This is a genomic window from Arsenophonus sp. PmNCSU2021_1 (assembly GCF_036919435.1).
Classification (GTDB): Bacteria; Pseudomonadota; Gammaproteobacteria; order Enterobacterales; family Enterobacteriaceae; genus Arsenophonus; species Arsenophonus nilaparvatae.
Window position 1 is genome coordinate 532973 of sequence record NZ_JAZHPL010000011.1, and the last position, 57671, is coordinate 590643.

Genomic DNA, 57671 nt, shown 5'->3' on the forward strand with positions numbered 1-57671 from the left:
GTAGTCGCTAGATTACGCTCAGCAATTGCCCCGAATGGGGCAAGGGAAAAAGCGCGACCCGCCCTGTGAGTCAACCGTGGCGCTTTCCGTTCTCGAGAACAGGAAAGAGTCTACACGAATTTCCATTAGTGAAAAAGGCTTACAGTGAATGCAACAATATTTTTTACCGATACTGCCCTGGATGGGCGGTAAACGGCGGCTGGCAAAACAGATTTTACCGCGCTTCCCGGCGCATACCTGCTACGTCGAGCCGTTTTGTGGCGCAGCGGCGCTCTTCTTTATGAAGTCACCCAGCAAAGCGGAGGTCATCAACGATATCAACGGTGAGCTGGTCAATCTCTATCGGGTGCTGAAACACCATCTGGAAGAGTTTATGCGCCAGTTTAAATGGGCGCTGGTCAGCCGGGCGATGTATCACTGGTTGAAAATGACCCCGACCGAGACCTTAACCGATATCCAGCGGGCAGCCCGCTTCTACTACCTGCAAAAACAGGCGTTCGGTGGTAAGGTGGCGGCGCACACCTTTGGCGTGACTACCACCACGGGGCCACGCCTGAATCTGTTACGCATGGAAGAAGAGCTGTCGCTCGCGCATCTGCGGTTATCACGCACCACCATAGAACAGCTGGACTGGGCCAGCTGCATTGCCCGTTATGACCGTCCGCACACGCTGTTTTACTGCGACCCGCCGTATTGGGGGACCGAGGGCTATGGCGTGGATTTTGGTCTGGCGCAATATGAAAAACTGGCGGGGATGGGACGAGACCTAGCGGGCATGATGATTATTTCGGTTAATGATATTCCCGAGATGCGGGCAGTGTTTCGAGGCTTTGCGATGGAGAGCGTCCCGATTCGGTATAGCCTTAGCAGTAATCAGCCCACCCAACGACGTGAGCTGATTATTACCGTCAAATAACCCTCTCCACTGCAACGGAGAGGGATGGGTCATGCGCGGCTGCGGGCGGCTTTTTTCTCTGCCATTGCTGTCAGGGTGCGTTTAGCCACTTCGCGGGTTTCACCCGGAATATGTCGAAAGGCAGTTAATACCTCTGCCTCTTCCTCATCCCGCACTACATCGAGCGCACTGGCTTCATCGCTGCGCTCACCAGTCATCACATAAAGAAGATCGACTCCTAACGCTTTCGCCGCGATTAAGTAGCCCGCATCAGGATGTCGTTCGCTTTTTTCATAGTTGTATTGAGTGAGCTTTTTAACCCCGCACCGTTCGGCGAAGATTTCCTGGCTAAGCCCCAATCGCAGGCGCTCGGATTTGAGGCGTTCTCCCACGCCTTCTAGCGTCAGCGTGACCCACTGCTGTGCATCAACGGGTGTTTGTTCATCGCTTGCAGCAACCGACGAGGTTTTGCCCGCCAGTTGCTGGCTTAGCTGTTGCAGTTGCTTCTCTTTTTCGGCGACCAGTTGTTGACTGCGTTTAAGGGCTGCCTCATCTTTACGTAACGCTGCCTTTAACTCCCTGACTGACATGCGGTCAACATCATCCAGTGTCAGACCCGCGATGGTGCCGCCTTCGGCCAATTCCGCCAGATCATCGTCGTCTTCCAGCATGAGTTCATAGAGTTTTGAACGGCCTAAACCTGAAAACGTATTCACCTTTGACTCAAGTGTCGGTGAAAGATATTTCAATGCTGCTTGTGCCATTTTTCGTGCTATTCGATATTCAAGACCTAACTGCTCTTGTACTATCTTCATGAATGTTCCATGTGGCTCATTCTCCTTAAGAATAATCAGCCGTTTCCCCGCCTCCAGCATGGCTTCGGCACTTTGCGCCATATAGAAGCGGGCTTCATGCACAATCCTTTCCCGTTCATAGGGTAGCCCATCCCCAAAACGTGCCATTACTTCCTGTTGGGCGCTGTTTTCTGCATTTTTTTCAGGGTATGCAATTGCCCCCCCCCCCCCCGCAATCGTGATATTGTCCGCCGTAGTTACAGACAGGCTGGTTGCCGCTTTTTTCTTTGCCATACAGGTCTCCTTTAGGCCGATAACAGCCAGTGGTTTTTTACGGCAATAAAGAACATACAAAAACAAACAAAAAAGACTTTACATTATTTTGAATGCCATTGTATATTTATTTTTAACTTTTTATGACGGAGGTAACACCATGTCACTGCAACACCCCGCCGACTTTAAGCGCAATTTTTATGATCGTGTCTATCAGAACTACCCGACGGTGGCGGCGTGGGCACGCCAATCCGGCTTCAAACCCTATCAGGTTTATATGTTGCTTGATGGCTCCTGCCAGGGCTGGCGCGGGGAAGCCCGCAAAATCAAACAGGCGATTGAACAGATAATGGGTTCTCCCATGCCATCGGGAAAAAAGCGCCATAAAAAATAACATTCGCCCGTTTCACTGACGGTAACACAATTTCCATTAATGAAAAAGAGGCATCCGATGAAAAACACCTTATTACTGCACCCTTCTTCACGCACACGACGGGCGCTGCGTATTTTGAAAGCCATGAAAGGGCATTACCGCGATGGCCTGTCCAATAAAGCCCTGGCGGCGCTAATCAATGACTCTGCGGCCAATATCAGTCGCACCCTGCCATTTTTAGTGGAAGAAGGAATGATTGAGAAGCGCTTCAATGGGAATTACGGCCTCGGTGAGGAATTGATACAGATTGCCCTGGCCTTTTTTGATGAAACCGAACGGGCGCAAATCAAGATGGCAGAAAGGCATGGCCGCTGCGTAGCATCAGCGTCAAAACCGTAAGAGGAAAAAATAATGGGTAGAAAAGCGTTACCGATAACGGCTGAAATTGCCCCCGAACAGCCTTTGGCACCGGATTTAATGAACAACCTTAATGCCCTGGCTGAACATCAGCAGGCCATTATGGATAAGTACGGCGAGGGGTTGCCCTATGAACGCGAGCGCATTGTGCATGAAGCGCGCTTCTATATGGCACAAAGTGCCGAAGCCATGCTGGAGGCGGGGAAACGGCTGATTATTCTTAAGGAGAATGAGCCACATGGAACATTCATGAAGATAGTACAAGAGCAGTTAGGTCTTGAATATCGAATAGCACGAAAAATGGCACAAGCAGCATTGAAATATCTTTCACCGACACTTGAGTCAAAGGTGAATACGTTTTCAGGTTTAGGCCGTTCAAAACTCTATGAACTCATGCTGGAAGACGACGATGATCTGGCGGAATTGGCCGAAGGCGGCACCATTGCGGGCTTGACGCTAGACGAAGTTGATCGCATGTCGGTGCGGGAACTAAAAGCAAAACTGCGTAAAACGGAAAAGTCACTTGAAGCCAGCCGCCGTCTGGCCAATGAGAAAGATCAAAAGATCAATGAACTGAGCGAAAAACGCCTGCTTAATCAGCATCGCCCGTTAGGGGAAGAAGGCATACGCCAGCTCCGTGAAGAAATTGGCCTGGTGGGCTTTGATGTTAAAGCCATATTAATGGGGCGCTTTCGGGAAGGGCTGGAAAAACTGAGCAGCCACAGTGGTGATATCACATCCCACGCCGACTATTTAGCGGGCTTGCTTAATGATATTGAGTTTGAAATCAATGTGTTACGTAGTGATTTTTCGTTACCCCACCACGCAGTATCAGCGTTGGTGCCTGACTGGACAAAAGCCGATGCGGATGCCGACGATGCGGATTTTCAGTTACCGGAACACCTGCGCGGCACCGGACAGGATAATGTCGAGGAGGTGGTGCAATGAACCCCATCCTGACCGAACGTCTGTTAACCATTGCCCAGACTGCTGAAAGAGCCGGGCATGGCGGCAAAGACGCGGTGTATCAGACAGGCTGTCAGGCACTCGGTATTTCCAAAGCCACGCTGCTGCGAAAAATCAAACAGGTCAGTTATAAACCGCCGCGCAAGCAGCGGGTGGATTATGGTACCAGCGCCCTGACACGCGACGAAGCCCTGCTGATATCCGGCGTCATCATGGAATCTGAACGCAATAATGGTAAACGCCTCTACAGTCTACAGCAAACGGTTAATGACCTGCGGGCGAACAACCTGATTGATGCCGGGTATATTGATAATGAAACTGGCGAGTGGTTTCCGCTGTCGGTCGATGCCATCAGCCGGGCACTGTACCATTATCGCCTGCATCCCAACCAGTTACGGGTACCTGCCCCGTGCGTTCAATTAAAAACCGGGCATCCCAATCATGTCTGGCAGCTGGATGCGTCGCTGTGTGTGCTCTATTACCTGAAAAATCCCGCCAAAGGGCGCACCACGCGCGATAGCGGCCTGCGCATGATGAGTGAGGCCGAGTTTAACAAGAACAAGCCCAAAAATCTGGCCCGTATTGTCAATGACCGCGTCTGGTCATTTGAACTGACCGACCACACCAGCGGCTGGATTTACGCCGAGTACCGCTTCGGCGGCGAAACGGCACAAAACTTTACCGATGTGCTGATTAATGCCATGCAGGAGCGCAGTGGGGCCGACGTATTACATGGTGTACCGCGTATCCTTTATACCGACCCCGGCTGCGCGCTGGTCTCAGCCACGATGCGCAACCTGTGCAAAACCCTCGGTATTCAACTTATCGCCCATAAAGCCCGTAATGCCCGCGCCACCGGCTCAGTGGAAAAGGCGCGCGATATTCTGGAGTGTAGTTTTGAATCCGGCCTGCGGTTTGTGCAAGTCGATAATATTGATGAACTGAACCACCGGGTCGGGTTATGGCGTAAAAAGTATAACCGTACCGCGCTGCATCGCCGTACCGGCATGACCCGTACCGACAGCTGGCTACGGATCACTCCGCAGCAGTTAATCAAGGCACCACCCGTTGAAGTGTGCCGCGAACTGGCGGTGAGTCTGCCGGAAAACCGTAAGGTCAATGACTATCTTCGCGTGTCATTTGGGAGCAAAGAATATGACGTTAGGGGTGTGCCGGGTGTTTGTAACAACGATTGGCTACAGATAGTCCGTAACCCTTGGCGCGACAGTGAAGCACAGGTGGTGATAATCAATGAGGACGGCATGGAAGTCTTTTACCGGGTACCGGAAGTGGTGAAAGACGAGTACGGTTTTCCCCTCAATGCCCCAACATTAGGCGAATCCTTCAAGGCATTACCCCACACCCCGGCGCAACACCATCTGGCGGAAGTCGAGCAGGCGATGTATGGCACCACCTGTCCCACCGAAACCGCTGCCGCGCAAAAAGCCAAAGCGCTGCCACTGGGCGGTCGCTTTAACCCTTATCTGGACAATGAACGCGATACCCCACCCATTTACCTGCCCAAACAGGGCCAGGCTTCCACGGTTTGCGCGCCACGTTTTGAAGAACGTTTAAACCCGGTCGTGGTGGTTCAACAGTTGCGCGCGCGTTTCCAGGCGGCGGGCAAGACCTGGCGCAGTGAATTTTACACCACGCTAACCCAACGCTTCCCGGACGGCATACCCGCTGACCAGGTCGACGCGCTGGGTGATGAGCTGATGGCCCAGTCCACCGAGGTGGTGGTCAGTCTGGCCAGTCACGGTTAACGGGAGGCCATCATGCTGAAACTCAAAACCCTGTTACAACACCACAACCTGACCCAGGCAGCACTGGCCCGTGCGCTTGACCTTTCCGAGGCGACGCTGGCGCAAATAGTCAATCACCATCAGTGGCCGAAACAGGATACCGACGCACTAAAACACCGCATCCGTGGCTGGCTAAGTGACCAGGGCATCGCGGCGGACGACTGCTTTGACGGGGTCACATCCAGCAGCAAGGAAAAGCACACACCACCTAGCAACGAGGAAGACACCATGTTACTGAAAAAACAGGTATTACTGACTGCCACCAAAAAGCATTTTGGGCTGTTTCGTGCCCCATTTGACGACAACGCGGTACAAGGTCATGAAGATGTGTTTTTAACCCCTGAAAGTCGTTATGTGCGCGAGGCGTTGTACCAGACCGCCAGCTATGGCGGCTTTATCGCGGTTATCGGTGAATCCGGCTCGGGTAAAAGCACGCTGCGACGTGACCTGACTGACCGCATCTATCGGGAAAACGCCCCGGTGGTGGTGATTGAACCCTACGTGCTGGCGATGGAAGACAACGACCATCAGGGCAAAACCCTGAAAGCCGCCAGTCTCGCCGAGGCTATTGTCCATACCCTGGCCCCACTGGAAAAACTCAAACGCTCGCCGGAGGCCCGCTTTCGTCAGCTACACCGACTATTAAAAGAGAGCAGCCGCGCCGGGTACAGCCATGTACTGGTGATTGAAGAAGCCCATTGCCTGCCCATCCCGACCTTAAAGCACCTTAAACGCTTCTTTGAGCTGGAAGACGGCTTTAAAAAACTGCTGTCCATCGTCCTGCTGGGACAACCCGAACTGGGCGACAAGTTATCCGAGCGCCTGTTAGCGGTCAGGGAAGTGGTACAGCGCTGCGAGGTAATTGACCTGCCGCCGCTAGATGAACACTTGAACGACTTTCTTGATTTCAAGTTTAAACGCGTCGGCGGCGACCTTAGCAAAGTCCTTGGCCCGGATGCGATACCGGCACTGCGTCAACGCCTAAGCTGGCTGCGCCCGAAAAAAGACACGCCGGTCAGCCTGCTTTACCCCTTGGCTATCGGCAACCTGCTGACCGCCGCCATGAACCTGGCCGCGCAAAACGCCATCCCGGTTATCGACGCCAATATTATTCACAGTGTGCATTAAAGGAGGCTTTTATGCTGAACCCCGCCGTGACCATTAAAAACCCGTCAGCGATGACCTACCAGGCCATCCAGCAGCAGTTCAGGCAATGCCTGTCGGTGATGGATAAACTCAGCCAGGAAGGTTTTATCGTCAGTCAGTTTACCGTTGATGGCTATAGCCGTCCGACCCTTACCCTGCTGCATGACCGACGGTGTGATGCGTTATATAAAAACGGCCATGCCGTTCGCTATGCCCTGGGTACTGACCGTCAGGGCCGCTGGGAAAAATACCAGTTCCTGCAAGATAACTGCCGAATCACCTGGGAGGTACGTTAATCATGACAACACGCCCTGTCCGTATTACCGCTCGCCAATCGGTTTATTTGGCAAAGACCGTCGATATGCCGGAACAGGACGATGAAACCTATTTGTCGATTTGCGAGAACTGCCGTGATTTTGATGAACAAGACCAGCGTCTTGGTGAAATCGCGACCCGATACAACATGAATTTATTTGAGCATATTCAACACAGTGACGCCCTGGAAGACATTATTTTCGAGCGCGTTTAATTCCCGACGTTGTTAATGAAAAGGTAAAAAAGATGGCAAAGAAAATAACGCGGCTTAAAGCCGCGGCGGGTGCCTGCACGCCGCAAACCCGTGAGCAGGTAATAAACGATATTAAAAATCTGGGCGATATCCAGCGGGAAATGACCCGACTGGAGACAGAGATTAATGATGAAATTGCGCGGTTAACCCATCAACATGCGGCTGATATTGAAGCCAGGAAAGCCCGCATCACCCTGTTGCAAAGAGGTATCCAGACCTGGTGCGAGGCCAACCGTGAGGCGCTTACCCAAAACGGCAAAACCAAAACCGCCAACCTGATAACCGGCGAGGTGTCATGGCGTAACCGCCCACCGTCCGTTTCGGTAAAAGGGGTGGATGATATCATTCAGGCGCTGGAAGAAAACGGACAGACCGACTGCATTATTCGCAAAGCACAGCTTGATAAAAATGCCCTGCTCAAAAATCAGGACACTATCCAGCGACTGAATATTCCCGGCATTACGTTTCGCAATCAGCTTGAGGATTTCATTATTACGCCCTTCGAGCAGGAGGTGACCTCATGAGCTATCAGGAAATAAAACCTCTGCGCCGCCAAATTGAAAGGCACATAAACCGCGCCATGCATCACCTGCAGGCAGACCATTCTGCCGCCGCGTATTGTGAATTTCAAAATGCCTTCGAGATATTGGCCGAACTCATCGTCGCCTTAGATAAGGAAAACACGTTATGACCATTACCTGCATCAGCTGCCATCAGGCAACGCGACGCCTGAATCCTACCCAGGCCGAGATCATCCAACAACCGGAAAGCGGCGAGTGGGGGATTGACCTGTTACTGACCTGTCCACACTGCGGACAGCGGTATAGCGCCTGGGTACTTAATTGGGATGTCGTGCCGCTAAAAGGTATCACGGCAAAGTCGCCATCAACACCACCCCATCATCAAACGCACGAGGTAAATAAACCATGAACCTTGACCTTTGGTTAGTTTTTTTAGGCGGTGCCTTGCTCAGTGCCGTATTACCCGGCGCTGGCGCTATCCTCACGCTTAACCATGCCTTCCAGCGGGGATGGTGCAAGACGCTACCGCTTATTGCCGGTCAGGCGACCGCATTAGGCTTGATGGTACCCATTGTGGCACTAGGCACGGAAGCGTTGCGCGCTTCAGCGACAGCCTGGCTGTTACTGAAAGGCATTAGCGTACTCTGGCTACTGTTTGCCGCCTACCGAACCTGGCGCGCACCAGTCATCATGGATGCTTACGATGTCGTGACATTGACCCGCTGTGCGCAACGGTTCTGCTGGGGTTTTCTGACCGATATCACCAACGCCAAAGCGCTCGCCTTCCTACTTGCCACACTACCGGTCTTTCTTAATCCGTCCCAATCGTTAGGGCCACAAATTACCCTTATGACTCTGACGATGGTAATGGTCGATGCGCTGATGATGACGCTTTACGCGCTCATTGCCGCCCGCTTGCGGCCTTATTTTCAATCGCCCGAAACCCGCAAACAACAAAACCGCCTGTTTGCCGGTTTCTTGGTGTTCATTGCGGTCAGCCTTTGTTTTATTGAACATCCGACCTTAATTCAGTGAAAGAGGATAAATTATCATGTGGATATTAATTTTAGCCCTATACGCCAGTCCCTATGCCGGTAATGCTTTTTCCACGCTGCATACACAGGCGTTTGACACGGCAACCGCCTGTCAACAGGCCGCCAAACAGTTCGCAGAAAAATTTGAAACCTTCAAGGATATGGATGCCAAGGCGATTTGCGTGAAGAAGTCATAGCGGAAAAGCGGCGTTTACTGCATTCAATTGTATAATAACGATATTCATTTTATAATCCTTCAAAACCCGAAGGATTATTTTTTTATTCATGGCATAAGGAATCCTGACCCCGACCACAACGATAAAGGACGCCTCCGATGACCCGACAAAAATACCTGCAGTTAATCCATATTGCCGCCCACCACCTCAAACTGGATGACACGACTTACCGCCAGATGCTGCACAGGCTAACGAGGAAAACATCAGCAAAAGCCCTGAATATCGGTCAACTGGCGCAAGTGTTAAACGCCCTAAAAGCCAAAGGTTTTCGTATCCAGCCGACTCAACCCACGACGAAAAAGCAGACCGACCGTCCGCAAATCCAGAAAATGCAGGCCCTGTGGCAGGCAATGGCCGATGAGGGCATTGTCCGGGATGCGTCAGCAAAAGCCCTGGCCCACTTTGTTAAACGGGAAACCGGCGGTGATTCGCCTTACTGGCTAGATAGCCAACAGGCCAGCCAGGTTATCGAGAAACTCAAGCAGTGGCAAAAACGCGTGGCAAGGACAACCTCATGCTAGAGCATACCTTTCGCAGTAAAGGGCCGGAGTTACTGGTTGAGCTGGCCGACCACACGGCGCAGATCGTCAGACAGATTATCGATGTTGACCCCGCTGTTGCCAGCCAGATAGGCGATGCCGTCGCCAGTCAAATGATGGCGGTATGGGGCGGGCAAAATGTCTATTTCCCGATGGGGCTGATGTGGAAAATAAACCAGCGCGACCGGGAGATATTTGCCGACTTCAATGGCCATAACCACCGCGCCCTGGCACGCAAGTACGAAGTCTCGCTACAGTGGATTTATTCCGTGATAAAACGGGTTAAAAAAGAAGAAATTGCTCGCATCCAGGGCAATCTGTTTGAAGATGAAGATAAGCCGTCTCGATGACTGTTTCTCGTTTCACATAGTGAAACGTCGGAGAGAAAAATATAACCTATACACCAGATAGTGAGCATTGGTTTAATGCTAACCAAACAATAGAAGGATATTTCATATGCTCGATTCATCACTGCTAAATCTGCCCTGGGCAACATTGGTGACGCTGGCTTCTGGCTATGTTGGATACTTTATTGCCAATGTTGGTCTGAAAGAGCACCACAAAACCGTTGACATAACGTTTTCGACATTAGTTTTTGGTCTTATATCTGCAACCGCTTATGAATCCGTCGCCGTATATGCGGTTTACTGGTCAACCCTTGTAGCGCTGGTTACCGCAATAATAACAGGAGCCGTATGGCGTAAATACGGGCGTAGATGGATGTACAAGCTCATGCGCGCCTTAAACATCTCATGGTCTGATGGCACCCATTCCGCGTGGCAGCAGCTGTTCGGACAGATTGAGTACCGAGCCACTGAAGTGTTTGTTATTCTCAAGGATGGCAGCGGGTTATTATCGCGGCCTCTGGCTCGTTTTGAAGGGCTCCCTAATGGGCCGTTTGCGCTGGGCAATACGGGAGACGTCATTCTTTATGTAACACACCATAGCGCACCAGATAGTGATGAATGGCGCGAGTTTGCTGGTGTGATCGATGACTCCTGGGGGGCGCTGGCGACCTACATTCCTGCAGAGCAAATAGCTAGGGTGGAAATTAGGAGGAACAAGATTAAAACTGCATCCACGCCTCCTAAGGTTTAGCTATCACTCATTTTTTAGGACGGATACCAGGCGGGTTATTTGACTGTTGCGATGGGGTGGGTTTATTCTCCTTGCTGGCATCTTTTTCAAACGTGACTACTCGGTCATTTTTGGGATTCTCTGTAAAGTCGGAACTATCATGATTGTTGTTCTTGGTCGTCATGGAAACTTCCTCTAAATGAAATCAATCGTAGTAGATTCGATTCTATACTCAACATACTTCAAGATGCAGGCGACTATTCAGCAAAAAGCACGGGTAGTAAGGCCGTTAAGCTTCCTTTCCCTGCATCTTGAAGTTTATTGAGTATAGTTCAGTAAAGAGGATGGTTTCAATTAATGGGTTTTAAAACATGATTTCTGTTTCACTATGTGCAACTTAATCCCTCTGACTTGTCCCAGATAGATCCAGTTTGTCCCAGGTAGATCCACATTTATCGCACGTTTCCCGTTTAAATATCTCACGTCCTATCACCGTATCGCCAACGCGGATCAGAACGCTATTTTTGGCGATGGCATTTTGGCCAAAATCAATTTCTCCATGCTCATCAGTGCGGAAACTTTGTAGTGTTGTTAACGGTTCTCCAGTCGGGTGCTGTGAGCCATCATCAATATTTACTGTCGTCAAAATGCAGCGGCTGCAAGGTTTGACAAGCTCGAAAACAACCTCACCGATTTGTATTGTATGCCAACTATCTTCAGCAAAAGCCTCGGCACCAGTTATGATCAAATTGCCTCTAAATTGTTCTAACTTAATATCAGATGGGCATTGTTTTTGAAGCGCTTTAAATGAGGCTTGATTAATAACAAGATAAGGATAGCCATCAGCAAATGAGAGAGGGATAGCTGGAAATTTTTTTATTCGGCGGCTGGGTATTTTACCTAATCACCTTAATTGAACAGCAGAATTAAAATATTGCGACAGCCATTGATTAATCTTCGCTGGTGCGGCAAACGCGGTAAAATGATTGCCCCACACTTCAGTTGGTAAGGGATGGTTAATAAAGTCTTTATATAAAATAGTTGCTGTTTGCTTATCAGGTGCCTGTATTTGAATGCCATTTTCAAGTATTATTGGCTTAAATAACAGCATTTGTGGATATTGCCGCGCAGTAATAAACCCACCTTGATTATTGGTAACCATAAAATAGCGATCGAAAACCAGGCCACTATTTTCTGCATAAGCTTGTGACAAACGAATGCCTTTCATTGATTTAACTGGATGGATATAAAGACGAGATAACCGGATCATTCTTAACTCCTGTTTAAGCGCGATAATTTTGCTAGTAACTTTATGATATGTGCGCAGGGTTAGCTATAATGTGCAGCAATTTTTTATTCAGGTGACAACGATATGAGAGCTCTGTTTGCTACTACGGCATTTGGACTGGAAGAATTACTTAAAAGTGAACTGGAGGCATTAGGAGCAAAATATTGTCATATTGCTCAGGGTGGCGTGCATTTTCAAGTTGACGAACATGGCATGTATTTGAGTCTGTTATGGAGTCGTTTAGCATCGAGGATTTTATTACCCTTAGCTAGCTGCCAGGTTTTTAATGATATGGATCTCTACTTTGCAGCACAGACAATTGATTGGCCGGATTTGTTTACCGTAAATGATACTTTTGCCGTTTATTTTAATGGAACTAACCAAGTTATCCGCAATAGCCAATATGGGGCTTTACGGGTGAAAGACGCTATTGTGGACAGCTTTACGCGTAAAATGAATAAACGGCCCAACATTGCCAAACAGCAACCCGATATACGGGTTAATGTCCATTTATATAAAGATAACGCCACCATATCGTTGGATTTAAGCGGTGATCCGCTCCATATCCGTGGATATCGTAGTTTAGCAGGGCAAGCGCCTATCAAAGAGAATTTAGCTGCTGCCATTGTTTTACGCTCAGGTTGGCAGCCTGGTTTGCCAATGGTCGATCCGATGTGTGGTTCCGGCACATTATTAATTGAAGCTGCAATGATGGCCTGTGATAGTGCACCTGGTTTAGCGCGTCAATTTTGGGGATTTCAATGCTGGTCGGGTTATAATCCAACGCTTTGGGCTGCTGTAATTGCTGAAGCGGAAAAACGGTTTCAGACAGGGATCGAGCAAGCGACTGCGCTTTTCTATGGCTTAGATATTGATCGCCACATTTTGGAAATAGCCAAGAAGAATGCTAAACAAGCCGGTGTTCACTCTTTAATAAATTTCCAACCTGGTGATGCTGCTAAATTGGAGAATCCATTTACATTTGCTCAACAGGGGTTTATCACTAGCAATCCACCCTATGGTGAGCGTTTGGAAAGTGAACCTGCTTTAATCGCGCTTTACAGTCTCTTAGGCCGAGTATTAAAAAATCAGTTTCCAGGCTGGCGTTTATCGCTATTTAGTGGTTCGCCAGAACTATTAGCTTGCTTAGGGCTACGAGCCGAACGTGAGTTTAAAGCCAAAAATGGACCGTTAAATTGCATTCAGAAAAATTATCTGTTATCAGCTAAAACGGTTGGCAGCCATAGCATGGTTGGCGAAGATTTTGCTAACAGGCTGAAAAAAAATGAGAAAAAATTTAATAAATAGGCCAAACAACAGGGGATTGATTGTTATCGCATTTATGATGCTGACTTACCTGAATATAATGTTGCAGTTGATCGTTATGGCGAACATATTGTTATTCAAGAATATGCGCCGCCCAAGAGTATAGATAGCCATAAAGCTAAACAACGTCTGTTTGATGTGATCAGTGCAACCATGCAGGTATTGGCATTAACTTCCAGCCAATTGGTGTTAAAAACACGCCAGCGCCAAGCCGGTAAGCAACAATATGAGAAATTATCCCAGCTGGGTAAGTTTTTATTAGTACATGAGTATAATGCCCAATTATGGGTAAATTTGACCGATTATTTGGATACAGGATTGTTTTTAGATCATCGTTTGGTGCGTAAAATGTTAGCGAATATGAGTAAAGGAAAAGATTTCTTGAATCTGTTTGCTTACACGGCGTCGGCATCGGTACATGCGGGTCTCGGTGGTGCTCGTTCAACCACTAGTGTTGATATGTCGCGTACCTATTTAGAATGGGCAGAAAAAAATTTACAGACCAATAAATTAACCGGTCAGCAGCATCGGCTTATTCAGGCTGATTGTTTAGCTTGGTTAGCGCAGACGACAGAAAAATTTGATTTGATTTTCATTGATCCACCCACTTTCTCCAATTCAAAACGAATGAATGCCCCCTTTGATGTGCAACGTGATCATATCAACTTGATGATGCAGATTAAGCGCTTGCTGCGTCCCGGCGGTACAGTGGTATTTTCTAATAATAAGCGTGGTTTTAAAATGGATATGTCAGGCATTACTCAATTAGGATTAACTGCCAAGGAAATCACTCAGCAAACCATTTCACTTGATTTTACACGTAATCGCCAGATCCATAACTGCTGGTTGATTGGTGATGCAGATAAGGAAAAGTAATTTATGTCATTAATTAATATGTCATCTGCCTATCTGGCTTTTAGTGATGCGCCGTTATTAGATAATACAGAGTTGCATATTGAAGATAATGAAAGGGTTTGTTTGGTTGGCCGTAATGGTGCCGGCAAATCAACCCTAATGCGCGTATTGACCAAAGAACAACCGCTTGATGATGGTCAGGTCGTTTATCAGCAGGATCTGCAGGTTGCTCGTTTACAGCAAGATCTACCGCGTGATATCGGTGGTACTGTTTTTGATTTTGTCGCTGAAGGTGCTAAAGAGCAGGCAAATTATATTAAATCTTTTCATAAAATAGCAAAAATGGTCGAACAAGATCCCAGTGAAAAGAATCTTAATAAGTTAGCTGAATTGCAGGAGGTATTAGATCGCGATAATTTGTGGTTACTCGATACACAAATTAATGATGTGATTAAGCAATTGCAGCTGACAGCTGACAGCCCGTTATCTGCATTGTCCGGCGGTTGGTTATGCAAGGCTGCATTGGCGTGTGCTTTAGTCTGTGGGCCACGGGTTCTTTTTCTTGATGAACCGACCAACCATTTAGATATTGATACCATCTTATGGTTAGAAAATTTTCTAAAAGATTTTCAGGGTAGTATCGTGTTTGTCTCCCATGATCGCTCTTTTATTCGCCATATGGCAACTCGCATCATTGATCTTGATCGGGGTAAATTAGCTTCCTGGCCGGGTTATTATGACGATTATCTGATCAATAAAGAAGAAGCATTACGGGTAGAAGAGCAGCAGAACGCTGAGTTTGATCGTAAATTGGCACAGGAAGAAGTTTGGATCCGCCAGGGAATAAAAGCCCGGCGTACTCGTAATGAAGGCAGAGTGAGAGCATTAAAATCCTTACGGCTAGCACGTTCTGAGCGACGCGAGGTAATGGGGACGGCGAAGATGCAGGTTTCCGATGCAAGTCGTTCAGGCAAGCTAGTGTTTGAGCTTGAAAATGTTAATTATCGCATTGGCAATAAAGTATTAATTGATAATTTTAGTGTCCAAGTGCAACGTGGCGATAAAATAGCCTTAATCGGGCCTAATGGCTGCGGCAAGACAACATTGCTCAAGTTGATGCTAGGACAACTTGAGGCGGATAGCGGTAATATTTACCGCGGTACCAAACTTGAGATTGCTTATTTTGATCAACATAGAATGACGTTAGATCCGGATAAAACGGTGATGGATAATTTAGCTGAAGGTAAACAGGAAGTAATGGTTAATGGACAGCCGCGTCATGTGCTTGGTTATTTACAAGATTTCTTGTTTCATCCTAAACGCGCCATGACACCGGTGCGAGCCCTTTCAGGTGGAGAGAAAAATCGATTATTATTGGCACGTTTGTTTTTAAAACCCAGTAATTTGTTGATCCTTGATGAACCGACTAATGATTTAGATATTGAAACACTTGAACTATTGGAAGAGCTCGTTGATAGTTATAAAGGGACAGTATTATTGGTTAGCCATGATCGTCAATTTGTTGATAATACCGTAACTGAGTGCTGGATGTTTGAAGATCATGGTAAAGTTGAGCGGTATGTGGGGGGGGGTTTATGACGCCTCTTCGCAGCGTAGACAAAAAATTTCTTTATCGCATGCTACTGTTAGTAAAGCCAATATTACGGTAGTGGAAACAGCTAAAGAGCAGCCAAAACGAAAAAGTAATAAAATTAGTTATCATTTATTAAGAGAACTAGAACAATTACCGCTGCAGTTAGAAGCGTTAGAAGCTGAAATTGCCATCTTGCAATCTCAAGTTAGTGCGCCGGAATTTTTTAATCAGCCCCATAGCGTTACTGAATCAGTATTAAAAGCATTAGCTGAGAAAGAAGCAGAAATGGAAATGACATTCGAGCGTTGGCAAGAATTAGAATCACTTAAAGATAGCCAATAATTTGGCATTATGACTGTATAGAGGAGAGAAAAGTTGTGCTCTCATAATCATCTTAAAGAAAGTTGTCATAATAAGATACTCTGCCCCCAATGTGATTTATTGGTAGCATTACCGGTTTTAGAACAAGGCACTAGAGCCAGCTGTCCACGCTGTCATACTGTTTTATCTGATAAGTGGAAGTATCCAGCTAATCAACCAACTGCAATAGCGATTAACGCATTAGTGATGTTGCTTATTGCCTGTTTATTTCCTTACGTAAAAATGAGTGTCATGGGCATTGAAAGTCAAATTTCACTGTTTAATATTGCTCATGCCATGTTTAATGTAAATTATGCTAGTCTTGGCTGGTTTTTTCTCCTTTTTATCGTGGCAGTACCCGCTTTTTGTATGATTGCCATTATTTTATTATGTCAACGAGTTAATCTCCCGCTTTGGTTAAAAATAAATCTTGCTAGGACGTTATTTCAAATGAAAACCTGGTGCATGGTAGAAATTTTTCTAGCTGGTGTGCTGGTTAGTTTTGTAAAACTAATGGCCTATGGTGAAATTACTTTGGGTATCAGTTTTGTTCCTTATTGTTTTTTTTGTTTGTTGCAGGTCAGGGCATTTCAATGTTTAGATAGACATTGGTTATGGCAGCAAATAGGTGAAGTGCCAAAGCTTGAGATCCCACTGCAAGAAGGCAAAAGTGGTATTAGTCAAAACGTCAGATCCTGTCATATTTGTATGGCCATTTTGCCAGCTGAACGTAAATACTGTCCTCGTTGCCATACCAAAGGCTATGTTAGGCGGCCTAATAGTTTACAAAATACCATGGCATTATTGCTCTTCTCATTAGTTCTTTATATTCCAGCAAACGTTTTGCCTGTTATGATCACCAATACATTAGGTAGTAGACTAGACTCTACTATTATGTCCGGTGTTATTTTGTTATGGGGTGATGGTTCGTATCCGGTCGCCATTATTATTTTTATTGCTAGCATTATGGTACCTAGCTTAAAAATAGTGGCAGTAGGCTGGTTATGTTTTGATGCTAAAGGTTATGGCAAGCGGGATCCGGCGAGGATGCATTTTGTTTATGAACTTGTTGAATGTGTTGGACGTTGGTCAATGATTGATGTTTTTGTGATTGCAGTATTATCGTCATTGGTGCAAATGGGACGATTAATGAGCGTTTCACCGGCACTTGGGGTGATTTTATTTGCTGCTGTTGTGATTTTAACCATGTTTGCGGCAATGACTTTTGATCCGCGTTTAACTTGGGATCGCTGTAATGTTGTATCGCAGAGTAGAATTCGGTTAGAAAAGGGGTTGCAAGGTGGCTAACTAAAAATAACACTGACGCGCAAGCAAAGATCAGTAAACTAAAAAGCTGGTCACCGATTTGGATCATTCCAATTATCACCATCTTTATTGGTGTCTGGATCCTAATTTACCATTTTAGCCATTTAGGTCCTGAAGTGACATTGATTACCTATAATGCCGAAGGTGTTGAAGCGGGAAAAACCAAACTGAAAAGTCGTAGTGTTGACATAGGCTTGGTGGAAAAAGTTTCTCTTGATAACAACTTTAAGCGTGTAATTATTAAAGCACGTTTAAATGATGGCATGAGGGATTTGTTAAAGAAAGATACCGCATTCTGGATCGTTAAACCGGCTATTGGCAAAGAGGGAATAACCGGTTTAGGCACGCTATTTTCTGGCGTATTTATTGAAGTACAACCTGGCAATAGTGAACAGCATGCTGAGAAATTTGATTTATTAGGTTCGCCGCCATTAGCTTCACCTGATGCTAAAGGTATTCGAGTGATTTTGACTAGTGATCAGGCTGGTAGATTAAATACTGGCGCCCCAGTGCTATTCCATGGTTATCGAGTCGGTTCGGTAGAAGCGAGTTCGTTTGATATTAAAAGCCGCAATATGAATTATCAACTCTTTATTAATGCCCCTTATGATCGGCTAGTAACGGAAAATGTTCGTTTTTGGCGGGATAGTGGTATTGCTTTTGATCTATCGGCACAAGGTGTTCGCTTAGAGATGGGCTCTTTAACCACACTATTTAGTGGTGGGGTTAGTTTTGATGTTGTAGAGGGTTGGCAACCAGGTAAGAGGGTGGAAGATAAAAGCCTATTCAGACTCTATGAAGATCAAAGAAGTATTCAGAACTCTTTATATACTGTACACAAAGATTTTATTTTGTTTTTCTCTGATTCAGTTCGCGGATTACAACCTGGCGCACCAGTTGAATTTAGAGGAATTCGCTTAGGAACCGTGATGGAGGTTCCGTTTGATTCTGAGAAATTACGGCAAAAATTGGATAATGAATTCCGTATTCCGGTTTTAATTCATATTGAGCCTGGTCGTGTTAGTACCGATATTGATCTAGAAAAAGAGTTTGCCGCAGCATTAAGACAAGGATTAAGAGCAGCTTTAAAATCGGCTAACCTAATTACCGGAGCATTGTATATCGATTTGGATTTCTATCCAGAAAAAGGCCAATGGAAAGGGCCATTAAAAGTTGCTGATTACGATATTATTCCAACGGTTAGTGCTGGATTATCACAGATCCAACAAAAAGTGGTTGAGGCACTAGATAAAATCAATCGTCTGCCGATTGGGCCTATGATAAGTCAAGCCACAAATACGCTAGCAGAAAGTCAGAAAACCATTCGTGAAGCACAGCGTACTTTATCTGAGTTGAATAAACTGATGACTAGCAAAGACTTTCAAAAGATCCCTGCTGATCTGCAACAGACTTTGCTTGAATTGAATCGCGTTATGCAAGGTTTGCAACCAGGATCACTTGCCTATAATAGAATGATCGATAATATGCAGCGTCTTGATCAGGTGTTAAGAGATATTCAACCCGTTATCAAGACATTGAATAATAAGAGTAATGCACTTGTTTTTGAAGCAAAATCGATCAAGGATCCAGAACCGAAGAAGGTGACAAAATAATGAGATATTTGGCATGGATTTTGTGTTTTTTACTTATCGGTTGTAGTAGTGGTATTGAAAAATCTTATTATCAATTACCAACAACGCCGAGCTTAGTGACTAAAAAAAGTGATTTACTAACGCAAAAACAGCTTTGGGTACAGACAGTGCAATTGTCTGGAATATTGGCAGCTAATGGTATTACTTACCAAACTAGCGATGTTAATTATGTTAATGCAAACAATCATCTATGGGCAAGCCCGTTAGAACAGCAATTGATGCAAAATTTAGTCAATCAGTTATCAATAATGTTGCCTAATCGATTAGTATCGGCTCAACCGCTGGAAAACAGACCTGATAGTCTTAATGTCTTTTTGACCGTTTTTCATGGCCGTTATGATGGTAAAGTGATTATCCAGGGAAACTGGATTTATAAAAGTGATAAAGTCATTATCAAGCGAGATTTTAGTCTGCTGCTTGATCAAGATGAAAACGGCTATTCGGCATTAGTTAGGACGTTAGCAAGAGGCTGGACTCAGGTTGGACAATCAATAGCGAGCCAATTATCTTGAATGTATAAAATATAACATATTTGCCCCTTCAGCTTGATAACAGAAGGGGTTTATGACAAAAAAATCTGGCTTTAAAAGCTGCTTGTATCTTGAAATAAACCGACTTTCAAATCTTTTGCTGTGTAAATGCACTTATCATCAACCAAGACTTCACCATCAGCCACACCCATAATCAATTTTCGATTAATAACACGTTTTAAATGGATACGGTAGGTTACTTTTTTTGCGGTTGGCAAAACTTGTCCAGTAAATTTGACCTCACCTACGCCCAGTGCTCGGCCTTTACCTTTACCACCAAGCCATCCCAGGTAGAAACCAACGAGTTGCCACATTGCATCTAAACCTAGACAACCAGGCATAACGGGATCATTAGTGAAGTGGCAACTAAAAAACCATAAATCAGGTTTGATATCAAATTCTGCTTCGATAAACCCTTTATCATAATTGCCGCCACTTTCGGTCATTTTTGTGATGCGATCCATCATCAACATATTACCGGAAGGTAATGGCGGCCCATTTTCACCAAAAAGCTCACCTCTGCCGGAAGCATCCAAATCTTCTTTTTTATAGGAGTTGCGTTTATCAACCATATTACTAAATAGCCTTATTATTAATAATAAGGCTAAAGAATAGCGTACACTTGTAAGCTGAGCAACTCCGATCAGCTATTTTTTTAATTTAATTCAGCCACTTTAGCAGCCCCATGAATTTGGGTCTTTCTTGGTTATTAGCCTGAGTAATTCGTTCTTGTATTAAAGCTAACAGATGTAAGTTATTTGTATCATATTGTTGCTTATAATAAGCATGTTTGGTTAAAATTGAAATGGCTTCAGAAACGTGTTCAACCGGCCAAATGTGAAATACGCCAGATTTGACTGCTGCAATAAGATCGGTTTTTAAGCATAAATGACGAATATTAGCCGCAGGAATGATAACTCCTTGCTGACCGGTTAATTCACGTTGGAAACAGACGTTAAAAAAGCTTTCGATTTTTTGGTTAATACTACCAATCGGTTGTACATAACCGAATTGATCTACTGCACCGGTAACCGCAATTTGCTGATCGATAGGCTGAAGAGAAAGTGCACTAATTAATGCACAAAGTTCAGCTAATGATGCGCTATCACCATCAACTTCATTGTAAGACTGTTCAAATACGATTGAGGCAGAAAAGGGTTGTGGCTGTTCAAGCTTTAATTCGTAATTGAGATAGGCTTGCATAATCATCATGCCTTTAGCGTGAATATTACCGCCCAGCTCAACTTTACGTTCTACATCAGTAAACTCACCATCACCGAAGTGAGCAACACAAGTAATACGTGATGGTTCACCGATAAGTTCTGGATGCCCTGGGTACTGCATAACCGATAAGCCATTGATTTGGCCAATTATTTCACCTTCAGTTTTAATAAAAACTTGTTTTTGCAGAATATCATCTAGATTACGTTTGGCTAGGTAACCGTGTTGCCACTGGCGCTGTTGCATCGCTGTTTGGAACGATTTTGCAGTTAACTGATTATCTTGTTGAAATTGATTTGCCTCAGCTAAACAACGAATGAGCCACATTCTATCTAGCGGTAGGATAGATTTGTCTTCCGTATATCGAATTGCTTGAGTAATGAAGGTTGGCCACGCATCAGTCGTTAAAGCAGGAAATTGGCAATCGGTAATAATTTGTTTAATAAATTGCACCCATAGCGATAATTGACCACTATGTTCAAAATTCAATTCAAATTCATATTCGCCATAGGTAGCTTGAGAAAAAAGCTCAGGCTCTTTTGTTTCCAGTTCTTCAAGGCTAAAATGATCGCCGACCAAAATGAGCTTAATATCAAGTGGCATTGAATCAATTGGATAGGGTAAAAATTGATTATCATTGGCTGGAAGCCATTCAAACCGTTTTTGCATCACCATCTGTTTTAAGCGCTGCCACATCAATGGCTGCGCTAATAATGTACCAACGGAAAGTAATAATACTCCGCCATTGATTTTATGTAATAGTCCTGGCTCTAAGTGAACACTATTTTGATGTTGATGAACACTGCCAAATAATTGAGGCATTTCTATCCAGTTACAGAAATAGACCGAATGACAGGGCGTAAATGATCCTTTAGTGCTTGCTTGCCAATGAAATCTTCCATTTGATTGTTGATAATCTCCAGTGATAGCTACTGAGGATGGATTAATATTTTTAATGCATTTTGCTAACTCAGATAAGTAGCTTTGGCATTCTAATGCTTTAATGACAGCAAAAGGAGAATAGGTTGGTGTTAATAAAAACCTTTCAAGACTATTATATAATCTAGGTTGAATGATGGCCAAAGTGGCATTATCTAGTTTATCAGCAGCAGCAAAAAGATTAAGATAAGGTTCATAATCAGGTGCTAAATTCTGCCATATTAATTCGTTACTAATCACGCTATTTTTCAACTTATAATTTAGATAAAAAGTTTATAAATTATCCTCAATATCCTGATTGTATGAAGTCAAGATAGAAGACATTTTAGAAATACGCTATTGTTTTTAGAGAAACAGGTACATTTTACTATGAAAACAAGATATCCGTTTCCAGCATTATAAAATTTTTAGGATGAAATCATTATATTAACGTTTGTTTAAATTTATGCCACTATTAATTTTGTATATTTTAAATATAATTTTATTCATAAACTGTAGTAATAAGTGCAATAAAAAATGTAAAAGTCTAGTCAATGTAAATAATTTGGGACTGAACATTAGTAACTAATGGTTAATATCCAAGTAGTAAGCTAATGACAAAAACCACTAATACAGTAGATAGAATGTATTATTTCAATTTAGAACATAGTGAAAGTTGCTAGCTATAAATGTGAATAATCATATTCTATCGCACTAATTATGATTTTTTGTCGATTGACTTGTATAAATAGGAAAAATTATATTTTTTGCTAACATTTCAATATAGTGTGATTTCTTACTAAGATTTTATTAAGTTGGCTAAAAAACCAAACGTTTTTATTTTTAAATGTTGTTATAATTACATAAGTTACGTTGTCACAGAGATGATTATGAAATATCAACAGCTTGAAAATCTTGAATGTGGTTGGAAATGGGATTACTTGGTTAAAAAGTATCGCAATGGTGAGAATATCACTAGGTATATAGAAAAAAGCGCCGTTCAGGATGCGATTGAGCAACTGTTGAAATTAGAAAATACCCCAACAAAAGTGATAAACTGGATAAAAAATCATATGTCGCCAGATTTATCCAATCGAATGAAGCAAACAATTAGAGCCCGCAGAAAGCGACATTTTAATGCCGAGCATCAGCACTCATGTAAAAAATCTATCGATTTAGATTTTCTTGTCTGGCAAAGACTATCTATTTTAGCAAGAAAACAAGGCTGCACGCTCTCTGAAGCTATTGTGCATCTTATTGAAGATGCAGAGAGAAAAGACCAGTATGCAAACCAAATGTCGACATTTAAGCAGGATTTGCAAAATATACTGGGTGACTAGCGTAAAAATAGGATCTTAAATCTGGATTTTTTAGCCATCTTAGCAATAAATTTTAAGCAAAAAATAACCCTTTAAAAAAGGGTTATTTTATTTGTAAATAAATAATTTTTTAAACAGATACTACGGTTGTGGAGTTACTTCTGTAGTACCTTGGATCTCGATTTCAACTCGACGATCTGGTGCTAAGCAATTGATTAATGCAGCGCGAGGTTTTACGTTATTACAAGTACTACCTGTTACTGGATTTTCTTCTCCGCGACCTTGTGAACTAATTGCGTTCGCTGGAATACCTTTAGAAATCAGGTAGCTCATAACTTCATGTGCGCGCTTCTGAGATAAAGGTTTGTTGTAGGATGGTGAACCAATACGGTCAGTATAGCCAAGAACCATCACACGCCCTTGAGTTGGGTCAAGATTCGTTAGTTCGCTATACAACTTATCAAGTTCAGCTTTACCTGCTGGCTTCAAGGTATGTTTATTGAACTCAAATAAAACGTCAGAACGTAAAGTAAAACGTTTGTTTTCGATTGGTGCTGGAGCTGGAGCTGGAGCTGGTACAATCACAGGCGCTGCGTCTTGATTGAATCGATATGCAACACCAACGCTCAACATCCCATTATCTGGACGAACGGATAGTGAATCTTTATCACCAATATGACTCACCCATTGATAATCTAAACGAGTTGCCCATTCAGGGGTAATAGCATATTCAAGCCCTAGCGCATAAACTGGAGAAACACCAGTGTCATGCTTTTTAAAGGAATCTTGACCGGATACGTTTGCTTTTGCATCAGTCCGCCATACCATACCACCGAGACGACCATAAACATCTAATTCGTCTGTCAGTGGATAACTTAGACGAGCGGTTAATTGAACACCCATCGATTTCAGGCTACCGTTATTTGGCTGACCAGAATATCTCATTCTGCCAAACCAGTCATAACCTAATTCGAAACCGAGATATTGATTATGTTGGTAACCAACATAGGCACCTGCGCCTAGTTGATCGCGCTTAGTTTTACCACTGCCAACATTTTCATCGTAAGGATGAAAGCCGGTATCTTCAAAGTGTGACCAACCTAATTTAGCACCGGTATACCAGGTATTATCTTTGGGGGCCGCCTGAGCTGCAGTTGCGAAAGCTGCCACTGCTACTGCGATAGCTATCTTTTTCATTTTACGCCTCTTTATCATCCAATATAGGCATCAGCTTCTTGAGCTTTTTTATAAGCCGTATGGTTTAAAATGCTGGTTAAGTTATTACTCTCTACTATCTTCGTTTCTACTTTATCTGCCTAAGGAATTATTCAAATAAAAAGTAGAATCAAAGCACTGCCTTAACGTTGTAAAGTCTACAACGAACTTCAAAAGTTACAAGTAGAGGAAACATTAATCTCATTAACTTTTTAAAAGGCAATCGGTGAATTATAGATATAATTTATAACTATATTGCCATGGTTAAAGAATTAACCAAATGATTTATATTATTTTTTTTTGTTTTTGTCTATTGTCGTTTACAATTCATTAAATAGATTAGGAATAATCCTAATCTAGGCTAGTGATAATAATTAGAATGAATTTTTAGCTGATTAGAATGCCCGCGGGCACAATTTATATTTTCAGGCCGCATAACAAAGCCAATACTGTTTCCAAGCTGTGCTGCATGCTCTAAATGTTGTAAACATGATGGTGATAAAGTCGGTAACCAGCCTAAGACAATACTACAATTGCCGCTAGATAATGCTTTTATCATAGCAATAACGCTCATTTCTGGGCTTAGTGAATTTATTTGTACTGTTTTATTTAACGGTAGCTCTGAATTAATCAACCAATTACGGCTTAATTTTCGGTTAGGATTTAGCCATAATAGCCAACGAGATTCATCGCGAGCCGGTGTAATAATGATGTCAGAAGTACTTCAACCATAGGATTATTTTCATTATATACCCATTCATTAACTACGCCATTTGAATATACTGGCGCATTTCTATAATTTGGTAATAGTAAATTTTGGACATTACTAGGTTGATTCTCTGTTTTTATTGGGTAATTCCATGTGTTGGTATTTATATTGATCTCAGTTTATTACTGTACGCATACACAGTAATTGTATATTCATATAATATCAAGCCGATTTTTACAAAGCGCTTCGCAAAAATTAACTTTTCTGCTTAATTGAACATTTAATTGTTGCCGTTTGGATAGGATTGCGTATTTTTTATTCTGCCTGTTAAGTAGAATATTTTTATTAACTATTAATGAGTTAAGTGGATATATGCGACAGTTTATTTATTATAAATATTGAATATAAAGGGTAACTATTAAGTTATGTTTTGTAATTGGTAAGATATTTATTTAGCTATATTTAATTTAATATTAAACGATGCTTAAGGTTTTATTCGTCGCCTTTTGTGTACACGGTTTTGCAATAATCAAGGAGGTTTTTAAAGTGGATGAAATAACTTAATAAATTTTTTACTATTTTAACTGATTAAAATATGGAGAAGTATAAAAATATTAGATTTGTGAGCGTTCACATGGAGAGTGGCAATTATGCTTTTATTTGATTCTCGTTTTTCTTGTTTGCAAAGCCTAATGGAAAATTATGGCCACATAAAGAAAAAACCGCATTTCGGGGGTTATTGTATTCTAGTCAATCATGTCATTATTGGGCAGGTATTGGATGGCGAGTTTTATTTGCTGAACTTCAATTTGAAGTGTCAGGATTGCAAAAACTGATTTATACCAAGAAAGGCGTTCCTCTTATATTAAAGTATTTTTTTATCAATGAAATGCTTTGTAATGATAATTTACTTTTATGTTATTACATTGATCTCGCTTATAAAGCGGCCGTGGAAGAGTTATCTCAGAAACAGCATTCAAATATCAGGATCAAAGACTTACCAAATATGAATATGTCGATAGAAAGGGTATTAGGTAAAGTAAGGATTAGCGATGTAGACTATTTAAAAATGTTAGGTGCTAAAGTTTGTTATTTAAAATTAAGGCAGAAGAAAGTCAATCTGAGTATTAAATTACTATTTGAATTAGCTGGGGCTATTGAAGGCTATCATATTGTAGTACTTCCTGAGTCAATAAAAATTGAATTAATTACTTGGTACAATAGCCTAACGTAAAGAAATACATCAAGAAAATGATTTTATGGCCAGTTTTATATTTAATAAAATTTACTAATTATAACTATTTTAGTCTGGCTCTTGTTGGTTAATAAAAACAATCAGAGAGGTGATTTCTGGCAACAGGTTAATTAATAATAATAATTGCTCAACAATGAGTTGTTCTTTGTTATTTTCTCCTAATTGTATGGTTTGGAAGCGTTGAATCAATGCGTCGTCTAACTCTTTGACTGCTTGGTTATTTTATAAGGCAAAATTCAATGCCGACTCAATATAGGCGATTGTACTATCAAGAATAGGTAAAATAGTTTGATTATTAAGTTGTTCGCGATGTGCTCCCAAGGCGGAAATATAACCCAACATGCTGTGATTAAGGCAGAGTAATCTAAAAATTTTTTCTGGAGAGATATTATTAGTTTTTATTCTGGCTAGCATATCGGATAGAACGGAAACTAGCTCTGCGTCATTAATGTGGGCATCGCGACGAGAAATACGAGAATCGACACTGTTATTTCTACCTTGATGATACTGAAATAAAATAGCGGCAAGATAACGGCAATTACTGTTTAATGTTTGTTGCAGGACTTTTAGGTAGTTGTCGAAATTTCCAATCAGGCCAAATATAATTTACTCCAATCCAAGCAATGCTACAACCAATGATTGTATTAGTTACTCGGGGAAGCATAACGTTGAACCCTTCACCCAATAAGTTAAAACTGAGTAAAACCAGCAGAGTAATAAATAAGGTGGCTTGGGCATATTGACCATTGCGGAAGGTAAAGAAAAAAACGCCACTAATAATAATGAGTAAGAGTTGTCCTTCGATAGAGGGTACGAAATAGAGCAGAGGTAACCCAATTAGAATAGCGGCAATGGTTCCAATAATACGCAAGATTAAGCAATTCTTAGTTGCAATATAATTTGGTTGGCATACAAATAAACTTGTCAGTAATATCCAATAACCCTGTGGTAGATTAAAGCATTGAACAATAATATAACCGGTACATAATACTACTGACATTCTAATCGCATGGCGAAACAGTGTTGAATTAAGTGTTAAGTTACTGGTAAGTGTGAGCCAAAAGTCACTGATGTTAGACAATGAATTGTCAGAAAGTTGTGTTTCTGTCAATGATTGGCTATGTGGAGTTTCTATTTGCTCACAGCAATACTATTAAGTTGAGTATCTATCTCTTTAAGATTGACTAATAGGTTATAAAGTGCGTTTGTTTGTTGTTGGAATATTGTTGTGTAAGGTGTTGCAATGAATTTTCCAGATTAGCAAATGCATATTTAAATTTTGCATTATGCTGATACCTTGTATGAGATAAAATGGAGTGAGCGACCAATTGGCATGCTTCAGCTTGCATTGATAATAATTTCTGGAATCGGAAAAGAATATCACTATGCGGAAAATCCTGATTTAAATTTGGATATTTAATGTGTGATGAACTTGCTCGCTCATGGATATCTTGAACAATAAAATAGTAATGTAGGCTATTGCTAGTCCCTGATTGGTTTTTATTATTTTTCAAGCGACTAAGCAGTGTTACTTTCATTTGATTCATAGTATTGACCAGTTTGCTATTGGCCATTGCAAGATCAAAGATCGATTGTTGATAATTTTCTTCAATCTCGGGGTTAAATAAATTGGCTTTATTAGCTAGGTAGATAGAAAGTTGTTGGTAACATTGGGCTAATTTATTATGTAAGGGCTGGATAGGAAGAAAAATATGACTGATAAGTGTTAATAAATAGTACCAAATAGCCCCGATAAGTAACAGTATCGGTTGTTGATACCAAATTGTAAAAATAGCCGTTCCAAGCATGGTATAGATTGCGACCAGAAGTGCGCCAAAGGCGATTGTTCCGTAGGGTAACCCGAGAACACCAAGAAATGTAAAGCTAAAAGTTGATAACGCTAAGCCAATAAAAAATAGCCACGGGTAGGGAAATCGTAGCTCAACAGTGACCGAGGCAATCAGAAATGATAATAGGGTGATGGCGATATTACGAAGCTTACCAATAAATCGATCATCAAGATCAGTTAATGCAGCGGCAACGACACCCAGTGTTAAAGGGATAGTTATTTTAAGTTGTTCACCTAAAATCCAAGGGAGTAATGTTGTTCCTGAGAGCGCAATTAGTATTCGGATATAATAAAGGATGTTGCTATTATAAAATACATGGCGAAAGCTAGAGAACATGGTAAGCACAATAACCCCTAATTTGTCAGCATACTGATTAATAGTATAAAAGCATCCATAATAGCCTATAAGGTTTAGCAAAGAGAAAAAACTTTTTCTTGCCATCGCCTAACATATTTTAGCTAAGGTAGTGTGTAATGGAATTGAAATCGACACATGTAGGTCAGCGTTTCGCTCAACATCCTTATAATCGAGTTCGTCTATTGAATGCGGGTGTGGAAGTGAGTGGTGAAAAACATCAGTATCTCATTCCGTTTAATCAACTTGTTGATATACGTTGTAAACGAGGTATTGTTTGGGGAGAGCTTGAATTTGAATTACCAAGCAACCAGGTAGTTCGTTTACACGGTACCGAATGGAACGAAACACAACATTTTTTTCATTATCTTATTGATATATGGAAAAAATGGAGTCAAGAGATGAGTTCGATTTGCTCAGATGTTTTATCTGAACAAGTGCAAGAAATAGAGAAATACTTAATCCAGGATAGTTGGTTTACCCATGCGCAACTTACTCTGTTGCAAAATCAAATTAATAGCAGATTAAATGCCCTTCCAATGCCGCTTGTGCGTTTAAATGAATTCACAAGTTGCCGCCAAAATTATGCTGTTTGTCAGCATTGGCTCCATTTGAGCCATCAGGCACTATGTGACATTAATCAATATTGGGTCGCTCGCTTGTTTAAGCAGTACTCTGAATTTTTTCAGCAACTTACTATTGCTCCGTTAAACCAATCTCAAATCAATTGTGTGGTCAATGGCGAACAAAATATTTTAGTATTGGGCGGACCAGGTAGCGGTAAAACGTCTGTTTTGATAGCGAAAATGGGTTGGCTTTTACTCAGGCAACAGGCTATTGCTGAACAGATTTTATTACTTGCGTTTGATGAGAAAACAGCAAAAAAAATGAATGAATTGGTTCATACTGATTTAGGGCAGCCAGCATTTCAGGCAAAAACTTGTAATAGCTTAGTACTGCATATTATTCAAAGTTGCAGTAATAAAAATGTCGCTATTAGTGAATTAGAAATAAATGAACAAAAAAGACATAATTTTCTGGTCAGTGAATGGCGAAAGCAGTGCCATGAGCGAAAAGCGCAGGCAAAAGGGTGGCGTGAGTATTTAACGCGAGAATTAGCTTGGAATATAGCTAGCGGTGAGTTTTGGCATGACAAGCAATTAGCAAAAAGATTAGTGGTTCGTTTAGATAATTGGCTTAATTTATTACGTATACATGGCGGCAGTCAGAAAACAATAAGTGAATTAGCAACGCCAGAAGAGAGCAAGCAACTGCAAATGGAGCTGCGATTAGCGGCACCCATTATTAAAAGATGGAAATCGATGCTAAAAGCCGAGGGGGCAGTTGATAGCTTAGGGCTGATACATCAGGCAATTAATTTATTACAGAAAGGAAAATTTATTAGCCCATGGAAATACATTCTGATTGATGAATTCCAAGATTTTTCGCCATTAGAAATACAGTTACTGCAGTTATTACGAGAACAGAGTACACAAACTCACTTGTTTGCAGTTGGTGATGATGGGCAAGCAATTTATCGTTTTCCGCTAGCAAAATTAAATTTAATGGCTTCTTTTGAACATTATTTTGGTCAAGGAGTTTATTGTACACTTGATACTACTTATCGTTTTAATGATCACATAGCTAAAATTGCTAGCCAATTTATACAAATGGATTCTGAGCAGCAGATTAGACCATTAAAAAGTTTTGTTAAAGCAAATAAAAAATCAATAGTTTTATTACCAGAAGAGCAACTGGAAAATCTGCTTGATAAAATGAGTGGTTATGTTACTGAAAAAGAGACGATTCTCATTTTATCGCGTTATTTTTATTTGCAACCGGCTGTGATTAAAAAAGCTAATACCCGTTGGCCTAAATTAAATATTAATTTTATACCTATCCAAGTTGCGAAAGGGTGTCAGGCCGATTATGTTATCATCCTTGGATTAGACCATGGAATAAATGGTTTTCCTATATGTGAACCTGAGTCTGCAATAGAAAAAGTATTATTATCAAAGTCTAATATTTTTCCTAACCTACAAGATAGACGTTTATTATACGTTGCTTTGACTAGAGCTAAAAAGCAAGTTTATTTATTGTATGATAAATTAACACCGTCTATTTTTGTTGAGCAATTGAAAAAATTAGGTGTATCGCAACAAAAAAGAGCATAACTGTTATTTATTATAACTTTTTTATTATTTAACTGGATTATTGCTATTGTTGTTAAAAATATATTTTAGCAATTATAACTTAACGTTATTTGTCAATTCGGGTTTCAAGGTATTGTTGATAATTAGGGATCTCAATTTCAGTTTCATGATCAAATGCTGGCGATGTGATAATGAAATCAGCACTAGCTATATTCGTGGCAACAGGAATGTTCCATACAGTAGCGAGTCGAAGTAGCGCTTTTACATCCGGATCATGTGGAACTGCATTTAATGGATCCCAAAAGAAGATTAAAATATCGATTTTTTGTTCGGCAATCATCGCGCCAAGTTGTTGATCTCCTCCCATTGGGCCACTGAGCATATTAATAATCTTTAATCCGGTATGTTGATGAATTAAGTTACCCGTTGTACCAGTGGCAAATAATTTGTGTGTTTTTAGCACAGAAATATGTTTTTGCACCCATGTTAGTAGTGATAATTTACGGTGATCATGGGCAACCAAAGCAATATTTTTACTTTTTTCCAATCTGCGAATAACGGATTCCATAAATTTCCTTACATTGATAGATATTTACTAGTTTAGCAACTAACGCACTTTGCCAATATTGATTGAGTTAACTCAACAAATTCGACAAGTGTAGTAGCACTTTATTGCGATTTATATCATAGTTTAGTAATTATTTTTAAATTATGGAGTTGTTGTAAATGGATGATTCGAAACTGACAAATATTTTAACTAAAGTGAAATTTATAGCATTAGTTGGCACTAGTGATAAAATTGACCGCCCAAGTTATAAGGTGATGAAATACCTTATAAATCAAGGATATAATGTGACCCCTGTCAGTCCAAAACTAGCAGGCAAAGAATTACTCGGTCAAAAAGTTTATGCCCATTTAGTTGATATTCCATATCCAACACGAGTTTCGCACAGGCATATAAAGTTCTAGAAATGGCTTAAAAGCAATGGTTTATCTGCAAGTTACTAAAACACATAAATTTTATTAAATTACAATAAGTTGTATTTAATTTATAAGGTTTTGTCTATTTATATATCATGCTGAATTAAACTTAAAAATAGCGCGTTTTTTTATTGGTGCGAAACTCGTGTCCAATTGATATGGTTGATGTTTTTAGAAATTCAGCCGCTGCCTTTGAAGTTGCCGAACAGTCAATAGCAATTAATGCAAAAGTAATTTGGCTACAATTAGGTGTTATTAATCAAGAGGTTAAAAAGATGGCTGAGCGAGCAGGATTAGCGGTGGTGATGAACGCTTGCCCTAAAATAGAGATACCTCGCTTAGGCTTAGAGAAATAGATCAAGGAAGATGATAGACTAACCATTTCCATTGATTGTATTTAAAATTAGTTAATTACGTAATTGTGGGGCTCTAAGTTGAGTTTTAATTGATTCCGACAGCTCATCTAACGATGACTGTTCTGGGTGCTCATCAGAAGTTTCATAAGTAATCTGGGCTTCAGCCAGATAAGTGTGAATAGGTTCACCATTATCATCTTCCATAACGACATGGTACCAGGGAGCTGAGCGTAGAGCTGCATTAGCTGCAATATCGTCATCCTGTGGTTTATCCAGGGAGTATTCGGCGTCAACATCGACGATTACTCCAAGATAACCCAGGAGTTTGTGCCTTACTTGTTGCCCAATACTAAATTTACTGGTAGTCATCATAGCTACCTCCTAGAAGCCTTGCATATTCTATAGGTAATGATATGTGGGTAATAATATAAATTTCAAGCAGGTCACTCTGTTACGCTAGTTTCTTAATAACTCTAATCCATGCAGATTAAAAACTCTATACTATGAGAGTATCTGTTGTTTACACAAAAAACAATATGTTGAAGTTATTATTTATTATAAGAGAGCACTAAAATGCGAAAGATAGGTAGAAATTACTATATATATGGGCGAGTTCAGGGTGTAGGGTTTCGTTATCATACCTTGCATTGGGGCAAAGAACATGGACTATATGGTTATGTTTGTAATCGTTATGATGGTAGTGTCAACATAAAAGCTTTCGGTACATTACAGCAAATTCAGCAGCTAGAGGATTGGCTAAAAGCTGGTGGGCCAGTGGGTGCTAAAATTGAATATTATAAAAGTGAAGAGTGCCATGTTGAAAAAGAGGTAGTAGATTTTCATATTCGACACTCGCTGTGATAACTCAAATACATTTTACTGGCTTAGGTAAACCTGCAAGTTTTGTTGCTTGTTTCGCTGGTCCTTTTGGAAAAAGGCGATAAAGATAGCTGCTATTACCAATATCCTCACCATATTTTTTAGCAATTGCCTTTACTAACATACGAATAGACGGCGAGGTATTGAATTCGAGATAAAATTCACGAATGAAGCGAATAATTTCCCAGTGTTGCTCCGTTAATGTAATATTCTCTTGTTTGGCTAGTAGATATACCATGGATTCACACCATTCTTGGCTATTTTTAAGGTAACCATCGCCATCAGTGTTAATTTCACGACCTTCAAATATAAACATATGATATTTCTAAGCTTAAAAAAATGGATGGTTAATTTAACAAAATTGAACTCTTTACCCAAGTATATTAGTAAAATGCCGATAAATTAAGCGAATAATCACTTAATAGCATAAATATATAGCGATTAAATTATATAAGGCTTTACAACCATTCAAGCTGTGTTTATAGTTCTTGGCATTGTGGAGGGGTGGCCGAGCGGCTGAAGGCAGCGGTCTTGAAAACCGCCGATGGGAAACCATCCGAGAGTTCGAATCTCTCCTCCTCCGCCATTTTCGTTTTAGTCGCGTCTTTTAAACACAGACGAATCTTTATCAATCCAACAAATTAGTAAATTCCATTGTGTACAATGGGTTATTGCAATCTTGCTACAATTTATTATATCGAATTGTTCACTGTCATTTTTATCCCATCGATCTATAAAGCTATTTGATATGGTTAGTAAGCTCATTTAGTCAAATTGATATTTACAGAAACCAGAATTAAATAGATAACGCTAAACCAATAAGTCATTAATGAAGATTCAATGAGTCTCATTTTATGTAAAAGAATGTTTTATTATTCTTTTGAGGAAAAGTTTTGCATTAAATTTAACCTGACAGATATCATATAAATAATGGACAACTGTCAGTTTGTTTAAATTTGGTTAATAATTTTAACTTGTTTATATCGTAATTAAAATATTAACGATTTGACTTCGAGCAAAGAAAGCCAGTTGTAGGAATAAGATCAAGATTAAAATGAGAATCTTTTATTTCTGTTAATTTTAGAGCAATACCTTCTTCATTTTCTGGTTTAAATTCTAAAACCTTTAACTTTTTAGTGATATCATTGTACTTAATCTTTGCATAGCCTTTAGAGATTAAAATAGCATTATCATTACGTTGAATAATATAATCTAAAATTATTGTTCCTGCTAAATCATCAATTTCTATTGTCGCATATTTATCATCGGGATCAGCAGGACTCACTGAATCAATTTTTATGGTTTTACCAGTAGAACTGGTAATCGTTACTCTAAATCTATTGTTTGTTTTAAAGATTTTATCAGTGAATCGAAAAAATACTAAAAAACCATCACCCATTGTATTTATACTCATAGTTAATTTCCTATAGTTAATCGTTAAAAATATTTGCTTTAATGACTATATTTTATTGTTCTTATTGATTGATAAGATCATTCTTAGTATTAGTTTTCGATAATTTAAATTTGCAGAAAACTAAAATATATAAAAATAATTTTATGATATTTAAAAATAAAAAATTAATATTGCTATTTACGTTTGATAAGATATTTGCATAATTTTTAATGGTTTTCTATTTAATTTAAAATGAAAATTATGAATTTCTTATCAATAAATTTGATTAATTATTTTTATAAAAAATAAAATTTTATATTAAAAATGCAATTAGTAACCATTTGTTGAAGTTATATAAAAATTATTTTATTTTTATGAAAAATTTAACCATATTATAAATATTATTCTAGATAAAATATTTCTTATAAAAATATAATTTATTCTTTATAAAGAAAAGTTGGTAATCAAATAAAAAATGTTTTCTAAATGAAAACAGCATAAATAAATGCATTATTTTTATTAAGCCAGTTCATTATCAAAATATTTATTTCGTAATTGAAATGTAAAAAAATAGTGGTTATCGAGTCATCTTATTAGATTATGTAAGGATAATAACCAGGAAAATAATGGTAAATATTAAACCAGTTTATTCCTCTAACTAAAAATGATATTAGAATGTACTAAATTAAAATATAATTAATAGCAAAATGTTACTAGAAAGAATAAAAATATTCTCTTTCACGAGTTTCGCACAAAACTAATTTGGGTACGCTAATAAAACACGGATTTGCTCAGTAATAGCACTTTTGATTACGTCCTAATTTTGTTGATAAAGGGTTATTTTTTCAGATATACGACGTTTATGTTGTTCAAACCACGCAGAAATAGCGAGAAAAATATGATTTCTTTGCGCTCGGCTCGTGCGAGCCTGACAGCGTTCAATACCACAGTTTTGTTTAACTTCTCGATGATAAACTTCAACAGACCAACGGGCATCCATGATAGATTGGACGTATTGACGGGTGGGATTCTCTTTGTTTGTTACTATGTAATCAATACGGCCGTTTTTGGCTGTAAATTTGAAAACGGTTACCCAACCATATCCTCGCAAGTGTATTGACGTTCCTTCTTCTGAGATGTCTAACTTGTTCAGTTGTTTGTTATGGTTAACAATCCTATTTTTCCTCAGCGTGGTTACCCAGATCCAACCATGAGAGCGAATTGATTTCAGGTTATCCAGGCTAGAATACCAAGCATCCATCACTACGGCTTCTGGCATGATCCCTCTTTTTTTAGCAAGAGTGAGCATTTCGGAAAAGTGCGTGTTTTTTGTTTTTCCATCAGAATCTTTATGATAAATAAGATAATTGATAGGAATTGATTCAACCTTCGTCAGATCATGCCAAAGCAAATTAACTAAACCTATGCCAGCAATAACATCATGTTCATTACCTGAATATTGATAATGGACCATCACTATTTTTTTACTACGTGTTTTGGCAATCAATGTATCATCGGCAATTAGTACGCAAGGGCTTTTTTTGTCTATAGAAGGTTCAACTAATCGCCATAGGTCTTTAGGTCTAAAACATCTACTTTTTAGCCATCGGCTAACAGTGTCATGAGATAAAGGCGATGGGCTTACTTCTGATAACGCTAAACCAGAGTATCTTAAACTGCTTACTTGTAAGAATGTTTTATAGATATCTTTAATACATGGATAACCCGACAAAATATGAACACCCTGATTTTTTCTTGTTTTTAAATTTATACTTCTTTTTTGGAGATTGCGAAACTCGTGTGATCAAGCACTCAGCTATGGATGCGGGCAAAATTCTACCTGAAGAAAAAACTTCTTATGCTAAAGATATTTTGCCGTTGCTACAACGTCTCTCCAATCTACAGTGGGCTAACCTAGGCTTTGCGCAAACATTTGGCCCGGGTGGTTCATTTCCACTAGATGCAGATCTCATTAATGAATTATCTAAGCCGGAAAATGATGCTAAACGTTTTAAAGTCTATGAGCGATTCCGTTCACCTGATGATGAAAGTGTTGATAGTGGAGATAAGATGAAGTGGCCTCAGCTTTATGGCGATGGATATGCTGCTGAATATCCTTCTGGTAAAGGTGATCTTCTAGCCGTGGATAAACAAAATTATAAGCATTTAGAAAACTTCGTATCAGCAAAATTTAATGATGATATGACGGGTAATAATTATGTAAGTGGTATTTCTTTCCCCGATCCATGTTATGACAAGCCTGTAGATGAGTTACCGATTGCTGAACAGCCGGCCATTTTGGATAAGGGGCCATTATCTTACTGTCTTGCAGATGCATTTCATCCGGGTTGTGAACTGACTTGGCCTATGCGGCATACCACATTATATAGTGACAATGACTTTTTACGTATTAAACGCCGTGAAGACGGTATTTTAGAACAGGATTATGGTGATGTACTAACACCCGAACAAGCTCTGGCGGCTGATGGACCCCTTCATGCTCAAGGTCCTGGTGATTTAACACGTTGGATGGCGATGCCATGGCAAGGCGATACCGCTCGCTGTCGCTCAGGTTATGACAAAGAATTCCATCCTTATATGCCATCTTATTGGCCGGCAAGAGTGCCGAATGAAATTTTTAGTGAGAAAAATTATAAAATATTTATTGATACTGAGCTGAGCGCCGAAGAGCGCGACAATGCTTTTCAACAACGTGACAGTTGGCTACGGGCATTTCTATTAGAAGGTCATGATAATGAGACAGTAATGCAAGCAGTTGTCTCCCGTTTTGATGAATTGGGGATTGTACAACGTTTGCCTGCCCCAGAAGATTATTCATCGTGTATTGAAAGCGTATTTGTTGAACAATTAAAACCCGGTCAACCCCCTTTGCCTGAAGCGGCTTCTGCTTTTGGTGGACGTATTGATGGTAAGCCGATTGATAATCAAGTGGATTTATTAAAACAAGCAGGATGGACTGAAGAAAAATGGGACAAATTTCGTCGTACACGTTAACTCCTTTGACATGTGAAGTCCTGATTGTCGGTGCCGGCTGTCGCTACCAATGTAAAAATGATCCACTTGCTAATGTAAAACTGATCCACTAAGAGTAAATATGGCAGTTTTAAGGTACTGCCGATGATAACATTGGAGATCAGAGTGGAAATTTCTGTTTTACATCGCCAGGGTATGTCTATACGTGCGATTGCGCGACGGCTTTCATGCTCAAGAGTAACCGGGAGGCGATATCTTCGTAGCACTGAAGCGGCGGCGAATATGCGTTATAAATCGAGAGCGCCTAGACCCGGTAAGTTGGATCCCTTCAAGGTATATATTCTCGAACGCGTAGAGGCGGCCAGACCTGATTGGATACCGGCCTGCGTATTGCTACGGGAGATCCGTGAACGAGGCTACACAGGCAGCTATAGCTTGCTGACCGCTTTTCTTCATCCTATGAAAAAAACCGTTATTGAAGATGTTGTCCGCTTTGAGACTGAACCCGGTGAACAGATGCAGGTTGACTTCACGATTATCAGACAGGGGAAGAATCCTTTGATGGCATTCGTTGCCACGTTAGGCTGGAGTCGCTCCACTTTTGTTAGGTTTTACACCTGTCAAAATTCAGCAGCCTGGGGCGAGGGGATTGAGTCAGCCCTACAGTATTTTGGCGGTACGCCTCGTCAGCTGCTATTTGATAATGCGAAGACCATTATCATTGAGCGTGATGTTTATGGTCCTGGTAAACACCGCTGGAACCCACAGCTTATCAAGCTTGCCGAAAAATATGCTTTCAGTCTGTCAACGATCACCGAAAACTGATCCTCTTTTTAGCTAAATCCGATCAATCAAAATTGATCCACTTTTACTCAGTCATTGCTCCTGAGCGCCGCTTATCTTTCAATCGATAGCTTTCACCGCTTAATTGCAGTACATGCGAATGATGAAGTAAACGATCAAGCATAGCGGCAGTTAATGTTGCGTCATCAGCAAAAGCATTTGGCCATTGCCCAAATGATAAGTTACTCGTCAATATGACACTGCCATGCTCATAACGCTTGGCAATCACATTGAAAAACAGGTTTGCTTCTTCTCGCCCAAACGACAGGTATCCAATCTCATCGATAATCAACAATTTCGGGGCCATCACCGAACGTGATAGATATTGTTTGAGCTTATTTTGTCGTTTGGCAGTTGAGAGTTGCAACATCAGTTCAGCTGCCGTGGTAAAGCGGGTTTTCTTCTTGGCCTGTACTGCTTTTAATCCTAACCCAATAGCTAAATGCGTTTTGCCTACACCGCTTGGGCCAAGCAACACGACATTTTCATTACGTTCAATAAACCACGAGTTTCGCACGGGCATATAAAATTCTAGAAATGGCTTCAGAACAATAATTAATCTGTAACTTACTAAGACGTATAAATTTACTTAAATTACAATAAGTTATTTTTAATTTATGAGATTTTTTCTATTTATATATTATGCTGAATTAAACTTAAAAATAGAGCGTTTTTTTATTGGTGCGAAACTCGTGTAAACGTTAATGCGCTTAATTCCTGTATGTGTTGTTTGGGGATCCCCGTTGCAAACTTAAAATCGAACGTATTAAGTTCTTTATGTGCTGGGAATCCTGCCATCCGACTCAAAAGATTACGGGTTCGTTCATCTCGTTGTTGTTGCTCACATTTTAATAGGGACAGTAAAAACTCTCCGTAGCTTTTGTCTTGGGCAATGCATTGTTCGGCAAGTGATGACCAATGAGTCGGAATAGAATTTAATTTCAATGACTCACACAGGTGTTCAATTTGTTCATGCAATAACATGTTCACCTCCCAGCAATGCTTCGTATACGCTGATTGAGTGTTGCAAACTGACAGATTCAAGGGGCGGTACGATACGGATATTAAGCGTATCAGTCTGCGGGATAGATTGGCAAACCCTTGCTGGTAAGGGTAGAAGATACTTAACTTCCTTAGCTAGTCTATCTGCTGGCTTCTCTAACGTTGTTCCATGAATCCGCTGATGGGCAACGCGTTGTAACCAGGGCCCCACTCTTGCATTAGCTATCTCAATATCCAGTTCAAGATTATGAGCACGAAGGTCGGTATTTAATGGTACGATAAAGCTGTTTTTTAAATAGTGGTTAAAGCGCTCTACTTTCCCTTTAGTTTTTGCCCTGTAGGGCTTGCAAGCACACAATTTAAACCCGTAATCTTTCGACATTTGAAGCATTTCGACATGTAATTTATGTTCACCTTCTGCATAAGCATCCCGTTCGATGATGAGGGATTTTGCGTTATCACACAATATTTCGTGTGGTACACCACCAAAATAGTCGAAAGCTTCTCGTAAACCTTGTTGCCAGGATTCTGCTCGTTCATTATCAAAGAACTTTACATAACTCGCACGCGAATAGCCTAGCGTTGCAACAAACGCTTTTAGTGATTTTTTACCTCGCCGGATGCTGGTGAAGTCGATTTGCATTTGTTGACCTGGCTGTGTTTCAAAACGGACGACAGCTTCGGGAACAATGCTTGGTTTAAATTGACAAACAAATCGGCGTAATTGAGCAATACCTCCTTGATAGCCGCTTTCAACTACTTCATCAAATAAGACTGTTGCAGGGATCCAATCAGGTTTAGCCAGTTCAATTCGCTGAAGCAAATAAGGTTTAAAGGGTGCTAATTTAGTCGGTTGTTGACTTCTTTTAGCATAAGTTGGCATTGTCTGTTGTTGTAAATGATGTTTTACGGTGTTACGGGATATGCCCAATTCACGGGCAATTTTTCGAAGGCTTTGTCCTTGTGCAAAGCGAACATGAATATCCACAAATATCTCCTTGGTTAACATAAATTATCCGTACAAAAATGTGCGAATAATACCAAGTGGATCAGTTTTAGATGATCGTTAGTGGATCAGTTTTGCATGATCGGTGACATCAGTCCGAAAGTCTGCCGTCCATACAGGGCGAAGACTAAAGGTAAGGTTGAACCTTTTAATCACTATCTTAAGAACAGTTTCATTGTTCCACTAACCGCGTTATTTCGTCAGGCAGGGCTTACTTTGGATGCTACCGCCGCCAACTCACGTATTGGAGACTGGCTGAGTACAATAGCTAATGTACGTAAACACGGCACTACGGGTGTATCGCCGGAAGAGCGCATGCTACAAGAACGCTTGGCACTGTTGCCGCTGCCGAAAGTCATGCAAGCACATTTCCTTTACCGATACATCAGACTCGCCCCATTCCTATCGAGAGCCTACAACATCCTTTGTCCGTCTATCAGTCGATTCTGGAGATGCCGATATGAGTCTTCAGTATGAACGCATCGAAAAATTCTGCCAGCAGCTTAAACTGGACAGACTAAGCACAGAGTGGCCAGCTGTAGCGCAAGGAACTGTCGACCAGAACGGTACACTCGCTGACTTTCTAGAGTCTGTTTTACGACACCAGTATGAAGGACTTACTGAACGTCGGCGTCAAACGATACTCCGTTTATCTGGGCTGCCAGTGATAAAGACGTTGGAGCAGTTTGATTACAAATATGCCAGCGGTGTTCCCCGTAACCAAATACAGAACTGGCTGGACTGGCTTTTATTGAGCGCCAGGAGAATATCGTGTTGCTAGGTCCGTCTGGTGTCGGTAAGACCCACCTTGCTACTGCCATCAGCTATAGGGCTGCGATGCAGGGATTAAGCATCCGTTTTCTAACTGCGGCGGACATGATGTTGCAGCTGCTTACCTCTCATCGACAAGGTGACCTTAAAGGATATCTTACCCGAGTTATCAGTAAACCTAGACTATTGATTATCGATGAAGTTGGCTATTTACCTTTTGGCAAGGAAGAAGCAAACCTGTTCTTCCAGGTGGTGGCAAAGCGATATGAAGCGGGTAGTGTGCTCTTAACTAGTAATCAGTCTTTTGCTCAGTGGTCAAGTACATTTGGTGACGATGAGACGCTAACAGCGGCTATGCTGGATAGATTGCTGCACCATGCACATATTGTACAGATTAGTGGACAAAGTTATCGGTTAAAAGACAAGCTAAAAAGCGGTCAGCTACATAAAAAATTGAAACCGGAACTTAGCGAGTAAATTAAAGGGGGTGGATCAGTTTTACTTTAGCAAAGTGGATCAGAATTCAGTTGGCATTGACAGCCGGCCCAGCCGGTACTGTAGCGGCTCGTTTGCTGGCTCTGGCTGGAATAAAGGTCGTATTAGTGGATCGTGTCAATATTGAACAACAAAAAATAGGTGAAAGCTTGCCGGGGGCAGCCCGGCCTATGCTTGAGAGGCTAGGACTAGTTTCTTGGATTGAGAAAAGTTCTTCAATCATAAATAAGGGAAATTTATCTTGTTGGGGTGGGACACAGTTGGTAGCCACCGATTTCATTCGTGACCCATATGGTTGTGGCTGGCATCTTGATCGACAACAGTTCGACCAAAATCTTAGAGATGCTGCTGAAGATGCCGGTGCTTTAATGATTAAGGGCCGTATATCTTCTGTTGTTGAAAATAGTCATGGTATACAGGCAAACGTAGGTGATCAGAGTATTACTGCGCAGTGGGTAATTGATGCAAGTGGCAACTCACGTTTTGTGGCTAGTATGTTTGGCGTTTCAAAGCACAGAGATGTGCCTTTGTTTGCGCTTTACACTTAGTGCAAAAATAGCACCGTTGATACACGCAGTGTTGTTGAGGTTGTTCCAACAGGATGGTGGTATACAGCAGGATTGCCTGACGAACAACGGGTGCTGGCATTTTTCTCCCTGCCAGAGCAAATCAAAATCCTGCGTGATAAGGATAATTTTATATCTGCATTAAAAGAGACAATACATATTGCTAACTGGTGTCCTGCTGCAGGTATCTCCTCAAGTCCATTACAGGTTACTGAGGCAACAGGTAGTTATTTGGATAAGGTTTTTGGTGCACGTTGGTTAGCTGTTGGTAGTGCAGCACTGTCATTTGAACCATTATCATCTCAAGGAATTTACAACGCAATTTATACTGGTTTACGTGGTGCTGAAGCCGTTAAAGCCGCTTTGATAGATAATGATCGTTCTTTGCTAATTCAGTATGGTGAACGCATAAAATCTATTCGTGCTACCTACAGTATTGCAATCAGTGGCTATTACCAGCAAGAACAGAGATGGCCAGAACAACCGTTCTGGATAGAACATCAAAATGAAAGGCTATAACAAATTTTCGATATTTTGAGATCGGCAAATTTGTTTGATTTGAACACGAGTTTCGCAATCTCCAAAAAAGAAGTATAAATTTAAAAACAAGAAAAAATCAGGGTGTTCATATTTTGTCGGGTTATCCATGTATTAAAGATATCTATAAAACATTCTTACAAGTAAGCAGTTTAAGATACTCTGGTTTAGCGTTATCAGAAGTAAGCCCATCGCCTTTATCTCATGACACTGTTAGCCGATGGCTAAAAAGTAGATGTTTTAGACCTAAAGACCTATGGCGATTAGTTGAACCTTCTATAGACAAAAAAAGCCCTTGCGTACTAATTGCCGATGATACATTGATTGCCAAAACACGTAGTAAAAAAATAGAGATGGTCCATTATCAATATTCAGGTAATGAACATGATGTTATTGCTGGCATAGGTTTAGTTAATTTGCTTTGGCATGATCTGACGAAGGTTGAATCAATTCCTATCAATTATCGTATTTAACCTGAGTTCGGGATAAGAAATAAAGAGAAAGTCTTGATATTCAAATAGTTGAATGAGCCTGTTTTGTTAAAATACTCTAACAGTCTGGTTAAAGAGTAGAGCATTGTTAAACAATTATGGAAAATCTTACTGAACTTTATTGCCTGATGGATGATTTTTGCAAAGACTTCGAGCCAAAAATGCATGAATATTTGCTGACTAACGGTACTAAGCGTCGTAGACGGTCTACTCAGCTTTCGTTGGCGGAAATGATGACACTGGTTGTGTTGTTTCATCAACTCCGATTCAGGCAATTCAAGGTATTTTATCTCTATTATGTCCGCTTATATCTCCGGAAGGAATTTCCTAACTTGCCATCCTATTCACGCTGTGTAGAGTTACTTCCGCGTAGTGCCTTAGCGTTAACGGCACTGTTTGAGTCAATTAAGGGAAAATGCACGGGGCTATCGGTTGCCGATTCTACTCCGATAGCGGTGTGTGATAACTTACGGATCCGCAGACATAAAGTCTTCAATGGGATAGCTGAACGGGGAAAAAATTCAACAGGTTGGTTCTTTGGTTTCAAGCTTCATGTAATTATCAATCATTTGGGGGAAATACTCAGTTTTCGACTCACACCAGGAAACACCGATGATCGGAAACCATTGCCTGAGCTGACAAAGGATCTTTCTGGTTGTTTGTACGCAGATAAAGGGTATTTATCGGCTTCACTGAAACAGCAACTCAAAACGATGGGAATTAGCCTTATAACGAATATCAAGAAGAAAATGAAGCCTATTAAACAGACTTGTTTCGACAAAGCCATCTTGCGTCATCGTTCTGTCATTGAAACGGTATTTGATGAGTTAAAAAATCTTTGTCAAATAGAGCATACGCGACATCGCTCTCCGGCTAACTTTGTAGTGAATTTATTAGGCGGACTGGTTGCATATTGTTTAATGCCATCTAAACCAAAGATACCTGTTGCAGGTACGTATCTTCAAGTATAATTGATAATGCTTATCCCGAACTCAGGTTATTTATGATAAAGATTCTGATGGAAAAACAAAAAACACGCACTTTTCCGAAATGCTCACTCTTGCTAAAAAAGAGGGATCATGCCAGAAGCGGTAGTGATGGATGCTTGGTATTCTAGCCTGGATAACCTGAAATCAATTCGCTCTCATGGTTGGATCTGGGTAACCACGCTGAGGAAAAATAGGATTGTTAACCATAACAAACAACTGAACAAGTTAGACATCTCAGAAGAAGGAACGTCAATACACTTGCGAGGATATGGTTGGGTAACCGTTTTCAAATTTACAGCCAAAAACGGCCGTATTGATTACATAGTAACAAACAAAGAGAATCCCACCCGTCAATACCTCAAATCTATCATGGATGCCCGTTGGTCTGTTGAAGTTTATCATCGAGAAGTTAAACAAAACTGTGGTATTGAACGCTGTCAGGCTCGCACGAGCCGAGCGCAAAGAAATCATATTTTTCTCGCTATTTCTGCGTGGTTTGAACAACATAAACGTCGTATATCTGAAAAAATAACCCTTTATCAACAAAATTGGGACGTAATCAAAAGTGCTATTACTGAGCAAATCCGTGTTTTATTAGCGTACCCAAATTAGTTTTGTGCGAAACTCGTGTACGTAAGGAATCATACGATATTAAATAAATATTAATTATGTTAATGATTATGTTGTTTGTAATATAAGCAAAATTTATTACCAAATACCATCTTATTTTTATGTAATTGAAGTGGAAATTAATAAATATTCTTAAAAACAAGCAAGGTCAAAATTTTATGGTAAATGAAATTTATTTTTAATTGACTCCATCTAAATAAAGTTTTATTAATAAAATAAATTATAATGAACTTTAAAGGAGCGTTGAAAAGATGAAAAAAAGATTAATGATATGGCTTCTTTTAGCTTTAATATCGCCAGTTAGTTATTCGTTAGAAAAATTTCAAGATTATGAATTAACTCAGGTATTAATTTTAAGTAGGCATAATTTAAGAGCACCAATAATATATGAGGATATATTAGCCCGCGCAACGAATAAACTTTGGCCTATTTGGCATACTAAAGATGGAAATCTTACCAATAAAGGCCGTCAATTAGAGATTTATATGGGAAACTACTTTGGGTCTTGGTTTGATAGAGTAGGGCTTTTGCGGCCAGATCAATGTCCAGACTCAAATAATGTTTATATTTATGCGAACAATCTACAGCGCACTATTGCCACAGCACAATCTTTTATTACTGGTGCTTTTCCTGATTGTTCGATTAAAGCTTTTTATCGAACAGATATGGCTAAAGGAAAATTGGATCCTATTTTTGACGTAGTTATTACTGACAACAGTGCAGAATTTAAACAGCAAGCCATAACCGCTATGACAGAAAAATTAGTACATTTAGATTTAGCAGAAGCTTATAAACAAATTTCCACTATTTTGGATTTTAAAAATTCAACACTATGTAAAAAAGACAAATTGTGTGAGCTGGTTAGTACCCCCAATAAGATGATTATTAGTGCCGATAAACAGCCACTTGTATTTGGACCGTTAGGATTAGCAACATCCGCTGTAGACGTTTTTGATCTGCAGTATTACCAAGGATTTGCTACAAAAGACGTTGCTTGGGGAACAATTAATACACCAGAGCAATGGAAAACACTTAATGAAATTAAAAATGGCTATCATGCAGTTGCATTTACAACTAAGATTGTTGTTAAAAATATAGCTAAGCCTTTATTAAACTATATAAATTCGCATTTTGTTGAACAAAATAAGAATGAAAAATCAAAATTACTGATTATGTTTGGTCATGATGCAAATATTGCATCAGTCATGTCTGCTCTGGATTTTGCCCCTTATCAGTTGCCTGAACAATATGAAAACACACCCATTGGTGGCAAATTAGTGTTTCAGCGCTGGCATAATAAGAAAACTAATAAAGATTATCTAAAAGTTGAATATATTTATCAGTCAGTAAATCAATTGCGAGATGGGACGCCATTGACATTAAATAGCCCACCAAAACAGGTTACTTTATCGCTTGAGAATTGCCCAATTGATGAAAGTGGTTTATGTAATTGGGACGACTTTGAAAAGAGCATACAATAAGCATTAAGATGATAAAGTTAATGTTTGATTTAGTAAAATGAAGGCAGCGTGGTTAACGCTGCTTTTCTTAATATTCACCACGAAAGAAAATATTTTGCTAGTCATTTTTGTAAAATGCGTTTTTTCTTCCATTTTAACAAATTATAAAGTCTATTCCTTGATTATTAATACTTATTGTAATTTAATGATAATATTAATTTATTTTTACTTTAATATCGATATTTAGCCAAATATCCTCAATTTTTTTATTTACTACTATTCAGTTTTGATGTTAAGTATAATCTTCAACAATCAATAATTAAGTAGTCAAACCTCATTCCTCCTTACAACATATTTTTCTGGATTTATACGATTTAAAGCATTAGCAAGCGATTAGCATAAAAAATAGTATTATTTTACCAGGTAATATATACATTAAAAAATTGAAACTGATATAAATAACTATTTTATTAACCAAATAGTGAATAAAATAATTTAATAACACTAAATTATTTTAATATCACAGAAAATTTTGTAAAGCAGTTGTTACTGTAAATTAATCAAATCATATCTTAGTTAATATAATCTTGTATTAATGTATTTCTGGTATACAAATCATGATCTGCTTAAATATATAAATAGTAATTTGTACAAATATATAAATAAGGAGCATTTGGCATGAAAAAAATAGTAACCCTGATAATAACAGTATCATTAATTAGTTTTTCTCTAACATCTCAGACCACTGAAAATTGTCCGGCATTAAATAAAATTGCAGGTGCTAGCGATGTTTTCCGCGCAGATGGAATAAATGGAGAGTGGTGTGGAGTGTTGCAAGGCATTATTACAGAAAAAGCAGCGCTACAATCTTTTGAAATGGCACTTGCAATACAGGAAAGTCAGACGGCTCCTAGCAAGTTTCAGCATTGTACCTATTTAGTTGGTGATGATAAAACCCTAGATATGAAGTTTGTTTTAAAGAATAAAAATGAAAATGAAAGAGAGTTTACCATCCAAACTGTAGGTAACCTATGGAAAAAAGAAGATGGGCCTTTTGGACTTATTTATGATGCCTGTGAAAAAATTGCGCCAGAGAATTGTATATTTACAGTTGATCATTTAAATATCCTTTAAAGACACGAGTTTCGCACAGGCATATAAAGTTCTAGAAATGGCTTAAAAGCAATGGTTAATCTGCAAGTTACTAAAACACATAAATTTTATTAAATTACAATAATTTGTATTTAATTTATAAGGTTTTGTCTATTTATATATCATGCTGAATTAAACTTAAAAATAGCGCGTTTTTTTATTGGTGCGAAACTCGTGAAAGAATAATTTTTTGGTTCTGTCACAGTAAGATTGCTTCAATTTGTTCAAAGCAACAGATAGCAGTTTTATGGTAAACAGCTATTGATTTTATTGGGTATCTGTTTTATTAGGAAGGAACCTTTATTTTTAATTTAGTCGAAAGAGCCAATACTGTTTAAAAAAAGAAGCTAATTAATAAAGGCTAAATGTTCTATTAAGCGGATTTTGGTTTTAGCCTAATATGAAATAGTATAAATTTTACGCTTCCATATATTTATTAATAATTAATTTCTATTAGGTAAAGGGTATGAATAATTTCGGTATTGGTAATAAACATGGTTATATTCGATTATCAAGTGACAGTTCTATGAATGCCACAGTTAGTGATATTGGCCACACTAACGTATTATCGGATCAATTGGCTAGTGTAAAAAATAGTGCCGCTGCTAACTATCAACCAGATAATCCTCACATGGAAAATTATGGGCGTAGTACTCGGGATAATGGTAAGGATACAATGAGAATGGCAATAACTAAGCTTTATAAAGTGGTTTCTAATTCTGATAAAATAAATATTGATAAAAAAGATTTAAATAAACTAATTGATAAAATGAATCATAATGACGTTAATTATTATGATATAAAAAAACAAGTCACAACTTTAGGCGAATTAAAAGTCTTGCATCGCAGTATAAGTAACAAACATAGCTGAATCGTGAAATTATCACTTAGAATATAAAAGATAATAATTAGTAGGCGATAGTGATTAAATAGCAGTTATTTTAATAAGCGTTTATAAAAGATTAACAATTGCCGATATTAAAATGGCAGCAAAAATCCCCATTACCATGCTAATTATTTCTTTTGTTAAAAGTTCACTGTTTGCTTACGATGGTGAGCGGCAATTGTTAGCAAAAAGTGAGCGTAGCTTTTGTAATTTGGCAGGGATTATAGCTAAACAATAACTGTTCTGTTGACCTTCATTCTGCCAAAAATTTTGATGATATTTTTCTGCTGGATACCATTTTTTAAAAGGCTCTAAGGTAGTTACTATCGGTGCTGCATAGGTTTGTTGGGCCTTGTTTATCGCTATTTCGGCGGCTTGTTTTTGTTGCGTAGAGGTGAAGAAAATAGCGGAACGATATTGGCTACCAATATCATTGCCTTGCCGGTTTAACTGAGTTGGATCATGGGTAGCGAAGTGGATAGCTAGCAACTCATTATAGTTTACTTGTTGTGGATCAAAAGCGATGCGAATAGCTTCTGCATGTCCTGTATTACCGGAGCAAACTTGTTCATAAGTGGGGTTTTCTACAGTTCCACCGGTATATCCGCTTTCTACCGATTTTACACCAATTACCTGTTCAAATATCGCTTCCGTACACCAAAAACATCCACCACTAATTACTGCATATTCAATAGTCATAGTGATTGCCTTGTAAGCTGGTCAATAGAGTTAGAATCAATTAATACGATTTATCAAAAAAGATGATAGCTATTTTTGTCATATCAAATGAGTCGTCTGAGCCTAGTTTATTACTGTAATATAGTTTTAGGTTGATAGCTATTCTAAGTGGCTAGTTATAGTTTTGATGCTGAAAATAGCCAACATTTTGATTTTTATTCGTTATTAATAGCTCCCCTTAATTTTTTGATTGAGGGGAAGAAATTCATTATTTAGCCTAAATTGTTTGTTGATCGGCGTTTTGTAGCATTTTTCTGATAGGAATAATTAAGATTGCCAATACCGCAGCGCAAATTATTAGGGCAATAGAAACGTGGGAAAATAGTGTCGGCATAGACTGTAACTGTTCTTTATTGATATTTCCGCCCATAATTCCTGCAACCAGATTACCTAACGCGCTAGCACAGAACCAAAGCCCCATGACTTGTCCGCGCATTTTTTTAGGCGCCAGTAATGTCATCGTTGCTAGTCCAATTGGACTTAAACATAATTCACCTAAGGTTAATAATAATATACTGCTGATTAACCAAATAGGTGAAACATTGACATTATGCATGATAACTATGTTTGCGGCTAGCATCATAACGGCAAACCCAGCAGCAGCAAATAAGATACCTATGACAAATTTTGTGGTACTAGTCGGGTTTATATTGCGCTTAGCCATTGTTGGCCATAGCCAACTGAATAGCGGGGCAAGAGTGATTATGAAAAGAGCATTAATTGATTGAAACCAAATAGTTGGAATTTCAAAGCCATTATTAAGATGGCGATCAGTATAGTCACGAGCAAAAATATTAAATGAGGTCGGTTTTTGCTCAAAAGCTGACCAGAAAAATGTCGCTGAAATAAGTAGGATGAGGCAGACTAATAAGCGCATCCGCTCATTTTGATTTAATCCTGCCAGGAAAAACATATAAATAAAATAGAGGCTAACAAAGGCGGCAATGATATAAGCAAAACTTTTGGCCACAATGGTAGCATTAAATGGCACGATATCGGTCGCAATAAATATCACGATAGCGGCCAATAATACCATTACAAATGTGATCCATTTACCAATGTTTTTACGCTTGACGGTTGGGTGCTCCCAACTAGCATCAATACCTGTTTCTTTACTATAGAGACGCATTTGGGGGACGGCATAAAATCGGAAGATAAGTAGAGCAACCAGCATCCCAATTCCACCAAGGCCAAAGCCGATATGCCAACCATATTTTTCATAAAGTGGTCCAATAATTAACGGTGCAATAAATGAGCCCATGTTAATTCCCATATAGAACAGTGAAAATCCTCCATCACGGCGGGTATCATCTTTTTTATACAGAGTGCCAACTATAACAGTAACACAGGTTTTAAATAAACCCGTTCCAAGTACAATAAATAATAATCCGATAAAAAATAGGCTATTACCCCAAATTGCAGAAAACGCGATGGAGAGATGGCCTAATGCAATAATTAGTGATCCATACCAAACTGCTTTACGCTGCCCAAGCCAGTTATCAGCTAACCATCCGCCAGGGAGTGAGGTAATATAAACTCCACCGGCAAAAATACCAACAATAGCTGATGCTTGCTCGATTGTTAATCCCATTCCTCCTTGCAATAAGGTTGTACTCATAAAGAGGATCAACAGTGGCCGCACGCCGTAAAATGAAAAACGTTCCCACATCTCAGTTAAGAAGAGAGAGCTTAGAGGATAGGGATGACCAAAGAAGGTTTTAGTTTTTGTTACTGTGCGTTGCATCTAAATATTCCCCATCAATACTCTACCAGTGAAATTATAAAAGTAAAAAATATTAGCCTTAAGTTATAAAATATTATCTTTTTCAGTTCAAATATTGCTGTTAATCCAATATCGTGCAATATTATTTTCTGTTTAATTATTAGAAAACTATATTTACTTTTATTTAAACCATTTTTTATAAAAAAGTCGACAAAAATATTATTTTTCCTATCTTAGATAGATTAAAAACAGAAAATATAGTTAATATAAATTTTTAAATTTAATTATTATTAAATTTAAAAATCATGTAAATCAATAAGATAAATGTTCATTTTCTGATTGTTATTATATTGTTTATAATAAATTTAATTTGAAGTAAAAAAAATGATAAAGCCATCATTTAATCACATATTAGGGTGATATTTTAGCATTTAATCAATAGTTAATTTAATGATAGTGGATTAGCAAAAAATTGTCTGGATAAGCCTAGTGACTGGTCAGATAACACAGTCACTGGTAGCTTTATTAATCGTGTATGTTATCAAGCTCACCATAAAGCGATGGCATATCTTTGGGTCTAGTTTTAAATCGACGATGTAGCCACATATATTGCTCGGGCGCTTGCATAATCTGTTTCTCAATCAATTTATTCATAAAAGCTGCAGTAGAAATTTCATCCTGCTGTGGCAAGTGGGTTATTGCCGGTTGGATAAGCAATTCATAACCTTTTGCGTTAGCTAATCGCCTGGGGGTAAAAGGTATTATGGCTGGATCGGCAAGTTTTGCCAGAATATGGGTACCAATAGTGGTAGCGGTATGTTTGACAGCGAAAAAAGGCACAAAAACACTTTTTCTTGGGCCATAATCGTGATCTGGCGCATACCACAAAATTTCTCCGTGCTTTAGGCTGCGTATCATGCCCTTTATATCTTTGCGATCAAGCATAAATTTATTAGAGCGCAACCGTCCTCGGGTTTGCAACCAATCCATTACTGGATTGTCGTTTGGACGATAAACACCAATACCAGGATTTAAGATACCAAAGATACGAGCGCCTAATTCGAGCGTTAGAAAATGAATTCCCACTACGATGATCCCTTGCCCTGTCTGCTGAGTTTTTTCAATATTATTCTGCCCTTTAATCGTAAACCAGTGTTGTGTTCGTTTATCAGACCAGAACCAGGCCATACCTGTCTCAAATAATCCCATACCTACCGACTCAAAATTTTTATCGATCATTTGCTGACGTTGCTGAGCACTCATAGCCGGAAAGCAGAGTTCTAAATTACGCTCTGCAATTTGTAGGCGTTTTTTTAGAAAATATTTGGCTAACCGTCCAAGGCGAGTTCCTAGCCAATAGATAACAGGATAAGGCAGTAAAACCAGTAAATAAAGGAGCCCAATTCCTAACCATGTTAGCCAATATTGGGGATGTAAATATGAAATTTTAAAAGGAGTTACTTTTATCATCTGCGTTTTGTTTAGTCAGTATTAATATTATCTATTGTGACACTTTTTTAGCAAAGCTAAAACTATAATTGTATATTTAACCGCCATTCACTACTTAACATTGGTTTGCTTCAAGAGGGGGTTACTATACGTTTTTCCGTTGATGAGGATGATATGCTGCAATTTAATATGGTCTTTCTTTTTAGCAGTTGGTATAACTTATTAAAGATCATATATTGAAGTAACGCTTTTCAGAAAGCATATTCATTATCTTTCTGGATTTTTATTAGTTTTATTGTTTATTTTATAGAATTTTTTTGCTAAACAGATTAACTAATGTATGATCTTATATTGATTATAAATAATATATTGTTAATAAAATAAACCTCGATAATAGTGTTATTTTTAATGAAATAGCTGTTTTTTAAGCACAAATCATATGATAAAGGATGGCTGTGGTTGATAAATTAATAATCAACCATTGCCATGGTAACTTTATAGTAGAGAATTATAGTACATTGATTTCCCAATTAGCATCTTCATTTGCTAAAAAAGGAATTAAATGATTTTCACCTTGGGAAATTTTGTCAGGGATAATTACTTTTTTACGTTTAAGTTCAATAAACCCTTCATTAACAGGTAAGCCATAAAATTTAGCGCCGTTTAATGAACAAAACGCTTCAAAGTTTTCCATCGCATTCATTTCATCAAAAACGGTAGCATAAGCTGCAAGGGCCGTAGGTGCATTAAAAACACCGGCACAACCACAGGCAGACTCTTTTCTATTTTGTGTATGGGGTGCAGTATCTGTGCCAAGGAAAAAGCGTTGACAACCTGTTGTTATTGCTTCACGTAATGCTTTTTGATGGATGTTGCGCTTTAGAACAGGTAGACAATATAAATGAGGTTTGATGCCACCAACTAACATATGATTTCTGTTAAACATTAAATGTTGTGGTGTGATGGTCGCAGCCAGCTTTTCATTACCAGCCAGTACATATTGAACGGCTTCTTTAGTGGTAATGTGTTCAAACACAATTTTTAGGCTGGGGAAAGCTTTTCTAATAGGCTCCATCGTTTGATCAATAAAATAGGCTTCGCGATCAAAAATATCAATATCACTGTTTGTGACTTCACCGTGAACTAATAGTGGCATACCTATTTTTTCCATTTTGGCAAAAACGGGATAAATATTGGCTATCTTTGATACCCCATATTTAGAGTTAGTCGTTGCGTTGGCTGGGTAAAGTTTACAGGCAGTAAATATCCCCTGATTGAAGCCTTCTTCTACTATTTGGGCGTCAGTGGAATCGGTTAGGTAGCAGGTCATTAATGGTGTAAATGAATGTTCTGCAGGGGTCGCGTTAAGGATCCTTTCTCGATAAGATTTTGCTTGATCAATATCAGTAATTGGTGGTACCAAGTTTGGCATAACAATAGCTCGACCAAAAAATCGGCTAGTATAAGGCACAACAAGTTTTAATATATCATCATCTCTAAAATGAACATGCCAGTCGCCTGGGCGGCGAATTTTAATAGTTGTCGTGATTTGGGTCATTAAATTGACTCCATCTTAAAAGTAGATAATGAAAAAGATGAGTTGTGAGTATGTTAACTAGAGATGATAAAGTGAAAAAAGCAAAATAGCTATATTAAATAGCAGATTAACCTGTATCAAACTAATAAGTTATAAAAGTAATAACAAAAGTATAAGCTAAGATTGTTTGGCTCCTCCAACTGGACTCGAACCAGTGACATACGGATTAACAGTCCGCCGTTCTACCGACTGAACTATGGAGGAATAACATTAGATGAGCACTGAATGTTATCGATAGAAAGTCAATTTGTCAAAGACCGAAAGGAGTTATATTAATCAGCAGTGCTGAGTTTTGAATATAACAATATGTTGGCTAGCGAGAGGTTGAGTTCTAGTAAGGATAACGGTTGATTTTTAATCTATCTAATTTGCTTATGAAAGCAAAAAACCTGCCAGTTAGGCAGGTTTTCTTAAGAACCTGGCTCCTCCAACTGGGCTCGAACCAGTGACATACGGATTAACAGTCCGCCGTTCTACCAACTGAACTATGGAGGAATTGGCTGTGCGCTTCACAACGAGCGGAATAATAGCGGGGCTTATCTTAGTTGTAAAGTGTAAAAATGAAAATAATCACTGTTTGGTCATAAGGTAATCAAGAACCAAGATTTTAGATTTAAAAATCCGAGTCTTATGTTGTAGAAGTTTAAAAAATTGACCAAATTGAGAGGTGTATTTTGTATTAGCTAAAAGAATTGGATGAAAAACAAGTAAATTTTGGCGGCGTATAATTATGGTATGTTAACTAAAAAGTAAAGGCACGCAAGGTTGCGGGCTTTAAGTATTTTGCTCCTCCAACTGGACTAGAACCAGTGACATACGGATTAGCGGCCCGCCGTTCTACCGACTGAACTATGGAGGAATTAAGCAAGCTAAAAAAGCTGGCTTCATACTAACGATGTCCTGCTCCACTGTCAATGTTAAAAATATAATATCTTTACTGTTTGTTTATACTGTAATCACATTGTATCAAAAATAAACTATTTATCTGATATTATATGAATTATGAGCGATTTTTTATTGAATTAGGCGGGTATGCAAGTAGACATATATCATAAAATGTTATTTTGTTTTTTTGCTTGATAAGACGTTTTAACTCTGTTTTGATTGCATTGTTGATAGTTGGCTCAGCAAGTATTTTATTAATCGCAGCATCTGATACTTTTTCAGTAACAAACCATTCACCATTGTAACATACACGTAAATCCAGTATCCCAATATCCTTAAAGCGGTATGTTGGTTTGATATCAAACAGTAATGCAGCGGCGAGCAAAAGAAAAAAAAGTGTAAAACCGATTGTCCAGTACAAACCAAAGTACGAGGTATGATAGATTAGAATCGCTGTTAGCAAGTAAGTCATGACCATTCCTATACATAGGTATGGATGGGCAGTAATAAACTGCCAATTTAGATAAGGCCTATTATTACGGTTTTGCTGTTTATTTATTTGGCAGAGATTTTCATTCAGGATTACTTTTATCATATCCATGATATTTACCTTAATTGATTAGATTTATAGATGAATCTAAACCCTGAGACTAGTATATTAAATTGCTTGAGTTATGGACATATCTTTTTTTCTTTTATTTTAAACAAAATTTCTATTGATTAGGAATCGTCCCAAACAGAAAAAAAATTTATATTTATGGATTTATTTAGATCATTTTGATTTTTTTATTAATTTATTGGGTTAACGAAGAATATTCTTGAAAAAATTCGATTTTTTTCTTAAACAAAAGCATAAAACTATTGATATTATTAACTACTCGTGCGTTAATGGGAGGAAGCCTAATAAACAGATCTATTTTATTTACGACATTTAAGTTAATGTGTTATGAGTAGCGTTATCCTTGATAGCCTTTCGACCGTTTATTGCTGAGTGCTTCCATGAATTAAATAGTGATGTAGGCTTTTGTATACCTGCCGAAAGCGGCAATGTTTATTAGTTATATAGGAAAAGGCACATGTCTGACAAAATGAAGGGTCAAGTGAAGTGGTTTAACGAATCTAAAGGCTTTGGTTTCATCACTCCTTCTGATGGTAGCAAAGATGTATTCGTTCACTTCTCTGCCATTCAAGGAAATGGATTCAAAACCCTGGCTGAAGGGCAAAATGTAGAATTTACTATTGAAGATGGTTCGAAAGGCCCAGCTGCAGCGAATGTAACTGCTCTTTAAGATTAATTAAATAAATGGATTTCTTGAAGCCTGTCGTGCAAGCGGCAGGCTTCTTTATTATTTTGTAGTAAAATTTTTTGGTACAACATTCAATTTTTTGGCATAACCGATGAAAATCAATGATAGCGTTTTAGTAAAGACTGATGGCTAGCAGATGCGAGAAGGTATTATTCGATTAATAGAGCCTTTTAATGAGGGAGTAATGTATTTAATTGAGTTGCCTGAATATCCTACTGGTATTTGGTTTTTTAATGAGAATACGGCAGTTGCAGGTATTTATGTGATACCAAAAGAGAGTGACTAAATATAAATTAACATCTTCCTAACCTAGTGAATTATTATTTCTGCACTGAATATCTTTGCCATAGGTAAAGTGTTTTTAAAGCTGATTAAATTGATAATTGTTTTAATAAATAATTTATAACTAAATATGCTTTATAAGCCTATAAGACCAGGTATTATTTACTAAAAAATTATTATTTTTATATTATATTTTTAAAAATATTTCTTTTATTATTTGTATTATATATTCTAAATTTTAAATAAAAATATCTCTATTAAGAATATCTTTATTTTATAAAACATTTTTATATCAAGAATAATATATTTTTTATCGTAAAATAAGTAATTTTTTATATGAAAATATTTTCAATGTTATTTTTGGCCTAAAAATTTATTAAATCAGATTTTTTACTTAGATAACATATTGAATTGTATAAATTATTTTTAAATTCATTATGAGTCACTGATGTTCATAAGTAAGATAATTATTATTCATTCTCAACGTAAATAAAATTTACAAAAAATAGTTTACAATGATAAATGTCGTATTTATGTTTTTTTCATTTGTATTTGTATTTGTATTTGTATTTGTATTTGTATTTGTCACGAGTTTCGCACCAATAAAAAAACGCTCTATTTTTAAGTTTAATTCAGCATAATATATAAATAGAAAAAATCTCATAAATTAAAAATAACTTATTGTAATTTAAGTAAATTTATACGTCTTAGCAAGTTACAGATTAATTATTGCACGAGTTTCGCAATCTCCAAAAAAGAAGTATAAATTTAAAAACAAGAAAAAATCAGGGTGTTCATATTTTGTCGGGTTATCCATGTATTAAAGATATCTATAAAACATTCTTACAAGTAAGCAGTTTAAGATACTCTGGTTTAGCGTTATCAGAAGTAAGCCCATCGCCTTTATCTTATGACACTGTTAGCCGATGGCTAAAAAGTAGATGTTTTAGACCTAAAGACCTATGGCGATTAGTTGAACCTTCTATAGACAAAAAAAGCCCTTGCGTATTAATTGCCGATGATACATTGATTGCCAAAACACGTAGTAAAAAAATAGTGATGGTCCATTATCAATATTCAGGTAATGAACATGATGTTATTGCTGGCATAGGTTTAGTTAATTTGTTTTGGCATGATCTGACGAAGGTTGAATCAATTCCTATCAATTATCGTATTTATGATAAAGATTCTGATGGAAAAACAAAAAACACGCACTTTTCCGAAATGCTCACTCTTGCTAAAAAAAGAGGGATCATGCCAGAAGCCGTAGTGATGGATGCTTGGTATTCTAGCCTGGATAACCTGAAATCAATTCGCTCTCATGCACGAGTTTCGCAATCTCCAAAAAAGAAGTATAAATTTAAAAACAAGAAAAAATCAGGGTGTTCATATTTTGTCGGGTTATCCATGTATTAAAGATATCTATAAAACATTCTTACAAGTAAGCAGTTTAAGATACTCTGGTTTAGCGTTATCAGAAGTAAGCCCATCGCCTTTATCTCATGACACTGTTAGCCGATGGCTAAAAAGTAGATGTTTTAGACCTAAAGACCTATGGCGATTAGTTGAACCTTCTATAGACAAAAAAAGCCCTTGCGTACTAATTGCCGATGATACATTGATTGCCAAAACACGTAGTAAAAAATAGTGATGGTCCATTATCAATATTCAGGTAATGAACATGATGTTA

At 39.1% G+C, this 57671-nt stretch carries 52 protein-coding genes, 4 tRNA genes and 12 pseudogenes (1 of these 68 cut by a window edge); 44 read left to right on the forward strand and 24 right to left on the reverse strand.

Features of this window, described 5'->3' with window-relative positions; all coding sequences use genetic code 11:
• Window positions 1-148 precede the first annotated feature (148 nt).
• Window positions 149-916 carry a DNA adenine methylase gene (locus V3224_RS28930; protein WP_334469218.1) on the forward strand — a complete coding sequence of 256 codons (768 nt, stop codon included), beginning with the start codon at window positions 149-151 and terminating at the stop codon, window positions 914-916.
• Window positions 917-945: 29 nt separating this feature from the next.
• Here V3224_RS28930 and V3224_RS28935 read toward each other — a convergent pair whose 3' ends face one another.
• Window positions 946-1983 carry a helix-turn-helix domain-containing protein gene (locus tag V3224_RS28935; protein ID WP_334469221.1) on the reverse strand — a complete coding sequence of 346 codons (1038 nt, stop codon included), beginning with the start codon at window positions 1981-1983 and terminating at the stop codon, window positions 946-948.
• 139 nt (window positions 1984-2122) lie between these two features.
• On the opposite strand from V3224_RS28935, the gene V3224_RS28940 reads away from it, so the two are divergent.
• The 15 genes from V3224_RS28940 to V3224_RS29010 all read left to right on the forward strand — a co-directional run bounded on the left by V3224_RS28940 (window position 2123) and on the right by V3224_RS29010 (window position 10665).
• A complete protein-coding gene (locus tag V3224_RS28940; protein WP_026821883.1) occupies window positions 2123-2356 on the forward strand; it encodes a hypothetical protein in 234 nt (77 codons plus the stop codon).
• Window positions 2357-2413: 57 nt separating this feature from the next.
• Window positions 2414-2734, forward strand: coding sequence for an IclR family transcriptional regulator (locus tag V3224_RS28945; RefSeq protein ID WP_334469232.1), 321 nt, complete (start codon window positions 2414-2416; stop codon window positions 2732-2734).
• Window positions 2735-2746: 12 nt separating this feature from the next.
• Window positions 2747-3700 carry a DUF3102 domain-containing protein gene (locus tag V3224_RS28950; RefSeq protein WP_334469234.1) on the forward strand — a complete coding sequence of 318 codons (954 nt, stop codon included), beginning with the start codon at window positions 2747-2749 and terminating at the stop codon, window positions 3698-3700.
• On the forward strand, window positions 3697-5484 hold the full coding sequence (locus V3224_RS28955; protein ID WP_334467737.1) for an integrase catalytic domain-containing protein: 1788 nt from the start codon (window positions 3697-3699) through the stop codon (window positions 5482-5484). Before V3224_RS28950 ends, V3224_RS28955 begins: the two co-directional genes overlap by 4 nt.
• 12 nt (window positions 5485-5496) lie before the next feature.
• Window positions 5497-6651, forward strand: coding sequence for an AAA family ATPase (locus V3224_RS28960; RefSeq protein WP_334467739.1), 1155 nt, complete (start codon window positions 5497-5499; stop codon window positions 6649-6651).
• An 11-nt stretch (window positions 6652-6662) separates the two neighbouring features.
• On the forward strand, window positions 6663-6965 hold the full coding sequence (locus V3224_RS28965; protein ID WP_334467740.1) for a hypothetical protein: 303 nt from the start codon (window positions 6663-6665) through the stop codon (window positions 6963-6965).
• A gap of 2 nt (window positions 6966-6967) precedes the next feature.
• Window positions 6968-7198 (forward strand): hypothetical protein, encoded by a 231-nt coding sequence (locus V3224_RS28970; protein WP_334467742.1) that lies wholly within the window; start codon window positions 6968-6970, stop codon window positions 7196-7198.
• A 32-nt stretch (window positions 7199-7230) separates the two neighbouring features.
• Window positions 7231-7761 carry a host-nuclease inhibitor Gam family protein gene (locus V3224_RS28975; protein WP_334467744.1) on the forward strand — a complete coding sequence of 177 codons (531 nt, stop codon included), beginning with the start codon at window positions 7231-7233 and terminating at the stop codon, window positions 7759-7761.
• Window positions 7758-7928 (forward strand): hypothetical protein, encoded by a 171-nt coding sequence (locus V3224_RS28980; RefSeq protein WP_334467745.1) that lies wholly within the window; start codon window positions 7758-7760, stop codon window positions 7926-7928. Before V3224_RS28975 ends, V3224_RS28980 begins: the two co-directional genes overlap by 4 nt.
• Window positions 7925-8167: a hypothetical protein gene (locus tag V3224_RS28985; protein ID WP_334467747.1), complete on the forward strand. Its 243-nt coding sequence runs from the start codon at window positions 7925-7927 to the stop codon at window positions 8165-8167. The genes V3224_RS28980 and V3224_RS28985 overlap by 4 nt, the downstream gene beginning before the upstream one ends.
• On the forward strand, window positions 8164-8793 hold the full coding sequence (locus V3224_RS28990; protein WP_334467749.1) for a LysE family translocator: 630 nt from the start codon (window positions 8164-8166) through the stop codon (window positions 8791-8793). The genes V3224_RS28985 and V3224_RS28990 overlap by 4 nt, the downstream gene beginning before the upstream one ends.
• 16 nt (window positions 8794-8809) lie before the next feature.
• Window positions 8810-8989 carry a hypothetical protein gene (locus V3224_RS28995; RefSeq protein ID WP_334467751.1) on the forward strand — a complete coding sequence of 60 codons (180 nt, stop codon included), beginning with the start codon at window positions 8810-8812 and terminating at the stop codon, window positions 8987-8989.
• A gap of 137 nt (window positions 8990-9126) precedes the next feature.
• Window positions 9127-9549, forward strand: coding sequence for a gp16 family protein (locus V3224_RS29000; protein WP_334473588.1), 423 nt, complete (start codon window positions 9127-9129; stop codon window positions 9547-9549).
• Complete coding sequence (locus tag V3224_RS29005; RefSeq protein WP_334467755.1) at window positions 9543-9917, forward strand: Mor transcription activator family protein; 375 nt, start codon at window positions 9543-9545, stop codon at window positions 9915-9917. The genes V3224_RS29000 and V3224_RS29005 overlap by 7 nt, the downstream gene beginning before the upstream one ends.
• Window positions 9918-10023: 106 nt before the next feature.
• Window positions 10024-10665 carry a hypothetical protein gene (locus tag V3224_RS29010; RefSeq protein ID WP_334467757.1) on the forward strand — a complete coding sequence of 214 codons (642 nt, stop codon included), beginning with the start codon at window positions 10024-10026 and terminating at the stop codon, window positions 10663-10665.
• Window positions 10666-10672: 7 nt separating this feature from the next.
• On the opposite strand, the gene V3224_RS29015 is transcribed toward V3224_RS29010, so the two are convergent.
• Both V3224_RS29015 and V3224_RS29020 read right to left on the reverse strand, forming a co-directional pair.
• Window positions 10673-10828 (reverse strand): hypothetical protein, encoded by a 156-nt coding sequence (locus V3224_RS29015; protein WP_334467759.1) that lies wholly within the window; start codon window positions 10826-10828, stop codon window positions 10673-10675.
• A gap of 306 nt (window positions 10829-11134) precedes the next feature.
• Window positions 11135-11914 (reverse strand): annotated as a pseudogene (locus V3224_RS29020) (MOSC domain-containing protein); the annotation flags it as partial.
• Window positions 11915-12016: 102 nt separating this feature from the next.
• Here V3224_RS29020 and rlmKL point away from each other — a divergent pair.
• The 5 genes and pseudogenes from rlmKL (at window position 12017) to pqiC (ending at window position 19557) form a co-directional block, all read left to right on the forward strand.
• A pseudogene (gene rlmKL / locus V3224_RS29025) lies at window positions 12017-14134 on the forward strand (bifunctional 23S rRNA (guanine(2069)-N(7))-methyltransferase RlmK/23S rRNA (guanine(2445)-N(2))-methyltransferase RlmL).
• A gap of 3 nt (window positions 14135-14137) precedes the next feature.
• Window positions 14138-16049 (forward strand): annotated as a pseudogene (locus V3224_RS29030) (ABC transporter ATP-binding protein).
• A 33-nt stretch (window positions 16050-16082) separates the two neighbouring features.
• Window positions 16083-17375 carry a membrane integrity-associated transporter subunit PqiA gene (gene pqiA, locus V3224_RS29035; RefSeq protein ID WP_334473785.1) on the forward strand — a complete coding sequence of 431 codons (1293 nt, stop codon included), beginning with the start codon at window positions 16083-16085 and terminating at the stop codon, window positions 17373-17375.
• 29 nt (window positions 17376-17404) lie between these two features.
• Window positions 17405-19006, forward strand: a complete 1602-nt coding sequence (gene pqiB, locus V3224_RS29040) for an intermembrane transport protein PqiB (protein WP_334473923.1) — start codon at window positions 17405-17407, stop codon at window positions 19004-19006.
• On the forward strand, window positions 19003-19557 hold the full coding sequence (gene pqiC, locus V3224_RS29045) for a membrane integrity-associated transporter subunit PqiC (RefSeq protein WP_334473925.1): 555 nt from the start codon (window positions 19003-19005) through the stop codon (window positions 19555-19557). Before pqiB ends, pqiC begins: the two co-directional genes overlap by 4 nt.
• Window positions 19558-19628: 71 nt before the next feature.
• On the opposite strand, the gene fabA is transcribed toward pqiC, so the two are convergent.
• Complete coding sequence (gene fabA / locus V3224_RS29050; protein ID WP_334473787.1) at window positions 19629-20147, reverse strand: bifunctional 3-hydroxydecanoyl-ACP dehydratase/trans-2-decenoyl-ACP isomerase; 519 nt, start codon at window positions 20145-20147, stop codon at window positions 19629-19631.
• A gap of 88 nt (window positions 20148-20235) precedes the next feature.
• Window positions 20236-21975, reverse strand: coding sequence for a Lon protease family protein (locus V3224_RS29055; protein ID WP_334473927.1), 1740 nt, complete (start codon window positions 21973-21975; stop codon window positions 20236-20238).
• A 629-nt stretch (window positions 21976-22604) separates the two neighbouring features.
• On the opposite strand from V3224_RS29055, the gene matP reads away from it, so the two are divergent.
• Complete coding sequence (gene matP / locus V3224_RS29060) at window positions 22605-23054, forward strand: macrodomain Ter protein MatP (protein ID WP_334473789.1); 450 nt, start codon at window positions 22605-22607, stop codon at window positions 23052-23054.
• Window positions 23055-23174: 120 nt separating this feature from the next.
• On the opposite strand, the gene ompA is transcribed toward matP, so the two are convergent.
• Window positions 23175-24230 carry a porin OmpA gene (gene ompA / locus V3224_RS29065; protein WP_334473791.1) on the reverse strand — a complete coding sequence of 352 codons (1056 nt, stop codon included), beginning with the start codon at window positions 24228-24230 and terminating at the stop codon, window positions 23175-23177.
• 379 nt (window positions 24231-24609) lie between these two features.
• Window positions 24610-24960, reverse strand: coding sequence for a SulA-like leucine-rich domain-containing protein (locus tag V3224_RS29070; RefSeq protein ID WP_334473929.1), 351 nt, complete (start codon window positions 24958-24960; stop codon window positions 24610-24612).
• A gap of 673 nt (window positions 24961-25633) precedes the next feature.
• On the opposite strand from V3224_RS29070, the gene V3224_RS29075 reads away from it, so the two are divergent.
• Window positions 25634-26191 carry a TfoX/Sxy family protein gene (locus V3224_RS29075; protein WP_334473793.1) on the forward strand — a complete coding sequence of 186 codons (558 nt, stop codon included), beginning with the start codon at window positions 25634-25636 and terminating at the stop codon, window positions 26189-26191.
• A 69-nt stretch (window positions 26192-26260) separates the two neighbouring features.
• On the opposite strand, the pseudogene yccS reads toward V3224_RS29075, so the two are convergent.
• Window positions 26261-28398 (reverse strand): annotated as a pseudogene (gene yccS, locus V3224_RS29080) (YccS family putative transporter).
• A gap of 137 nt (window positions 28399-28535) precedes the next feature.
• Between yccS and helD the strand changes: the two are divergent.
• Window positions 28536-30590 carry a DNA helicase IV gene (gene helD / locus V3224_RS29085; protein WP_334473795.1) on the forward strand — a complete coding sequence of 685 codons (2055 nt, stop codon included), beginning with the start codon at window positions 28536-28538 and terminating at the stop codon, window positions 30588-30590.
• An 85-nt stretch (window positions 30591-30675) separates the two neighbouring features.
• Here the strand turns inward: helD and V3224_RS29090 are convergent, their stop codons facing one another.
• A complete protein-coding gene (locus tag V3224_RS29090; RefSeq protein ID WP_334473796.1) occupies window positions 30676-31137 on the reverse strand; it encodes a methylglyoxal synthase in 462 nt (153 codons plus the stop codon).
• A 158-nt stretch (window positions 31138-31295) separates the two neighbouring features.
• On the opposite strand from V3224_RS29090, the gene V3224_RS29095 reads away from it, so the two are divergent.
• Both V3224_RS29095 and V3224_RS29100 read left to right on the forward strand, forming a co-directional pair.
• Window positions 31296-31538, forward strand: coding sequence for a CoA-binding protein (locus tag V3224_RS29095; RefSeq protein WP_442891162.1), 243 nt, complete (start codon window positions 31296-31298; stop codon window positions 31536-31538).
• 161 nt (window positions 31539-31699) lie between these two features.
• Window positions 31700-31906: pseudogene (locus V3224_RS29100) on the forward strand (CoA-binding protein); the annotation flags it as partial.
• Window positions 31907-31957: 51 nt separating this feature from the next.
• Here the strand turns inward: V3224_RS29100 and hspQ are convergent.
• Entirely contained in the window at window positions 31958-32278 is a 321-nt protein-coding gene (gene hspQ, locus V3224_RS29105; RefSeq protein WP_180560911.1) for a heat shock protein HspQ, read from the reverse strand.
• 201 nt (window positions 32279-32479) lie between these two features.
• Between hspQ and yccX the strand changes: the two genes are divergently transcribed.
• Window positions 32480-32767 carry an acylphosphatase gene (gene yccX / locus V3224_RS29110; RefSeq protein WP_334473799.1) on the forward strand — a complete coding sequence of 96 codons (288 nt, stop codon included), beginning with the start codon at window positions 32480-32482 and terminating at the stop codon, window positions 32765-32767.
• Window positions 32768-32771: 4 nt separating this feature from the next.
• On the opposite strand, the gene V3224_RS29115 is transcribed toward yccX, so the two are convergent.
• Window positions 32772-33101, reverse strand: a complete 330-nt coding sequence (locus V3224_RS29115) for a TusE/DsrC/DsvC family sulfur relay protein (protein WP_334473800.1) — start codon at window positions 33099-33101, stop codon at window positions 32772-32774.
• Between the two features lie 182 nt (window positions 33102-33283).
• Here V3224_RS29115 and V3224_RS29120 point away from each other — a divergent pair.
• Window positions 33284-33371 (forward strand) — tRNA-Ser (locus tag V3224_RS29120).
• Window positions 33372-33782: 411 nt separating this feature from the next.
• Here V3224_RS29120 and V3224_RS29125 read toward each other — a convergent pair.
• Entirely contained in the window at window positions 33783-34199 is a 417-nt protein-coding gene (locus V3224_RS29125; RefSeq protein ID WP_334473802.1) for a hypothetical protein, read from the reverse strand.
• A 796-nt stretch (window positions 34200-34995) separates the two neighbouring features.
• On the reverse strand, window positions 34996-35910 hold the full coding sequence (locus V3224_RS29130) for an IS701 family transposase (RefSeq protein ID WP_334473804.1): 915 nt from the start codon (window positions 35908-35910) through the stop codon (window positions 34996-34998).
• On the opposite strand from V3224_RS29130, the gene V3224_RS29135 reads away from it, so the two are divergent.
• Window positions 35895-37193 carry a LodA/GoxA family CTQ-dependent oxidase gene (locus V3224_RS29135; RefSeq protein WP_334473805.1) on the forward strand — a complete coding sequence of 433 codons (1299 nt, stop codon included), beginning with the start codon at window positions 35895-35897 and terminating at the stop codon, window positions 37191-37193. The two genes, V3224_RS29130 and V3224_RS29135, sit on opposite strands and share 16 nt — an antisense overlap.
• 123 nt (window positions 37194-37316) lie before the next feature.
• The gene (istA, locus tag V3224_RS29140; RefSeq protein ID WP_334473807.1) at window positions 37317-37997 is read left to right on the forward strand and encodes an IS21 family transposase; all 681 of its coding nucleotides are present in this window, start codon (window positions 37317-37319) and stop codon (window positions 37995-37997) included.
• A 43-nt stretch (window positions 37998-38040) separates the two neighbouring features.
• Here istA (V3224_RS29140) and istB (V3224_RS29145) read toward each other — a convergent pair.
• The 3 genes and pseudogenes from istB (V3224_RS29145) to istA (V3224_RS29155) form a co-directional block, all read right to left on the reverse strand.
• Window positions 38041-38517: pseudogene (gene istB, locus V3224_RS29145) on the reverse strand (IS21-like element helper ATPase IstB); the annotation flags it as partial.
• Window positions 38518-38690: 173 nt separating this feature from the next.
• Complete coding sequence (locus V3224_RS29150) at window positions 38691-38999, reverse strand: ATP-binding protein (protein WP_334473808.1); 309 nt, start codon at window positions 38997-38999, stop codon at window positions 38691-38693.
• Complete coding sequence (gene istA / locus V3224_RS29155) at window positions 38986-40026, reverse strand: IS21 family transposase (RefSeq protein WP_334473809.1); 1041 nt, start codon at window positions 40024-40026, stop codon at window positions 38986-38988. The genes V3224_RS29150 and istA (V3224_RS29155) overlap by 14 nt, the downstream gene beginning before the upstream one ends.
• 96 nt (window positions 40027-40122) lie before the next feature.
• On the opposite strand from istA (V3224_RS29155), the pseudogene V3224_RS29160 reads away from it, so the two are divergent.
• The 10 genes and pseudogenes from V3224_RS29160 to V3224_RS29205 all read left to right on the forward strand — a co-directional run.
• Window positions 40123-40371 (forward strand): annotated as a pseudogene (locus V3224_RS29160) (IS21 family transposase); the annotation flags it as partial.
• Between the two features lie 112 nt (window positions 40372-40483).
• Window positions 40484-41271, forward strand: a pseudogene (gene istB, locus V3224_RS29165) (IS21-like element helper ATPase IstB).
• Between the two features lie 50 nt (window positions 41272-41321).
• A complete protein-coding gene (locus tag V3224_RS29170) occupies window positions 41322-41837 on the forward strand; it encodes an NAD(P)/FAD-dependent oxidoreductase (RefSeq protein ID WP_334473811.1) in 516 nt (171 codons plus the stop codon).
• Window positions 41838-41909: 72 nt separating this feature from the next.
• Window positions 41910-42374, forward strand: a complete 465-nt coding sequence (locus V3224_RS29175; protein ID WP_334473813.1) for a hypothetical protein — start codon at window positions 41910-41912, stop codon at window positions 42372-42374.
• Window positions 42375-42487: 113 nt separating this feature from the next.
• A pseudogene (locus tag V3224_RS29180) lies at window positions 42488-42862 on the forward strand (IS701 family transposase); the annotation flags it as partial.
• A gap of 119 nt (window positions 42863-42981) precedes the next feature.
• Window positions 42982-43854, forward strand: coding sequence for an IS982 family transposase (locus tag V3224_RS29185; protein WP_334467716.1), 873 nt, complete (start codon window positions 42982-42984; stop codon window positions 43852-43854).
• Between the two features lie 28 nt (window positions 43855-43882).
• A pseudogene (locus V3224_RS29190) lies at window positions 43883-44484 on the forward strand (transposase); the annotation flags it as partial.
• Window positions 44485-44753: 269 nt separating this feature from the next.
• A complete protein-coding gene (gene agp, locus V3224_RS29195) occupies window positions 44754-45983 on the forward strand; it encodes a bifunctional glucose-1-phosphatase/inositol phosphatase (RefSeq protein WP_334473820.1) in 1230 nt (409 codons plus the stop codon).
• 657 nt (window positions 45984-46640) lie between these two features.
• Window positions 46641-47096: a DUF3757 domain-containing protein gene (locus V3224_RS29200; protein ID WP_334473821.1), complete on the forward strand. Its 456-nt coding sequence runs from the start codon at window positions 46641-46643 to the stop codon at window positions 47094-47096.
• Window positions 47097-47580: 484 nt separating this feature from the next.
• Complete coding sequence (locus tag V3224_RS29205; RefSeq protein ID WP_334473823.1) at window positions 47581-47985, forward strand: hypothetical protein; 405 nt, start codon at window positions 47581-47583, stop codon at window positions 47983-47985.
• A gap of 174 nt (window positions 47986-48159) precedes the next feature.
• On the opposite strand, the gene msrA is transcribed toward V3224_RS29205, so the two are convergent.
• From msrA to V3224_RS29245, 8 genes are all read right to left on the reverse strand, one after another.
• Window positions 48160-48699, reverse strand: a complete 540-nt coding sequence (msrA, locus tag V3224_RS29210; RefSeq protein WP_334473825.1) for a peptide-methionine (S)-S-oxide reductase MsrA — start codon at window positions 48697-48699, stop codon at window positions 48160-48162.
• 256 nt (window positions 48700-48955) lie between these two features.
• Window positions 48956-50482 (reverse strand): peptide MFS transporter, encoded by a 1527-nt coding sequence (locus V3224_RS29215; protein ID WP_334473827.1) that lies wholly within the window; start codon window positions 50480-50482, stop codon window positions 48956-48958.
• Window positions 50483-50986: 504 nt separating this feature from the next.
• Entirely contained in the window at window positions 50987-51931 is a 945-nt protein-coding gene (locus V3224_RS29220; RefSeq protein WP_334473829.1) for a Kdo(2)-lipid IV(A) acyltransferase, read from the reverse strand.
• A gap of 487 nt (window positions 51932-52418) precedes the next feature.
• Entirely contained in the window at window positions 52419-53468 is a 1050-nt protein-coding gene (gene pyrC / locus V3224_RS29225; RefSeq protein ID WP_334473830.1) for a dihydroorotase, read from the reverse strand.
• Window positions 53469-53635: 167 nt separating this feature from the next.
• Window positions 53636-53711, reverse strand: a tRNA-Asn gene (locus V3224_RS29230).
• Between the two features lie 215 nt (window positions 53712-53926).
• A tRNA-Asn gene (locus V3224_RS29235) sits at window positions 53927-54002 on the reverse strand.
• A gap of 291 nt (window positions 54003-54293) precedes the next feature.
• Window positions 54294-54366: transfer RNA gene (locus V3224_RS29240), tRNA-Ser, on the reverse strand.
• A gap of 141 nt (window positions 54367-54507) precedes the next feature.
• Window positions 54508-54993: a YlaC family protein gene (locus V3224_RS29245; protein WP_334473832.1), complete on the reverse strand. Its 486-nt coding sequence runs from the start codon at window positions 54991-54993 to the stop codon at window positions 54508-54510.
• Window positions 54994-55468: 475 nt separating this feature from the next.
• Here V3224_RS29245 and cspE point away from each other — a divergent pair, with 475 nt between their 5' ends.
• From cspE to V3224_RS29270, 4 genes and pseudogenes are all read left to right on the forward strand, one after another.
• Entirely contained in the window at window positions 55469-55681 is a 213-nt protein-coding gene (gene cspE, locus V3224_RS29250; protein ID WP_026823671.1) for a transcription antiterminator/RNA stability regulator CspE, read from the forward strand.
• Window positions 55682-55835: 154 nt separating this feature from the next.
• Window positions 55836-55985: a hypothetical protein gene (locus V3224_RS29255; RefSeq protein ID WP_334473838.1), complete on the forward strand. Its 150-nt coding sequence runs from the start codon at window positions 55836-55838 to the stop codon at window positions 55983-55985.
• A gap of 797 nt (window positions 55986-56782) precedes the next feature.
• Window positions 56783-57358, forward strand: a pseudogene (locus V3224_RS29260) (transposase); the annotation flags it as partial.
• A gap of 16 nt (window positions 57359-57374) precedes the next feature.
• A pseudogene (locus V3224_RS29270) lies at window positions 57375-57671 on the forward strand (IS701 family transposase); it runs 677 nt beyond the window's last position.

What these genes read in the sequence shown, in the direction of transcription:
- V3224_RS28930 (WP_334469218.1), top strand. Translation starts at nt 149, where the DNA reads ATGCAACAATATTTTTTACCGATACTGCCCTGGATGGGCGGTAAACGG.
- V3224_RS28935 (WP_334469221.1), bottom strand. Translation starts at nt 1,983, where the DNA reads ATGGCAAAGAAAAAAGCGGCAACCAGCCTGTCTGTAACTACGGCGGAC.
- V3224_RS28940 (WP_026821883.1), top strand. Translation starts at nt 2,123, where the DNA reads ATGTCACTGCAACACCCCGCCGACTTTAAGCGCAATTTTTATGATCGT.
- V3224_RS28945 (WP_334469232.1), top strand. Translation starts at nt 2,414, where the DNA reads ATGAAAAACACCTTATTACTGCACCCTTCTTCACGCACACGACGGGCG.
- V3224_RS28950 (WP_334469234.1), top strand. Translation starts at nt 2,747, where the DNA reads ATGGGTAGAAAAGCGTTACCGATAACGGCTGAAATTGCCCCCGAACAG.
- V3224_RS28955 (WP_334467737.1), top strand. Translation starts at nt 3,697, where the DNA reads ATGAACCCCATCCTGACCGAACGTCTGTTAACCATTGCCCAGACTGCT.
- V3224_RS28960 (WP_334467739.1), top strand. Translation starts at nt 5,497, where the DNA reads ATGCTGAAACTCAAAACCCTGTTACAACACCACAACCTGACCCAGGCA.
- V3224_RS28965 (WP_334467740.1), top strand. Translation starts at nt 6,663, where the DNA reads ATGCTGAACCCCGCCGTGACCATTAAAAACCCGTCAGCGATGACCTAC.
- V3224_RS28970 (WP_334467742.1), top strand. Translation starts at nt 6,968, where the DNA reads ATGACAACACGCCCTGTCCGTATTACCGCTCGCCAATCGGTTTATTTG.
- V3224_RS28975 (WP_334467744.1), top strand. Translation starts at nt 7,231, where the DNA reads ATGGCAAAGAAAATAACGCGGCTTAAAGCCGCGGCGGGTGCCTGCACG.
- V3224_RS28980 (WP_334467745.1), top strand. Translation starts at nt 7,758, where the DNA reads ATGAGCTATCAGGAAATAAAACCTCTGCGCCGCCAAATTGAAAGGCAC.
- V3224_RS28985 (WP_334467747.1), top strand. Translation starts at nt 7,925, where the DNA reads ATGACCATTACCTGCATCAGCTGCCATCAGGCAACGCGACGCCTGAAT.
- V3224_RS28990 (WP_334467749.1), top strand. Translation starts at nt 8,164, where the DNA reads ATGAACCTTGACCTTTGGTTAGTTTTTTTAGGCGGTGCCTTGCTCAGT.
- V3224_RS28995 (WP_334467751.1), top strand. Translation starts at nt 8,810, where the DNA reads ATGTGGATATTAATTTTAGCCCTATACGCCAGTCCCTATGCCGGTAAT.
- V3224_RS29000 (WP_334473588.1), top strand. Translation starts at nt 9,127, where the DNA reads ATGACCCGACAAAAATACCTGCAGTTAATCCATATTGCCGCCCACCAC.
- V3224_RS29005 (WP_334467755.1), top strand. Translation starts at nt 9,543, where the DNA reads ATGCTAGAGCATACCTTTCGCAGTAAAGGGCCGGAGTTACTGGTTGAG.
- V3224_RS29010 (WP_334467757.1), top strand. Translation starts at nt 10,024, where the DNA reads ATGCTCGATTCATCACTGCTAAATCTGCCCTGGGCAACATTGGTGACG.
- V3224_RS29015 (WP_334467759.1), bottom strand. Translation starts at nt 10,828, where the DNA reads ATGACGACCAAGAACAACAATCATGATAGTTCCGACTTTACAGAGAAT.
- fabA (WP_334473787.1), bottom strand. Translation starts at nt 20,147, where the DNA reads ATGGTTGATAAACGCAACTCCTATAAAAAAGAAGATTTGGATGCTTCC.
- matP (WP_334473789.1), top strand. Translation starts at nt 22,605, where the DNA reads ATGAAATATCAACAGCTTGAAAATCTTGAATGTGGTTGGAAATGGGAT.
- ompA (WP_334473791.1), bottom strand. Translation starts at nt 24,230, where the DNA reads ATGAAAAAGATAGCTATCGCAGTAGCAGTGGCAGCTTTCGCAACTGCA.
- helD (WP_334473795.1), top strand. Translation starts at nt 28,536, where the DNA reads ATGGAATTGAAATCGACACATGTAGGTCAGCGTTTCGCTCAACATCCT.
- V3224_RS29090 (WP_334473796.1), bottom strand. Translation starts at nt 31,137, where the DNA reads ATGGAATCCGTTATTCGCAGATTGGAAAAAAGTAAAAATATTGCTTTG.
- V3224_RS29095 (WP_442891162.1), top strand. Translation starts at nt 31,296, where the DNA reads ATGGATGATTCGAAACTGACAAATATTTTAACTAAAGTGAAATTTATA.
- hspQ (WP_180560911.1), bottom strand. Translation starts at nt 32,278, where the DNA reads ATGATGACTACCAGTAAATTTAGTATTGGGCAACAAGTAAGGCACAAA.
- yccX (WP_334473799.1), top strand. Translation starts at nt 32,480, where the DNA reads ATGCGAAAGATAGGTAGAAATTACTATATATATGGGCGAGTTCAGGGT.
- V3224_RS29115 (WP_334473800.1), bottom strand. Translation starts at nt 33,101, where the DNA reads ATGTTTATATTTGAAGGTCGTGAAATTAACACTGATGGCGATGGTTAC.
- V3224_RS29125 (WP_334473802.1), bottom strand. Translation starts at nt 34,199, where the DNA reads ATGAGTATAAATACAATGGGTGATGGTTTTTTAGTATTTTTTCGATTC.
- V3224_RS29135 (WP_334473805.1), top strand. Translation starts at nt 35,895, where the DNA reads ATGGATAACCCGACAAAATATGAACACCCTGATTTTTTCTTGTTTTTA.
- istA (WP_334473807.1), top strand. Translation starts at nt 37,317, where the DNA reads ATGATAACATTGGAGATCAGAGTGGAAATTTCTGTTTTACATCGCCAG.
- V3224_RS29150 (WP_334473808.1), bottom strand. Translation starts at nt 38,999, where the DNA reads ATGTTATTGCATGAACAAATTGAACACCTGTGTGAGTCATTGAAATTA.
- istA (WP_334473809.1), bottom strand. Translation starts at nt 40,026, where the DNA reads ATGTTAACCAAGGAGATATTTGTGGATATTCATGTTCGCTTTGCACAA.
- V3224_RS29185 (WP_334467716.1), top strand. Translation starts at nt 42,982, where the DNA reads ATGGAAAATCTTACTGAACTTTATTGCCTGATGGATGATTTTTGCAAA.
- agp (WP_334473820.1), top strand. Translation starts at nt 44,754, where the DNA reads ATGAAAAAAAGATTAATGATATGGCTTCTTTTAGCTTTAATATCGCCA.
- V3224_RS29200 (WP_334473821.1), top strand. Translation starts at nt 46,641, where the DNA reads ATGAAAAAAATAGTAACCCTGATAATAACAGTATCATTAATTAGTTTT.
- V3224_RS29205 (WP_334473823.1), top strand. Translation starts at nt 47,581, where the DNA reads ATGAATAATTTCGGTATTGGTAATAAACATGGTTATATTCGATTATCA.
- msrA (WP_334473825.1), bottom strand. Translation starts at nt 48,699, where the DNA reads ATGACTATTGAATATGCAGTAATTAGTGGTGGATGTTTTTGGTGTACG.
- V3224_RS29215 (WP_334473827.1), bottom strand. Translation starts at nt 50,482, where the DNA reads ATGCAACGCACAGTAACAAAAACTAAAACCTTCTTTGGTCATCCCTAT.
- V3224_RS29220 (WP_334473829.1), bottom strand. Translation starts at nt 51,931, where the DNA reads ATGATAAAAGTAACTCCTTTTAAAATTTCATATTTACATCCCCAATAT.
- pyrC (WP_334473830.1), bottom strand. Translation starts at nt 53,468, where the DNA reads ATGACCCAAATCACGACAACTATTAAAATTCGCCGCCCAGGCGACTGG.
- V3224_RS29245 (WP_334473832.1), bottom strand. Translation starts at nt 54,993, where the DNA reads ATGGATATGATAAAAGTAATCCTGAATGAAAATCTCTGCCAAATAAAT.
- cspE (WP_026823671.1), top strand. Translation starts at nt 55,469, where the DNA reads ATGTCTGACAAAATGAAGGGTCAAGTGAAGTGGTTTAACGAATCTAAA.
- V3224_RS29255 (WP_334473838.1), top strand. Translation starts at nt 55,836, where the DNA reads ATGCGAGAAGGTATTATTCGATTAATAGAGCCTTTTAATGAGGGAGTA.